48 protein-coding genes and 2 tRNA genes (2 of these 50 cut by a window edge) are annotated in these 57,671 nt (G+C 61.7%); 20 read left to right on the top strand and 30 right to left on the bottom strand.

The genetic code is table 11. From position 1 onward, the window contains the following. Nucleotides 1-1,818, bottom strand: the 5' portion of a protein-coding gene (gene mrcB, locus CCOS864_RS04680; protein ID WP_115085261.1) for a penicillin-binding protein 1B. 504 nt of this gene lie to the left of the window's left edge; 1,818 of the gene's 2,322 nt are visible here — the first part of the coding sequence; the start codon lies at nucleotides 1,816-1,818; its stop codon lies beyond the left edge, outside the window. A 116-nt stretch (nucleotides 1,819-1,934) separates the two neighbouring features. On the opposite strand from mrcB, the gene CCOS864_RS04675 reads away from it, so the two are divergent. The 3 genes from CCOS864_RS04675 (at nucleotide 1,935) to CCOS864_RS04665 (ending at nucleotide 4,398) form a co-directional block, all read left to right on the top strand. Then, a complete protein-coding gene (locus CCOS864_RS04675; protein ID WP_115085260.1) occupies nucleotides 1,935-3,497 on the top strand; it encodes a bifunctional aminoglycoside phosphotransferase/ATP-binding protein in 1,563 nt (520 codons plus the stop codon). A gap of 104 nt (nucleotides 3,498-3,601) precedes the next feature. After that, on the top strand, nucleotides 3,602-3,946 hold the full coding sequence (locus CCOS864_RS04670; RefSeq protein WP_115085259.1) for a pentapeptide repeat-containing protein: 345 nt from the start codon (nucleotides 3,602-3,604) through the stop codon (nucleotides 3,944-3,946). A gap of 167 nt (nucleotides 3,947-4,113) precedes the next feature. Then, the gene (locus CCOS864_RS04665) at nucleotides 4,114-4,398 is read left to right on the top strand and encodes a TfoX/Sxy family protein (RefSeq protein ID WP_115085258.1); all 285 of its coding nucleotides are present in this window, start codon (nucleotides 4,114-4,116) and stop codon (nucleotides 4,396-4,398) included. 169 nt (nucleotides 4,399-4,567) lie between these two features. On the opposite strand, the gene CCOS864_RS04660 is transcribed toward CCOS864_RS04665, so the two are convergent. From CCOS864_RS04660 to CCOS864_RS04645, 4 genes are read right to left on the bottom strand one after another with little or no spacing between them, the layout of a single operon-like run. After that, on the bottom strand, nucleotides 4,568-5,467 hold the full coding sequence (locus CCOS864_RS04660; protein ID WP_115085257.1) for a ChaN family lipoprotein: 900 nt from the start codon (nucleotides 5,465-5,467) through the stop codon (nucleotides 4,568-4,570). Between the two features lie 12 nt (nucleotides 5,468-5,479). Further along, nucleotides 5,480-6,247 (bottom strand): heme ABC transporter ATP-binding protein, encoded by a 768-nt coding sequence (locus CCOS864_RS04655; protein WP_115085256.1) that lies wholly within the window; start codon nucleotides 6,245-6,247, stop codon nucleotides 5,480-5,482. Beyond that, the gene (locus tag CCOS864_RS04650; protein ID WP_208644357.1) at nucleotides 6,247-7,230 is read right to left on the bottom strand and encodes a FecCD family ABC transporter permease; all 984 of its coding nucleotides are present in this window, start codon (nucleotides 7,228-7,230) and stop codon (nucleotides 6,247-6,249) included. Before CCOS864_RS04650 ends, CCOS864_RS04655 begins: the two co-directional genes overlap by 1 nt. Before the next feature lie 50 nt (nucleotides 7,231-7,280). Continuing rightward, on the bottom strand, nucleotides 7,281-8,147 hold the full coding sequence (locus tag CCOS864_RS04645; RefSeq protein WP_115085254.1) for a heme/hemin ABC transporter substrate-binding protein: 867 nt from the start codon (nucleotides 8,145-8,147) through the stop codon (nucleotides 7,281-7,283). 153 nt (nucleotides 8,148-8,300) lie between these two features. Here CCOS864_RS04645 and CCOS864_RS04640 point away from each other — a divergent pair, with 153 nt between their 5' ends. Then, a complete protein-coding gene (locus CCOS864_RS04640; protein WP_115085253.1) occupies nucleotides 8,301-8,618 on the top strand; it encodes a Rieske (2Fe-2S) protein in 318 nt (105 codons plus the stop codon). Here CCOS864_RS04640 and sfsA read toward each other — a convergent pair. Continuing rightward, nucleotides 8,608-9,321, bottom strand: a complete 714-nt coding sequence (gene sfsA / locus CCOS864_RS04635; RefSeq protein ID WP_115085252.1) for a DNA/RNA nuclease SfsA — start codon at nucleotides 9,319-9,321, stop codon at nucleotides 8,608-8,610. The two genes, CCOS864_RS04640 and sfsA, sit on opposite strands and share 11 nt — an antisense overlap. Next, nucleotides 9,321-10,493: a pyridoxal phosphate-dependent aminotransferase gene (locus CCOS864_RS04630; protein WP_115085251.1), complete on the bottom strand. Its 1,173-nt coding sequence runs from the start codon at nucleotides 10,491-10,493 to the stop codon at nucleotides 9,321-9,323. The genes sfsA and CCOS864_RS04630 overlap by 1 nt, the downstream gene beginning before the upstream one ends. A gap of 245 nt (nucleotides 10,494-10,738) precedes the next feature. Here CCOS864_RS04630 and dksA point away from each other — a divergent pair, with 245 nt between their 5' ends. The 15 genes from dksA to CCOS864_RS04555 all read left to right on the top strand — a co-directional run bounded on the left by dksA (nucleotide 10,739) and on the right by CCOS864_RS04555 (nucleotide 31,549). Beyond that, the gene (gene dksA / locus CCOS864_RS04625) at nucleotides 10,739-11,188 is read left to right on the top strand and encodes an RNA polymerase-binding protein DksA (RefSeq protein WP_115085250.1); all 450 of its coding nucleotides are present in this window, start codon (nucleotides 10,739-10,741) and stop codon (nucleotides 11,186-11,188) included. Nucleotides 11,189-11,266: 78 nt separating this feature from the next. Further along, entirely contained in the window at nucleotides 11,267-12,154 is an 888-nt protein-coding gene (gene gluQRS / locus CCOS864_RS04620) for a tRNA glutamyl-Q(34) synthetase GluQRS (RefSeq protein ID WP_115085273.1), read from the top strand. Between the two features lie 195 nt (nucleotides 12,155-12,349). Continuing rightward, a complete protein-coding gene (locus CCOS864_RS04615) occupies nucleotides 12,350-12,526 on the top strand; it encodes a hypothetical protein (RefSeq protein ID WP_003250005.1) in 177 nt (58 codons plus the stop codon). After that, a complete protein-coding gene (locus tag CCOS864_RS04610; RefSeq protein WP_166675635.1) occupies nucleotides 12,510-15,464 on the top strand; it encodes a sensor histidine kinase in 2,955 nt (984 codons plus the stop codon). Before CCOS864_RS04615 ends, CCOS864_RS04610 begins: the two co-directional genes overlap by 17 nt. Before the next feature lie 22 nt (nucleotides 15,465-15,486). After that, the gene (locus tag CCOS864_RS04605; protein ID WP_115085249.1) at nucleotides 15,487-16,926 is read left to right on the top strand and encodes a sigma-54-dependent transcriptional regulator; all 1,440 of its coding nucleotides are present in this window, start codon (nucleotides 15,487-15,489) and stop codon (nucleotides 16,924-16,926) included. Nucleotides 16,927-17,634: 708 nt separating this feature from the next. Beyond that, nucleotides 17,635-19,023, top strand: a complete 1,389-nt coding sequence (locus CCOS864_RS04600; protein ID WP_166675634.1) for a polynucleotide adenylyltransferase PcnB — start codon at nucleotides 17,635-17,637, stop codon at nucleotides 19,021-19,023. Between the two features lie 3 nt (nucleotides 19,024-19,026). Continuing rightward, nucleotides 19,027-19,503, top strand: a complete 477-nt coding sequence (gene folK, locus CCOS864_RS04595) for a 2-amino-4-hydroxy-6-hydroxymethyldihydropteridine diphosphokinase (RefSeq protein WP_115085247.1) — start codon at nucleotides 19,027-19,029, stop codon at nucleotides 19,501-19,503. A 252-nt stretch (nucleotides 19,504-19,755) separates the two neighbouring features. Then, entirely contained in the window at nucleotides 19,756-20,556 is an 801-nt protein-coding gene (gene panB, locus CCOS864_RS04590; RefSeq protein WP_115085246.1) for a 3-methyl-2-oxobutanoate hydroxymethyltransferase, read from the top strand. Beyond that, complete coding sequence (gene panC / locus CCOS864_RS04585) at nucleotides 20,553-21,410, top strand: pantoate--beta-alanine ligase (protein WP_115085245.1); 858 nt, start codon at nucleotides 20,553-20,555, stop codon at nucleotides 21,408-21,410. The genes panB and panC overlap by 4 nt, the downstream gene beginning before the upstream one ends. Nucleotides 21,411-21,534: 124 nt before the next feature. Beyond that, entirely contained in the window at nucleotides 21,535-23,199 is a 1,665-nt protein-coding gene (gene pgi / locus CCOS864_RS04580) for a glucose-6-phosphate isomerase (protein WP_115085244.1), read from the top strand. Between the two features lie 91 nt (nucleotides 23,200-23,290). Continuing rightward, on the top strand, nucleotides 23,291-25,225 hold the full coding sequence (gene acs, locus CCOS864_RS04575) for an acetate--CoA ligase (RefSeq protein ID WP_115085243.1): 1,935 nt from the start codon (nucleotides 23,291-23,293) through the stop codon (nucleotides 25,223-25,225). Between the two features lie 39 nt (nucleotides 25,226-25,264). Next, a complete protein-coding gene (locus tag CCOS864_RS04570; protein ID WP_115085242.1) occupies nucleotides 25,265-26,134 on the top strand; it encodes an oxygenase MpaB family protein in 870 nt (289 codons plus the stop codon). 112 nt (nucleotides 26,135-26,246) lie between these two features. Next, on the top strand, nucleotides 26,247-27,425 hold the full coding sequence (locus CCOS864_RS04565) for an acetyl-CoA C-acetyltransferase (RefSeq protein WP_115085241.1): 1,179 nt from the start codon (nucleotides 26,247-26,249) through the stop codon (nucleotides 27,423-27,425). A 79-nt stretch (nucleotides 27,426-27,504) separates the two neighbouring features. Then, nucleotides 27,505-28,521, top strand: a complete 1,017-nt coding sequence (locus tag CCOS864_RS04560) for a class I SAM-dependent rRNA methyltransferase (protein ID WP_115085240.1) — start codon at nucleotides 27,505-27,507, stop codon at nucleotides 28,519-28,521. A 46-nt stretch (nucleotides 28,522-28,567) separates the two neighbouring features. Then, nucleotides 28,568-31,549, top strand: a complete 2,982-nt coding sequence (locus CCOS864_RS04555) for a DUF748 domain-containing protein (protein WP_462938197.1) — start codon at nucleotides 28,568-28,570, stop codon at nucleotides 31,547-31,549. 143 nt (nucleotides 31,550-31,692) lie between these two features. Here the strand turns inward: CCOS864_RS04555 and CCOS864_RS04550 are convergent, their stop codons facing one another. From CCOS864_RS04550 to rlmE, 16 genes are all read right to left on the bottom strand, one after another. Further along, complete coding sequence (locus CCOS864_RS04550; protein WP_115085238.1) at nucleotides 31,693-32,043, bottom strand: BON domain-containing protein; 351 nt, start codon at nucleotides 32,041-32,043, stop codon at nucleotides 31,693-31,695. Nucleotides 32,044-32,301: 258 nt separating this feature from the next. After that, a complete protein-coding gene (gene pnp, locus CCOS864_RS04545; RefSeq protein ID WP_115085237.1) occupies nucleotides 32,302-34,407 on the bottom strand; it encodes a polyribonucleotide nucleotidyltransferase in 2,106 nt (701 codons plus the stop codon). 250 nt (nucleotides 34,408-34,657) lie between these two features. After that, nucleotides 34,658-34,927 carry a 30S ribosomal protein S15 gene (rpsO, locus tag CCOS864_RS04540; RefSeq protein WP_010222985.1) on the bottom strand — a complete coding sequence of 90 codons (270 nt, stop codon included), beginning with the start codon at nucleotides 34,925-34,927 and terminating at the stop codon, nucleotides 34,658-34,660. A gap of 153 nt (nucleotides 34,928-35,080) precedes the next feature. Continuing rightward, complete coding sequence (gene truB / locus CCOS864_RS04535; protein ID WP_115085236.1) at nucleotides 35,081-35,998, bottom strand: tRNA pseudouridine(55) synthase TruB; 918 nt, start codon at nucleotides 35,996-35,998, stop codon at nucleotides 35,081-35,083. 3 nt (nucleotides 35,999-36,001) lie between these two features. After that, complete coding sequence (rbfA, locus tag CCOS864_RS04530; protein ID WP_010222983.1) at nucleotides 36,002-36,403, bottom strand: 30S ribosome-binding factor RbfA; 402 nt, start codon at nucleotides 36,401-36,403, stop codon at nucleotides 36,002-36,004. A gap of 121 nt (nucleotides 36,404-36,524) precedes the next feature. Next, nucleotides 36,525-39,032 (bottom strand): translation initiation factor IF-2, encoded by a 2,508-nt coding sequence (gene infB / locus CCOS864_RS04525; protein ID WP_115085235.1) that lies wholly within the window; start codon nucleotides 39,030-39,032, stop codon nucleotides 36,525-36,527. 27 nt (nucleotides 39,033-39,059) lie between these two features. Next, on the bottom strand, nucleotides 39,060-40,541 hold the full coding sequence (gene nusA / locus CCOS864_RS04520) for a transcription termination factor NusA (RefSeq protein WP_010222981.1): 1,482 nt from the start codon (nucleotides 40,539-40,541) through the stop codon (nucleotides 39,060-39,062). A gap of 59 nt (nucleotides 40,542-40,600) precedes the next feature. Further along, nucleotides 40,601-41,059 (bottom strand): ribosome maturation factor RimP, encoded by a 459-nt coding sequence (rimP, locus tag CCOS864_RS04515; protein ID WP_038999709.1) that lies wholly within the window; start codon nucleotides 41,057-41,059, stop codon nucleotides 40,601-40,603. A 129-nt stretch (nucleotides 41,060-41,188) separates the two neighbouring features. Next, a tRNA-Met gene (locus CCOS864_RS04510) sits at nucleotides 41,189-41,265 on the bottom strand. Between the two features lie 97 nt (nucleotides 41,266-41,362). Next, a tRNA-Leu gene (locus tag CCOS864_RS04505) sits at nucleotides 41,363-41,448 on the bottom strand. Nucleotides 41,449-41,467: 19 nt separating this feature from the next. Beyond that, a complete protein-coding gene (secG, locus tag CCOS864_RS04500; protein ID WP_115085234.1) occupies nucleotides 41,468-41,854 on the bottom strand; it encodes a preprotein translocase subunit SecG in 387 nt (128 codons plus the stop codon). Between the two features lie 3 nt (nucleotides 41,855-41,857). Further along, nucleotides 41,858-42,613, bottom strand: a complete 756-nt coding sequence (gene tpiA, locus CCOS864_RS04495) for a triose-phosphate isomerase (protein ID WP_010222978.1) — start codon at nucleotides 42,611-42,613, stop codon at nucleotides 41,858-41,860. 66 nt (nucleotides 42,614-42,679) lie between these two features. Further along, entirely contained in the window at nucleotides 42,680-44,020 is a 1,341-nt protein-coding gene (gene glmM, locus CCOS864_RS04490) for a phosphoglucosamine mutase (RefSeq protein WP_115085233.1), read from the bottom strand. A 16-nt stretch (nucleotides 44,021-44,036) separates the two neighbouring features. Beyond that, nucleotides 44,037-44,888 (bottom strand): dihydropteroate synthase, encoded by an 852-nt coding sequence (gene folP, locus CCOS864_RS04485; protein WP_115085232.1) that lies wholly within the window; start codon nucleotides 44,886-44,888, stop codon nucleotides 44,037-44,039. An 8-nt stretch (nucleotides 44,889-44,896) separates the two neighbouring features. Further along, the gene (gene ftsH / locus CCOS864_RS04480; protein ID WP_115085231.1) at nucleotides 44,897-46,804 is read right to left on the bottom strand and encodes an ATP-dependent zinc metalloprotease FtsH; all 1,908 of its coding nucleotides are present in this window, start codon (nucleotides 46,802-46,804) and stop codon (nucleotides 44,897-44,899) included. A gap of 213 nt (nucleotides 46,805-47,017) precedes the next feature. Then, nucleotides 47,018-47,641, bottom strand: coding sequence for a 23S rRNA (uridine(2552)-2'-O)-methyltransferase RlmE (gene rlmE, locus CCOS864_RS04475; protein ID WP_115085230.1), 624 nt, complete (start codon nucleotides 47,639-47,641; stop codon nucleotides 47,018-47,020). Between the two features lie 100 nt (nucleotides 47,642-47,741). Here rlmE and yhbY point away from each other — a divergent pair, with 100 nt between their 5' ends. After that, nucleotides 47,742-48,050, top strand: coding sequence for a ribosome assembly RNA-binding protein YhbY (gene yhbY, locus CCOS864_RS04470; protein ID WP_038606752.1), 309 nt, complete (start codon nucleotides 47,742-47,744; stop codon nucleotides 48,048-48,050). A 12-nt stretch (nucleotides 48,051-48,062) separates the two neighbouring features. Here the strand turns inward: yhbY and CCOS864_RS04465 are convergent, their stop codons facing one another. From CCOS864_RS04465 to dnaK, 7 genes are all read right to left on the bottom strand, one after another. Then, nucleotides 48,063-48,458 carry an MFS transporter gene (locus CCOS864_RS04465; protein ID WP_115085271.1) on the bottom strand — a complete coding sequence of 132 codons (396 nt, stop codon included), beginning with the start codon at nucleotides 48,456-48,458 and terminating at the stop codon, nucleotides 48,063-48,065. A gap of 28 nt (nucleotides 48,459-48,486) precedes the next feature. Next, nucleotides 48,487-48,963: a transcription elongation factor GreA gene (gene greA, locus CCOS864_RS04460; RefSeq protein WP_115085229.1), complete on the bottom strand. Its 477-nt coding sequence runs from the start codon at nucleotides 48,961-48,963 to the stop codon at nucleotides 48,487-48,489. Continuing rightward, a complete protein-coding gene (gene carB / locus CCOS864_RS04455) occupies nucleotides 48,960-52,181 on the bottom strand; it encodes a carbamoyl-phosphate synthase large subunit (protein WP_115085228.1) in 3,222 nt (1,073 codons plus the stop codon). Before carB ends, greA begins: the two co-directional genes overlap by 4 nt. Nucleotides 52,182-52,287: 106 nt before the next feature. Then, the gene (gene carA / locus CCOS864_RS04450) at nucleotides 52,288-53,424 is read right to left on the bottom strand and encodes a glutamine-hydrolyzing carbamoyl-phosphate synthase small subunit (RefSeq protein WP_115085227.1); all 1,137 of its coding nucleotides are present in this window, start codon (nucleotides 53,422-53,424) and stop codon (nucleotides 52,288-52,290) included. Between the two features lie 336 nt (nucleotides 53,425-53,760). After that, complete coding sequence (gene dapB, locus CCOS864_RS04445) at nucleotides 53,761-54,564, bottom strand: 4-hydroxy-tetrahydrodipicolinate reductase (RefSeq protein ID WP_115085226.1); 804 nt, start codon at nucleotides 54,562-54,564, stop codon at nucleotides 53,761-53,763. 13 nt (nucleotides 54,565-54,577) lie between these two features. Then, nucleotides 54,578-55,702, bottom strand: coding sequence for a molecular chaperone DnaJ (gene dnaJ / locus CCOS864_RS04440; protein ID WP_115085225.1), 1,125 nt, complete (start codon nucleotides 55,700-55,702; stop codon nucleotides 54,578-54,580). 210 nt (nucleotides 55,703-55,912) lie between these two features. Then, nucleotides 55,913-57,671 carry the 3' portion of a molecular chaperone DnaK gene (gene dnaK, locus CCOS864_RS04435; protein WP_115085224.1) on the bottom strand. Its footprint extends 161 nt past the window's final position, so 1,759 of the gene's 1,920 nt are visible here — the last part of the coding sequence; its start codon lies beyond the right edge, outside the window — the gene reads right to left on this strand; it ends in the stop codon at nucleotides 55,913-55,915.

The raw sequence follows: 57,671 nt of genomic DNA, 5'->3' as shown, positions 1-57,671 counted from the left end.
ACGCTTGAGCGGCTCGCCTTCGGCGGTCAGCACGCTGCGAATACCGCGCATCGGTGTATTGAAACCACCGTTGGCCAGGGTCTGGTACATGGTCGCGACCTGCATCGGCGACATGCCGCCAGCCCCGAGCATCATCGACGGGAACGCCGGCCAGTCGACGTTCACGCCTAACCGGCCAATGGTCTTGAGCACGTTTGGCACGCCCAGTTCCAGGCCCAGCTTGGCGGTCGACAGGTTGTAGGAGTTGGCCAGGCCCTGGTACAGATAAATCGTACCGTGGGAGCGGCGGTCATAGTTCTGCGGCCGCCACACCTGGCCATCGGCGCCTTTGATCGAGAACGGCTCGTCCTGCACCCAACTGGTCAGGGTGTACTTGCTCGGTTTTTCCAGGGCGGTCAGGTATACCGCCGGCTTGACCAGCGAGCCGATCGGCCGCACCGCATCGATAGCGCGGTTGAAACCGGCGAAACCGGCCTGACGGCTGCCGATCAGGGCCTGGACTTCACCGGTTTCCGGGTTGGTCACGACCATTGCCGCTTCGACTTCATCGGCGCCCTTGCGCCCGGCCAGGCGCTTGAAGGTCTCGCCCATGGCCGCTTCCGACTTCATCTGCAGGATCGGATCGAAGCTGGTGAAAATGCGCAGGCCTTCTTCGGTCAAGTCTTCGTCACGGTAGTCCTGGCGCAGCTGGCGTTTGACCAGGTCGAGGAAGCCAGGGTACGAACTGTCGGCCAGGCTGCCGCGCTTGGTCACGCCCAATGGCATCTTCTTCGCCGCTTCCACCGCTTCCGGGGTTGCCACGCCCTGCTCGGCCAGCAGGTCGAGTACCAGGTTACGCCGCACCGTCGCCCGCTCCGGGTAACGCCGCGGGTTGTAATAGGAAGGGCCCTTGACCATACCGACCAGCAAGGCAATCTGGTGCAGCTTGAGTTCCGACAGCGGCTGGCTGAAGAAGAACTGGCTGGCCAGGCCGAAGCCGTGCACCGCGCGCTGACCGTCCTGGCCGACGAACACTTCGTTGAGGTAGGCCTCGAGGATTTCGCGCTTGTCGTAATGCAACTCGAGCAGCAAGGCCATCATCGCTTCATTGAGCTTGCGGCTGAGGCTGCGTTCGTTGGTCAGGTAGAAGTTCTTCACCAACTGCTGGGTCAGGGTACTGCCGCCCTGGCGCATGGCGCCGGACGAGGTGTTGACCCACACCGCCCGGGCAATCGACTTGGGCGACACACCGAAGTGGTGATAGAAGTCACGGTCTTCCACCGCCACCAGGGTTTCCAGCAGGTACGGCGGCACCTGGTCGATCTTGATCAGGATGCGGTCTTCGAGGTTTTTCGGGTACAGGCCGCCGATCAGCAGCGGCTCGAGGCGCACCACGTCGAGCTTCGAGCCGTTGGCGCCACTCAAGCCGGCTACATAGTCACCGGAGAAACGCACGCGCACCGCTTGCGCCGTTTCCATGCCTTCATAGAACTGGAAGCCGCGAGTATTCAGATCAACGGTATTGCCATTGACTGCAGCCGCGCCCGGGCCATTGGCAACGCTTTCGCGGCGATAACCGAGGGCATCGAGTTCGATGAGGAAGTCGGCCTTGCTCAGTTTCTGGCCGACGAACAGCTCCAGCGGCCGGGCATACACCTTGGCCGGGATAGTCCAGCGCTTGCCGGAGAATTTCTCCTGGACCACGGCGTCGAGGTAAATGGCATAGCCCGCCACCAGCACAAAGCCGACCAGGCTGAGCTTCAAGGCCCAGCCCAGCCAGGCACGCGAGCGGCCAGACGGGCGTTTTTTAGCGGTACGGGGGGATCGGGATCGAGTCATGGCGGCGGATTATACGCACTTTATCGCACATCGACAGGCGCCCTCCGGCGGTTTGCACCAGCCACGCTTGCAGCCATAATGGCCCATTCGAATCTCCCGACCCAGAAGGATCGCCCGTGAGCCAAGCCTTGATTACAGCCCTGCAGAACCCCGCCCTGTTCCCTCACCCAGTGACGGCGTTTCAGGTTATCGAGACGCATATCTCCTGGGTGCTGCTCACCGGTGAATATGCCTACAAAATCAAGAAGCCGATGAACTTTGGCTTCCTCGACTTCACCGAGCTGTCTCAGCGCGCGCACTTCTGCGCCGAAGAGCTGCGCCTGAACCAGCGCCTGACCGACGGCTTGTATCTGGAAGTGCTGCCGATCACCGGCAGCGCCGAAGCACCGCAACTGGGAGGCGAAGGCGAGCCGATCGAATACGCGCTGAAGATGCGCCAGTTCCCTCAGAGCCAGATGCTCAGCACCCTGCAGGCCAACAGCGAACTGACCGCCGCGCACATCGACCAGATGGCCGAGCAGATCGCCCGCTTCCACCTGGCGGCGCCAAAAGTTGCCGTGGAGCATCCACTAGGCACGCCAGACAGCGTCATGGCTCCGGTCGAGCAGAACTTCGAGCAGATTCGCCCGTTCCTTTCCGACAAGGCCGACCTGCAGCAACTGGATGCCCTGCAAGCCTGGGCCCAGGACAGCTTCAAACGCCTGAATCGCCTGCTTGAGCAACGCAAGGCAGAAGGTTTCATCCGCGAATGCCACGGTGATATCCACCTGGGCAACGCCACCCTGATCGATGGCAAGGTGGTGATTTTCGACTGCATCGAGTTCAACGAACCGTTCCGCCTGACCGACGTTTATGCCGACGCCGCATTCCTGGCCATGGACCTCGAAGACCGCGGCCTGAAATCGCTGTCGCGCCGCTTCATCAGCCAGTACCTGGAACTGACCGGTGACTACGCCGGCCTGGAACTGCTGAACTTCTACAAGGCTTATCGTGCACTGGTGCGGGCCAAGGTCGCCCTGTTCAGCATGCCGGCCAACGCCGATGCCGTGCAGCGCGCCACTACCCTGCGCACCTATCGCAACTATGCCAACCTGGCAGAGAGCTACAGCGCCATCCCTTCGCGGTTTCTGGCCATCACCCACGGCGTTTCCGCTGTCGGCAAGAGCCACGTGGCCATGCGCCTGGTCGATGCCCTGGGCGCCATTCGCCTGCGTTCGGACGTCGAGCGCAAGCGCATGTTCGGTGAGCAAGCCAGCGCCAATGCCGGCCAGCTGCAAGCCGGCATCTACAGCGAAGACGCCAGCCAGGCCACCTACCAACGCCTGCACCAAATGGCCGAAACCATCCTGCGCGCCGGCTTCCCGGTGGTGATCGACGCCACCTACCTCAAGCAAGACCAGCGCCAGGCCGCCGCCGGGGTCGCCAGCGAAACCGGCGTGCCGTTCCTGATCCTCGACTGCAACGCGCCGGATGCGGTGATCGCCAGCTGGCTGGCCAAGCGTCAGGCCGATCAGAACGATCCGTCGGATGCCACCCTGGAGGTGGTCAAGGCCCAGCAAGCCAGCCGTGACCCGCTCAGCGCCGAAGAGCTGCTGCAAAGCAAGCGCGTGGAAACCAACGAAAGCGGTAGCCTCGACCTGCTGGTCAAGCAGATCCGTCAGCGCCTGCCAGGGCTCTGAAGCCTCCCGGGACGTGAAGTAGTCGACACTTCACGCTTGATTCCGGGCGCCTCCGCAATGATGGCCCTATAGTGTCACCATCAGGGCAAACAAGGAGGCGCCTCATGAATCAGCCACGGCAACTGGACAGCGCGCTATATGCGTTGGTGCATGACGAACAGATCGCCAGCTTCAATCGCGAGAAACCCAAGGACGGCGCCGTCGACTTTCGTGGCGGTGATTTCCGCGGACTCGACCTGCGTGAACTGGACACCAGCGGCATCGACTTCACCGATGCCTACTTCCGCGCCTCCGACCTGCGCGGCCTGGACCTGCGCTACAACGGCCTGGAAGGCGCCAGCCTTGCCCATGCGCAGATTTCCGGCACCTACTTCCCCAGCGAACTGAGCGCCGACGAGATCCTGATGTCGGTCAATTTCGGCACCCGCCTGCGTTACCGCACACGCTGACAGCAACGAGTGAAACGCCCGCCGGCTGTGGCCTGGCGGGCAGCTTTCGGCTACCCGTCGGCACATGGATGGCAAAACGCCGCGTATTTTCCAAGTGCCGCTACACTCCTCATTGACCTGCCGCGATTCCTTAATCAAGACCCGTTCAGCCGTCGCAAGGAGGCTTGATGAACGATGAACTCCAGCATCTGAAAAATCTTGGCAAGACTTCTGCGCAGTGGCTGCATGCGGTCGGCATCCACAGTGCTTCGGATTTACGCCGACTGGGTGCGGTGACTGCCTACAAGGCCGTGCGCAGCCGCGGCTTCAGGGCTTCGAAGGTGCTGCTCTACGCAATTGAAGGCGCCTTGCTCGACGTGCACTGGAACGATATTCCGGCCGAGCGCAAGGAAGCCCTGAACCAGCAACTCGACGGCAAAACTGCCGTACAGAAAAATAATCGGGAATATTGAGTCAGGACGCTTGACTACGAAATGAGAATCGTTATGATTATCACAACTGGTCGCGAGACTGGTTGGGTAACCTGAAAGCCCCTGGTTCGGACTCTCAGATTATCTCCTCATCAGGCTAATCACGGTTATTGACCCGGCACTTTGCCGGGTCTTTTTTTGCCTGGGGTTTCTACCCGCCTTTGCGCATCTGCGCGCAGTAGTCCTGCTCCGGCAAAGCCGGGGTGTACCAGACATAATCGGCCATTTGCGCATCAACCACCTGCCCCACCTCAGCGAGCATCAGTACCTGCGTGGTGCCTTCAGCACCCAGATCGGCAAGGTGCAAGGGCACGCCGATGTCCTTGCGCACGTGATAACCGCCGGCCAACAGCAGCGCCGGTTGTGGTGCGGCCAGCAGGCGCTCGGCGATGCGTCGGTCGCGCTGTTGCTGAACCGCCAGCATGGCCGGCAACTGGCTTTCGGGCAGCAGGCCGCAATGGGATTCCCTGACTTGCTCCAGCAGCACGGCTTGTACCTTGGCTGCTGCCGAGCGCGGCCCCTTCAACGCTGGCGGCTGGCGATAGATCCTGCGCACTTCGTCGTGGTCGAGGTTGGCGGCCAGTAACGAGTACGGTTGCCCCAGGGCTTCATGGACAATCGGCCCGTACAAGGCCCAATCCCAGCCATCCTGCCAGCCCAGCGCCTTGGGCAGGTCCTGCGGGCGTGTTTGCTGCTGTTTCAGTGCATCGACCTGGCCTTGCTGCACCGGCTGCAGCATCTCCAGCAGCAGGCTGCCCTGCGGCCGTTGCGCGTCCAGTGCGCGCAGCAGCCAGAGCTGCAGGGCATGGTGATCGGGGTTGTCGTGTTTCTCGCCAACCAGCAGCCGTTGAGCCTGCGCGAGCCGCTCCAGCAGTTGCGCGGGCGTCAGCAGCCGGCCGCTGCTCAGTTCACGGATGTGCCCAAGCTCGGCATGCTCACGGCCTTCGGGGCTTTGCCAGGCTGGCAAAGGCGGTGCCTCGGCTCGGGACTGGCAGCCGGCGAGCCCCCAGACCAGCAACAGCAATAACGCGGGCAACCGGGGACGACGCATGGGGCAGTTCTCCTAACGGGCGATGATCAGCGGGTGCCCCCGCTCGGGATGAGGCTGTACCAGCACATCGATGCCGAACACCGCCTTGAGGGAATCGGGGCGCAACACCTGCTGCGGGGTATCCAGGGCATGGGCGCGGCCCTGTTCGAGCAGCAGGATACGGTCACAGTAGCGCGCCGCCAGGTTCAGGTCATGGAGGATGACCATCACCGCCGCACCACGATCAGCGAACTCGCGGACCGCTTGCAAGGTGGTGTGCTGGTGCAGCGGGTCGAGCATCGAGGTCGGCTCGTCAAGCAGCAGGATTCGCCCGTCCTCCCCTGGCCACAGCTGCGCCAGCACCCGCGCCAGGTGCACGCGCTGACGCTCGCCACCGGAGAGTGCCAGATAGCTGCGCCCGACCAGATGGCCGGCATCCGCCGCCTGCAGGGCCGCGTCGATGATCTGCTGGTCACGTTCGAGGCCGGTTTTATGCGGCAAACGGCCCATGCCGACCACCTCTTCAACCTTGAAGGCAAAACCCAGGCTGGAGACTTGCGGCAACACCGCCAGGCGCTGGGCGCGCTGCTGGCCTGGCCAGTCGGACAGGCCTCGGTCATCCAGGGTCACCCGCCCCTGGCTGGCATTCAGCTCGCCGCACATCACCCCGAGCAGGCTGCTTTTGCCCGCACCGTTGGGACCCAGAACCCCAAGTACCTGGCCGGGTTGCAGCGCCAGGCTGATATCGCTCAGGACCTGGTTCGCGCCACGGCGCAGGGACAGGTTCTCGACTCGCAGCATCAGGCACGCCCTCGCAACAGCAGATAAAGGAAGAACGGCGCACCAATGAACGCGGTGACGATACCGATCGGCAGCTCCGCAGGCGCCAGCGCCAAACGGGCGATCAGGTCGGCGAACAGCAACAGCGAAGCGCCAGCCAACAGCGAGGCCGGTAACAGCACGCGGTGATCAGGCCCGGCCAGCAAGCGCACCAGATGCGGCACCACCAGGCCGATAAAGCCGATCAGCCCCGCCGCCGCTACCGCCGCGCCAACCCCCAAGGCGGTACAGAACACCAGTTCGCGCTTGAGCTTCTCGACCTCGATGCCCAGGTGCCGCGCTTCGGATTCGCCCAGCAACAAGGCATTCAAGGCCTGAGCCCGGCGCGGCAGCCACAGTGAGACCACCACGGCGACCAGCACCAGTGGCCAGAGGCGCAGATAACTGGCGCCATTGAGGCTGCCCAGGTTCCAGAACGTCAGGGTGCGCAAGGTGGCGTCATCGGCCAGGTAAGTGAACAGCCCCACGGCCGCGCCGGCCAGGGCGGTCAAGGCGATACCGGCAAGGAGCATGGTCGCTACGTTGGTCTGACCATCACGTCGGCCCAGGCGGTACACCAGCGCGGTCACCCCGAGGCCACCGAGAAACGCACACAGCGATAACAAATAAGGAGCGAATACCTCGGGAATACCGCCCATCCATGAGCCGCCGACAATCGCCACCGCCGCACCGAGCGCGGCGCCAGCGGACACGCCGACCAGGCCAGGGTCGGCCAGCGGGTTGCGAAACAGCCCCTGCATCGCCACCCCGGACAGCGCCAGCACGGCGCCCACGGTCAGCCCGAGCAAAGTCCGCGGCAAACGAATCTGGCCGAGGATCAGCTCGGCCTGCTCCAGCCCTTCCCCGGCCACCGGCAACCCGATCAGCCGGGCGCCGGCGCGCAGGGTATCGATCAGTGGCAGGCTGACCGGCCCCAGCGCCAGCGACAACCAGATCGCCAGCAGGCACAGCAGCGTCAGGGTGACGAACAGCGTGCGCGGTTTGACCAGCCGGTTCATTGCGCGGTCGGGTAGAAGGCTTGGGAAAGGCTCTGCAAGGTAGACGGCAGACGCGGACCGAGACCACCAACCAGCAGGGTCGGGTCCAGCTCGATCATGCGCTTGTTACGTGCGGCACGCGAAGCATTCAGGGCGGGGTTTTCCTTGAGCAATGCCTGCAAGGCCTGGTCACCGCTCAGACTACGGTCGGCGAATACCAGCACATCGGGATCGAGGGCCGCCAAGGCCTCTACGGAGAAGTTCTTGTAGCCTTCGTTGTCAGCCAGGTTGCGCGCACCGGCCTGCTTGAGCAACCAGTCGCCGGCAGTGCCTTTGCCGGCAATCATTGGTTTGGAGCCGGCATGGCCGACCAGCAGGATCACGCCCGGGGCGGCTTGGCTGTTTTGCAGTTGCTTGATCTTGCCCTGCAGGGCATCGAGTTGCTGACGGTACTCGGCGAACAGTTGCTGGGCTTGTTGCTCATTGCCGAGCAAGCGGCCCAGCTGCTGCAGATTGGTTTCGACTGCGCCAAGGTCGGCCTTGCTCGAAAGCAGTTCGACCTTGACCCCGGCCCCGCGGATTTGCGCGAGCACCGGCGGCGGGCCCATTTCTTCGGTGCCCACCAGCACATCCGGACGCAGGCTCAGCACCCCTTCGGCGGACAGCTGGCGCTGATAACCGATACTCGGCAACGCCTTGAGCGATTGCGGATGCTGGCTGGTGGTATCGACCCCGACCAGCTTCTGCTCGCCGCCCAGCGCCGCCACCCACTCGCTCAGTGCCCCACCGGCGCTGACCCAGCGCTGCGGCAACGTGTCGGCCTGGGCCAAGGTGTTGAACACAAGACCGGCACATAGGGCGATCAGGCGGGCACGTGGGCGCATAACAGGCTTCCTTGAATGAGGAGGAGCGGCAATCCGGGTGGATAATGCCGGGGACGCACGGTATAAAGCGTCCGATACGGCTGATGCAGGCAATTTGATAATTATTTGCATTTGCACGTCAAGCCGTCACTGTGACTTCGAGTAACCCTCACCATGCATTTTCTTTGTCGTTCCGAACACCTGGGCGAAGGCCAGAGCCGAGGCTTCAGTGTCGATGACCTCGGGATTTTCGCGGTTCGGCGCGCAGGCACGGTCTACCTGTACCGCAATTACTGCCCCCATCGCGGGATCCCGTTGAACTGGGAGCCTGACGCCTTTCTCGACAGCAGCGCCAGCCTGATCGCCTGCGGGCGCCACGGCGCGCTGTTTCTGATCGAGTCCGGCGAATGCGTGGCGGGCCCCTGCGAGGGCGAGCAACTGACTGCCCTGGACTGCCGCGAAGACAGCCAGGGCATCTGGTTTATCGACTGAGCAACACCGGCAACGGCCGATCGATATAGACCTGTTCGCCATCGATCCGCGTGCCGTAGGCTAGCACCTCGACGCCATCGGCCACCGCAGCGCGCAGCGCCTCGGCATAGGCACTGTCGATCTCGTCGGCCGGGCGTACGGCTTCGACACCGCTGAGGTTCACGCAATATAGCTGCACCGCGCGCACACCCTGGCGTGCCAGGGTTGCCAGCTCACGCAGGTGCTTGGCGCCGCGCTGGGTCACCGCATCGGGGAAGGCGGCCACGCTGGAGTCATCAAAGCCCAGGGTCACGCTCTTGACCTCGACATAGGCCGGACCGTCAGCAAACTCCAGGCGAAAATCCACCCGGCTGCGTTCTTCACCGTAGGCCACCTCGCGCTTGAGCCCGGTAAATCCGGCCAGCTCGCTGATGACGCCGGCACGCAAGGCCTCTTCTACCAGGGCGTTGGCCCGCCCGGTGTTGACACAGGCCAGGCGCCCTTGCGGCGTTTCGCTGATTTCCCAGGTACCGGGCAGCTTGCGCTTGGGATCGTTGGAGCGGCTGAACCAGACCTGGCCGCCCTCGACCATGCAATTGAACATCGAACCGGTGTTGGGGCAGTGAATGGTCATCTGCTCGCCGTTGGCCAGTTCGATGTCGGCCAGGAAGCGCTTGTAGCGACGCAGTAAGCGTGCGGTTTCAAGTGTTGGAGAAAAACGCATCAGCCTTGCCAGCTCCGCAGTCCACGGGCAATCCGCTCAACCGCTTCCTGCAAGCGCGGCAAGCTCTGGGTGTAGGCAAAGCGCACATGGTGCCCGGCCTGGTGACGGCCAAAATCCAGGCCCGGGGTAAAGGCCACATGCTCGGTTTCGAGGAAGTGCCGGCAGAAGGCGAAGGCATCACCGCCAAAAGCGCTGATGTCGGCATACAGATAGAAGGCACCCTGAGGCTCGACGGCGATCTGGAAACCCAACCCGCGCAATGCGGGCAGGAGGAAGTCGCGACGACGGGCGAACTCGGCACGGCGCTCTTCGAGGATCGCCAGGGTAGCTGGCTGGAAGCACGCCAGCGCTGCATGCTGGGCCATGCTTGGCGCGCTGATGTAGAGGTTTTGCGCGAGTTTTTCCAGGTCAGCCACTGCTGCCGGTGGCGCCACCAGCCAACCCAGGCGCCAACCGGTCATGCCGAAATACTTGGAAAAACTATTAAGGACGAACGCCTCGTCGTCGACTTCCAGCACACTTGGCGCATCCATGCCGTAGGTCAGGCCGTGGTAGATCTCGTCCACCACCAGGTGACCCTTGCGCGCGCGGGTAGCGGCCGACAGGCCGGCAAGCTGGTCGCGATCGAGCACCGTCCCCGTCGGGTTGGCAGGTGACGCCACCAGGGCGCCGACGGTGTCCTGGTCCCAGTAGCGCTCGACCAGATCGGCGCTCAATTGATAATTCACCTCTGGCCCCACCGGCACCAGTTGCGCAGCACCTTCGACCAGGCGCAGAAAATGCCGGTTGCACGGGTAACCCGGGTCGGCCAGCAGCCAGTGCTTGCCCGGGTCGACCAACAGGCTTGCGGCCAGCAGCAAGGCGCCGGAACCACCCGGAGTGATGAGGATGCGCTGCGGGTCGATGCTCAGCCCGTAGCGCTGCTGATAGAACCCGGCAATCGCCTCACGCAGCGCCGGCAGCCCGCGGGCGGCGGTATAACGGGTGTGCCCCTGGGCCAGTGCGGCCTGGCCGGCCTCGACGATCGGCGCGGCGGTGGTGAAATCCGGTTCGCCGATTTCCAGATGGATCACGTCGCAGCCGCTCGCCTGCAGCTCGTTGGCGCGGGCCAGCAGGGCCATCACGTGGAAAGGTTCGATGGCGCGGCTGCGCGCACTGTAGGGCTGGGCCATTAGCCTTCTCTCAAAAGGGTCTAGAATAATGATTCTACTCATGCACTGGGTCGAACGTGTGGCAAAAGCTGTGGTCCACTGCAAAGATCGTCAAGGCCTGGCACAGTTGTCCCGGCCTTGACAACCGGGAGTAGCGTACCCCGATTCGATCTGGTAAGTTCGGCGGCTCGCAGTCGCAGGGCCGGCGGGCGCCGGAGATGGAGCAGCCTGCGCAATGGATTAGAAGAGTGAGAGGCGGTCTATTCATGTCCACCCAAGAAAAGCAACAAAGTCAGTCAGTTCTTGTTCATGGCGTCGAACCCTATAAAGAGACAAAGGGTGAGGAATACATGAGCAAAGCCATGCGCGACCACTTCACCAAGCTCCTCAATGGCTGGAAGAAAGAGCTGATGATCAGCGTGGACAACACCGTTGACCACATGAAGGATGAAGCGGCCAACTTCCCTGACCCAGCCGACCGTGCCAGCCAGGAAGAAGAATTCGCCCTGGAACTGCGCAACCGTGACCGTGAGCGCAAGCTGATCAAGAAGATCGACAAGACGCTGCAACTGATCGTCGATGAAGAATACGGCTGGTGCGAAAAATGCGGTGTCGAAATCGGCCTGCGTCGCCTCGAAGCGCGCCCGACCGCCGACATGTGCTACGACTGCAAGACCTTGGCGGAAATCAAGGAAAAACAGGTCGGCAAAGCCTGACCTGACCAGAACGGGGCGCTCAAGGCGCCCCGTTTCATTTATGGCTATACGTATTCCTCTGCAGTTGCGTCCATGAGCATGAACAACCCTCGCTACATCGGGCGCTTCGCCCCTACCCCCAGTGGTTTCCTGCACTTCGGCTCGCTGGTCGCCGCCCTGGCCTCATGGCTGGACGCGCGTGCGGTCGGCGGCACCTGGCTGGTGCGCATGGAAGACATCGACCCGCCCCGCGAAGCCCCCGGCGCCCAGGCAGCGATCCTCAACACCCTGGAAAGCTACGGCCTGGAATGGGATGGCGAGGTGGTGTACCAGAGCCAGCGCCACGAGGCCTATGCCGAAGTGATCGAACGCCTGTTCCGTCAGGGTCTGGCCTATGCCTGCACCTGCTCGCGCAAGCAGCTCGAAGGCTATCACGGCGTTTACCCGGGCCTGTGCCGCAACGCCGGGCACGGCTGCGAGGACGCGGCCATCCGCGTACGGGTGCCAGAGCTGGCCTACCATTTCGATGACCGGGTCCAGGGCCGTTTCGAACAGCATCTGGGCCGCGAGGTCGGCGACTTTGTCATTCGCCGCCGCGATGGCCTGTACGCTTATCAACTGGCCGTGGTGCTGGATGACGCCTGGCAAGGGGTGACCGATATCGTCCGCGGCGCCGACCTGCTCGACAACACTCCACGCCAGCTGTACCTGCAAGAATTGCTGGGGCTGTCGCAACCGCGTTACCTGCATGTGCCACTGATCGTGCAGCCGGACGGACACAAGCTGGGCAAGTCCTACCGTTCACCGCCACTGGCCGCCGAGCAGGCGACGCCCTTGCTGCTGCGGGCATTGCGCGCGCTGGGCCAGGCGACCGAAGCGGGCATGGAGCAAGGCACCCCGGGCGAAGTGCTGGCGCATGCCGCACTGCACTGGAACCCCGACGCCCTGCCCCGACGCCTGAGCGTGCCCGAGGCCGACCTGCACTGACCCTTGCAGGAGCGGCGGTGCCCCGCGATGAGGGCAATCCGCACTTGATCGCGGGGCAAGCCCGCTCCTACCAGTCATGCAGAAAGCCTAGTAAATTCAATTCTTTGGCAAAAACGCACAAGCCCGTTACCATCGCCGCAGCCATTTGCGCCAATAATAAGTCCAAGCCGCAGCGCCCTAACCTTTGAGGCCAGCATGTATATCTATCGTTTGGTCCTGCTTCTGGTCGTGGGGATCTACCTGTTCTCCCCGGCCATCATGGACTGGTGGATCGAGCCAACCGGTGCCTGGTATCGCCCTTACCTGCTCTGGCTGATCCTGATCGTCGTGACCTTTATCCTGCAGAGCCAACGTGATGCCGATGAGCTTTAGCCTGACCCAGATGATCCTGATCAGCGCCGCCTACCTGCTGGTGCTGTTCGGCGTGGCCTGGGTCAGCGAACGCGGGATGATCCCGCGCTCGATCATCCGCCACCCGCTGACCTACACCCTGTCGCTGGGCGTCTATGCCAGTGCCTGGGCCTTTTATGGCTCGGTGGGCCTGGCCTACCAGTACGGCTACGGCTTTCTCGCCTGTTACCTCGGGGTATCCGGGGCCTTCCTGCTGGCGCCGGTGCTGCTGTACCCGATCCTGAAGATCACCCGTACCTATCAATTGTCGTCGCTGGCCGACCTGATCGCCTTCCGCTTTCGCAGCACCTGGGCCGGGGCGCTCACCACCATCTTCATGTTGATTGGCGTACTGCCGTTGCTGGCGCTGCAGATCCAGGCGGTGGCTGACTCGATCAGTATTCTTACCGGCGAGCCGGTCAAGGCGCGGGTCGCCTTTGCCTTTTGCGCGCTGATCACCCTGTTCACCATCTTCTTTGGCTCGCGGCACATCGCCACCCGGGAGAAACACGAAGGCCTGGTGTTTGCCATTGCCTTCGAGTCGGTGATCAAGCTGCTGGCCCTGGGCGGTATCGGCCTTTATGCGCTGTACGGCGTCTTCGGCGGTCCGCATGAACTGGAAGTCTGGTTGTTGCAGAACCAGACCGCCCTCGCCGCCTTGCACACACCGTTGCAGGAAGGCCCATGGCGCACCCTGCTGCTGGTGTTCTTCGCCTCGGCCATCGTCATGCCGCACATGTATCACATGGCCTTTACCGAAAACCTCAACCCGCGCTCGCTTGTCAGCGCCAGCTGGGGCCTGCCGCTGTTCCTGCTGCTGATGAGCCTGGCCGTGCCGCTGATTCTCTGGGCCGGCCTGAAAATGGGCGCCAGCACCAGCCCGGAATACTTCACCCTGGGCCTGGGCATCGCCGCCAACAACCAGGCGCTGGCGTTACTGGCCTATATCGGCGGGCTATCGGCCTCCAGCGGGCTGATCATCGTCACCACCCTGGCACTTTCGGGCATGGCCCTGAACCACCTGGTGCTGCCGCTGTACCAGCCACCGGCCGAGGGCAATATCTATCGCTGGCTGAAGTGGACCCGCCGGGCGCTGATCGTTGCCATCATCGCCGCCGGTTTCGGCTTCTACCTGACTCTGGGCAGCCAGCAGGACCTGGCCAACCTCGGCATCGTCGCCTTCGTTGCCACCTTGCAGTTCCTGCCGGGCGTGCTCTCGGTGCTGTACTGGCCGACCGCCAACCGCCGCGGCTTCATTGCCGGCCTGCTGGCAGGGATCCTGGTGTGGATGGTGACCATGCTGTTGCCGCTGGTGGGCAACCTGCAGGGCTTCTACATCCCGCTGCTGAACATGATCTATGTGCTCGACGACACCAGTTGGCACATGGCCGCGATCGCCTCGCTGGCCGCCAACGTGCTGCTGTTTACCCTGATCTCGCTGTTCACCAACGCCAGCAGTGAAGAAGTCAGCGCCGCCGAGGCCTGTGCGGTGGATAACGTGCGCCGCCCGCAACGCCGCGAGCTGCACGCCGCCTCGCCCCAGGAGTTCGCTACCCAGCTGGCCAAGCCCCTGGGTGCCAAGGCCGCACAGAAGGAAGTGGAACAGGCCCTGCGCGACCTCTACCTGCCGTTCGACGAGCGCCGCCCTTATGCCCTGCGCCGTCTGCGCGACCGCATCGAGGCCAACCTGTCAGGGCTGATGGGCCCGAGCGTGGCCCAGGACATGGTCGAGACCTTCCTGCCCTACAAGTCCGGTAACGAAAACTACGTTACCGAGGACATCCACTTCATCGAAAGCCGCCTGGAAGACTACCACTCGCGCCTGACTGGCCTGGCCGCCGAGCTCGACGCCCTGCGCCGTTACCACCGCCAGACCCTGCAAGAGTTGCCGATGGGTGTTTGCTCGCTGGCCAAGGACCAGGAAATCCTGATGTGGAACAAGGCCATGGAAGAGCTCACCGGTATCCCCGCCAAGCGCGTGGTCGGCTCGCGCCTGACCACCATCGGCGAACCCTGGCGCGGCCTGCTGCTGGGCTTCATCAACGTGCCCGACGAACACCTGCATAAGCAACGCCTGGGCCTGGACGGCCAGACCCGCTGGCTGAACCTGCACAAGGCGGCCATCGACGAGCCGCTGGCACCGGGTAACAGTGGCCTGGTGCTGCTGGTCGAAGACCTCACCGAAACCCAGGCCCTGGAAGACAAGCTGGTGCACTCCGAGCGCCTGGCCAGCATCGGCCGCCTGGCCGCCGGGGTTGCCCACGAGATCGGCAACCCGGTCACCGGTATCGCCTGCCTGGCGCAAAACCTGCGCGAAGAGCGCGAAGAGGATGGCGAAATCACCGAGCTGAGCAGCCAGATCCTGGAGCAGACCAAACGCATCTCGCGCATCGTCCAGTCGTTGATGAGCTTTGCCCATGCCGGCAGCCACCAGCACAGCGATGAGCCGGTGTGCCTGGCCGAAGTGGCCCAGGATGCCATCGGTCTGCTGGCCTTGAACCGGCGCAATTTCGAAGTACAGTTCTTCAACCTGTGCGACCCGGAACACTGGGTCGAGGGCGACCCGCAACGCCTGGCCCAGGTGCTGATCAACCTGCTGTCCAACGCCCGCGACGCCTCCCCGCCCGGCAGCGCCGTACGGGTCAAGAGCGAAGCCAGCGAACATACCGTCGACCTGATCGTCGAGGATGAAGGCAGCGGTATCCCGAAAAACATCATGGATCGTCTGTTCGAACCCTTCTTCACTACCAAGGACCCGGGCGAAGGTACCGGACTGGGGCTTGCTCTGGTCTATTCCATCGTGGAAGAGCATTATGGACAAATCACCATCGACAGCCCGGCCGATAGCCAGAGCCAACGTGGCACCCGGATCCGAGTGACCCTGCCGCGCCATGTCGTAGCGACGTCCGCTGTGAACTGAGACCGTCGAGAGAATTGAATCAATGCCGCATATTCTGATCGTCGAAGACGAAACCATTATCCGCTCGGCGTTGCGCCGATTGCTTGAGCGCAACCAGTACCAGGTCAGCGAGGCCGGCTCGGTGCAGGAAGCCCAGGAACGCTTCAGCATTGCGACCTTCGACCTGATTGTCAGCGACCTGCGCCTACCGGGCGCGCCTGGCACCGAACTGATCAAGCTCGGCCAGGGCACGCCGGTACTGATCATGACCAGCTACGCGAGCCTGCGTTCTGCCGTCGACTCGATGAAAATGGGTGCGGTGGACTACATCGCCAAGCCATTCGATCACGACGAAATGCTGCAGGCCGTGGCCCGCATCCTGCGCGACCGGCAGAACGCGCCCGCCGCGCCCGCTGAACGGGGCAACGGCAAGTCTGCAGGTGGCGACAAGGCCGCGGCCAGCAATGCGGCCAATGGCGAGATCGGCATCATCGGCTCCTGCCCACCGATGCAAGACCTGTACAGCAAGATCCGCAAGGTCGCCCCAACAGACTCCAATGTGCTGATCCAGGGCGAATCGGGAACCGGTAAAGAGCTGGTGGCCCGCGCCCTGCACAACCTCTCGCGGCGGGCCAAGGCACCGATGATCTCGGTGAACTGTGCGGCCATCCCGGAAACCCTGATCGAGTCGGAGCTGTTCGGCCACGAAAAAGGCGCCTTTACCGGTGCCAGTGCCGGACGTGCCGGTCTGGTCGAGGCCGCCGATGGCGGTACGCTGTTCCTCGACGAGATCGGCGAACTGCCACTCGAAGCCCAGGCGCGCCTGTTGCGCGTGCTGCAGGAAGGCGAAATCCGCCGGGTCGGTTCGGTGCAATCGCAAAAGGTCGATGTGCGCCTGATCGCCGCGACCCACCGCGACCTGAAGAACCTGGCCAAGGTCGGCCAGTTCCGTGAAGACCTTTATTACCGCCTGCACGTCATCGCCCTCAAGTTGCCGGCCTTGCGCGAGCGCGGTGCCGACGTCAACGAGATCGCCAATGCCTTCCTCGCCCGCCAGAGTGCGCGGGTCGGGCGCAACGACCTGCGCTTCGCCCACGACGCTGAGCAAGCCATTCGGCACTACTCCTGGCCAGGTAACGTGCGCGAACTGGAGAACGCCGTGGAGCGTGCGGTGATCCTGTGCGAGAGCCCGGAAATTTCTGCCGACCTGCTCGGCATCGACATCGAACTCAGTGACCTGGTAGACGACGATCCGTTTGCCGGCCTGCCGGGTACCGGCAGCAACGCCAGCAACACCAGCCACGAGCCGACCGAAGATCTGTCACTGGAAGATTACTTCCAGCATTTCGTCCTCGAGCACCAGGACCACATGACCGAGACCGAGCTTGCACGCAAGCTCGGGGTCAGTCGCAAGTGCCTGTGGGAGCGTCGTCAGCGCCTGGGTATTCCGCGACGCAAGAGTGGCGCCACCAGCGAAAGCTGAGCCGTTTCAGCAGGTTGTGCGGGTGCACGGCGGTAACACCGTCACCTTGCGACAAACTGTTACCGCAACATGAAGTCGTAACAAAAACCGGGGCTTAAGGTAACGAAGCCCCGGTTTTTTTTCGCCCTCCAGGCTGTCAAAAAACGCTTCAACCCCTTGTTTTACTGGGGTTTGCAAAAGTTGGCACGGCACCTGCTATATGTTTGGTACAAGAACAATAACAAGCACTGCAAAAGACAATAAAAATAAGACGAATCGGCTCACGCACAATAAGAACAAGACGGCGGAGGCGCAGCTAACTGATTCTTTTGGAGAGGAGTTGTATTTGGGGCTTGCCCCACAACCAGGCAGAGAACAATAAAAACTGCACTCAAGCAGGGCCTGAACTGGTTGGATCGCATGATCATTGCAACCTCAGCGACCAAAGCAATCCGTTTGCTCTTGATCCCGATTAGGGAGACCGCCCACAAGCTTTTTTTGTGGGCAGGGCACTCAACAAAAACAAGAAGCCCGGCAAAAAAACAATAAGAGCACGCAACTACTTCTTGGGGAGCTTCGGCTCCCCTTGTAGTTCCTGCCCGCCCCAGCCTGTCCGTGCGTCGTCCGACGCGACCGCCTACACCATCCTCCGAGTAAATGCTAGAATCCCCGCCCATCATGCGGCCATTCTTCGTTTTTGGCCGAACATTCCTTCAAACAGTGCATCCCATGCTGAAGAAGCTGTTCCAGTCATTCCGTCCTACCGTGCGTGGCCAGCACCATATTCGCACCACGCCCGAAGTGATCAATAGTGGTCAACATTCGCTGCAACGCGGCCAGTTCAGTCGCCATGCGGTGAACATCGTCGAGCGCCTGCAAAACGCTGGCTACCAGGCCTACCTGGTCGGTGGCTGCGTGCGGGACCAACTTCTGGGCATCACCCCCAAGGATTTCGACGTCGCCACCAGCGCCACCCCTGAACAGGTCCGCGCCGAATTTCGTAACGCCCGTATCATCGGTCGCCGTTTCAAACTGGTTCACATCCATTTCGGGCGTGAAATCATCGAAGTCGCCACCTTCCGCGCCAACCACCCGGAAAGCGAAGAAGAGAACAGCCACACCTCGTCGCGTAACGAGAGTGGGCGGATCCTGCGCGACAATGTCTACGGCACCCTGGAAGAAGACGCGCAGCGCCGCGACTTCACCATCAACGCCTTGTATTACGATCCGGTCAGCGAGCGCATCCTCGATTACGCCAACGGCGTGCACGACATCCGCAACCGCCTGATCCGCCTGATCGGCGACCCGACCCAGCGCTATCAGGAAGACCCGGTACGCATGCTGCGTGCCGTGCGTTTCGCCGCCAAGCTCAATTTCGGCATCGAGAAGCACACCGTGCAGCCGATTCGCCAGCTGGCGCCGATGCTGCGCGAGATCCCGGCGGCGCGCCTGTTCGAAGAGTCGCTCAAGCTGTTCCTCTCCGGGCAGGCTGCCGACACCTTCGAAATGCTCGTCGACCTGGAGCTGTTCGACCCTCTGTTCCCGGCCAGTGCCGAGGCGCTCGAAGAGCATCCGACCTACACCCACACCTTGATCAGCCAGGCATTGATCAATACCGACCTGCGCGTCAGGCAGGGCAAGCCGGTAACCCCGGCCTTCCTGTTCGCCGCCATGCTCTGGCCGGCGCTGCCGGGTCGCGCCCTGCGCCTGCAAAGCCGTGGCATGCCGCCGATCCCGGCGATGAATGAAGCCGCTCACGAGCTGATCGCCGAGCAGTGCCAGCGCATCGCTATCCCCAAGCGCTTCACCATGCCGATTCGCGAGATCTGGGACATGCAGGAGCGCCTGCCACGGCGCAGCGGCAAGCGTGCCGACCTGTTGCTCGACAACCCGCGCTTCCGCGCCGGTTACGACTTCCTGCTGCTGCGTGAAAGCGCTGGCGAAGAAACCGATGGCCTTGGCCAGTGGTGGACCGATTATCAGGACTGCAACGACAGCGAGCGCCGCGACATGATCCGCGAGCTGGGCAACCGCGATGAAGGTGCCGGTGCCGGCCCGCGCAAACGCAAGCGTAGCCCGAGCAAGCGCAAGCGTGCCGACGGCGCAGCAGGCGAGTAACACATGATCCGCGCCTACATTGGCCTGGGCAGCAACCTGGCCGATCCCGAGCAACAACTGCGCAGCGCCGTCGAGGCGCTGGGGCAGTTGCATGAAAGCGCCCTGGCCGGGGTTTCGGCCTTCTACACCAGCGACTCGCTGTCGCCCGGCCAGCCGCGCTACACCAATGCCGTGGCGGCGCTGGAGACCGCCCTGGCGCCGCTCGACCTGCTCGATGCGCTGCAGGCCATCGAGGCCGATCAGGGCCGCGAGCGCAAGGAGCGCTGGGGCCCGCGCACCCTCGACCTGGACATCCTGCTGTACGGCGACCAGGTCATCGATGTGCCGCGCCTGAAAGTGCCGCATTACCACATGCAGGCCCGACCGTTCGTCCTTTACCCACTGGCCGAACTGGTACCCGAAGACTTCTGCCTGGCCGATCAGCGGCCCCTGTCCCAATTACTGGCAGATTGCCCGTTCGTCGGTCTGGAACGCCTGTAACCGGGCGATCCCCCAGCCGGTAACGCCCGTAACAGCGCATTAGTAACAATGCGGTAACAGGGTAATTGACTTCAGCCCCCTCGCTCACGACTATAGGCGTCCCGTGGCGCCCCGAGCGCCGCAAAAAGGCGTATATAGGCCTGGAACAGGTCGTATTTCAAACACCACGATCGATGATGTGCTGTTCCAGAAGATGAATACACGCGTTGTACGCAGTCGTTTTTCACAGCGCCTGAACGAGGATTCCTTTTCATGCCAGAAGTAACCCTGACCACCCTGCAGAGCCTCAAGGCCAAGGGTGAGAAAATAACCATGCTGACCTGCTACGACGCGACCTTTGCCCAGGCCGCCAGCCGGGCCGGCGTGGAAGTATTGCTGGTGGGTGACTCCCTGGGCATGGTCCTGCAAGGCCATGACAGCACCTTGCCGGTATCCAATGCCGAGATGGCCTACCACACCGCCTGCGTCAAACGCGGCAACGAAGGTGCGCTGATTCTCGCCGACCTGCCGTTCATGGCCTGCGCCACCACCGAGCAGGCGTTCGCCAACAGCGGCGCGCTTATGCAGGCTGGTGCGCACATGGTCAAGGTCGAAGGCGCCGCCTGGCTGGCGGAAACCATCCGCCTGCTGGCCGAGCGTGGCGTGCCGGTCTGTGCCCATATGGGCCTGACCCCGCAGACCGTGAATATTCTCGGTGGCTACAAGGTTCAAGGCCGCCAGGAAAACCAGGCTCGGCAGATGCGCGCCGACGCCATCGCCCTGGAGCAGGCCGGTGCGGCCATGCTGCTGCTCGAATGCGTACCGACCGAGCTGGCCGCGGAAATCACCCAGGCGGTGAGCATCCCGGTGATCGGCATCGGCGCCGGCAGCGCCACCGACGGCCAGGTGCTGGTGTTGCATGACATGCTCGGCCTGTCGCTGACCGGCCGGGTACCAAAGTTCGTGAAGAACTTCATGGCCGGCCAGAGCGACATTCAAGGCGCGCTCAAGGCTTATGTAGCCGCGGTCAAGGATGTCAGCTTCCCCGGCAGCGAACACGGGTTCAGTGCATGAATACAGTCAAGACCGTCCGCGAACTGCGCGCCGCCGTGGCGCGGGCGCGCAGTGAAGGCAAACGCATCGGCTTCGTGCCGACCATGGGCAACCTGCACAGCGGCCATGCCGCGCTGGTGACCAAAGCCGCGCAACGGGTCGATTTCGTTGTCGCCAGCATCTTCGTCAACCCGCTGCAGTTCGGCCCCAGCGAAGACCTCGACAAGTACCCGCGAACCCTCGCCGCCGACCAGGAGAAACTGCTCCAGGCCGGCTGCCACCTGCTGTTCGCCCCGACCGTCGAGGAGATGTACCCGGACGGCATGGCCGGGCAGACCCGGGTCAGTGTCCCGCAGCTTTCCGACGGGCTTTGCGGTGCCAGCCGCCCGGGCCATTTCGAAGGCGTGGCGACGGTGGTCAGCAAGCTGTTCAATATGGTCCAGCCAGACCTGGCCGTGTTCGGTCAGAAGGACTTCCAGCAGTTGGCGGTGATTCGCGCGCTGGTACGTGACCTGAACATGCCGATCCAGATCATCGGCGAGCCGACCGTGCGCGCCGAAGACGGCCTGGCGCTGTCGTCGCGCAACGGTTACCTGAGCGACGAACAGCGCGCCACGGCGCCAGCGTTGTATCGGGTGCTGAGCCAGATGGCCGCCGCGATTGAGCAGGGTGAACGCAACTATCCGGCGTTGATCGCCAATGGTCAGCAACAACTGAGCGCGGCAGGTTTTCGCCCGGACTACCTGGAAATTCGCCAGGCCCTGAGCCTGCGTCCGGCAGCGTCTGAAGACCGCGATCTGGTGATCCTGGTGGCCGCCTTCCTGGGTGCCACCCGCCTGATCGACAACCTGCACCTGAATCTCGACGACAAGTAAAACGGTCGCCCGCTGGGGACACTCCCTGTAACGCAGGTTGCATGCCTATAATTGGCATCAGCCTGCAAACAGGATGCTTTTTCCAGTGTCCAAGGCAGCTCACGCAATAAGGAAACCTGCAGCGATGGCGTACTACCGCACTCCTCATGATGTCACCGCCCTGCCCGCCTGGCAGGCGCTCCAGCAGCACCGCGAAGCCATGCAGGACTTCAGCATGCGCGACGCGTTCAATGCCGAGCCAAAACGCTTCGAACAGTTTTCCCTGAGTACCTGCGGGCTGTTCCTCGATTACTCGAAAAACCTGATCAACGGCCAGAGCCGTGATCTGCTGGTCAATCTGGCCAACGAGGTCGGCCTGCAAGAGGCAATCAAGGCGCTGTTCGCCGGTGAGATCCTCAACGCCTCCGAAGGCCGCCCGGCGCTGCACACCGCCCTGCGCCGTCCGGTTGGCGACAAGCTGAGCGTCAACGGCGTCAACGTGATGCCCGAGGTGCACAAGGTGCTCAACCAGGTGACCGAACTGGTTGGCCGCATCCATGACGGCCTGTGGCGCGGCTACAGCGAAAAGCCGATCACCGACGTGGTCAACATCGGCATCGGCGGTTCGTTCCTCGGCCCCGAGCTGGTCTCCGAAGCGCTGCTGCCTTACGCCCAGCGCGGCGTGCGCTGCCATTACCTGGCAAACATCGACGGCAGCGAGTTCCACGAGCTGTCGGCCAAGCTGCGTGCCGAAACCACGCTGTTCATCGTCTCGTCCAAGTCGTTCAACACCCTGGAAACCCTGAAGAACGCCCAGGCGGCCCGCGCCTGGTACCTCGCCCAGGGTGGCTCGGAAGCCGAGCTGTACAAGCACTTCATCGCCGTATCCAGCAACAAGGCCGCTGCGGTGGCCTTCGGCATTCGTGAAGAAAACATCTTCCCGATGTGGGACTGGGTCGGCGGGCGTTACTCGCTGTGGTCGGCCATCGGCCTGCCGATTGCACTGGCCATTGGTACTGCCAACTTCAAGGAACTGCTGTCCGGTGCCTACACCATGGACCAGCACTTCCAGAACGCGCCATTCGAACAGAACATGCCGGTGCTGCTGGCCTTGCTGGGCGTCTGGTACGGTAACTTCTGGGGCGCGCAGAGCCATGCGATCCTGCCGTACGACCATTACCTGCGTAACATCACCAAGCACCTGCAACAGCTGGACATGGAATCCAACGGCAAGAGCGTCCGCCAGGACGGCACGCCGGTCAACCACGACACCGGCCCGGTGATCTGGGGTGGCGTGGGTTGTAACGGTCAGCACGCCTACCACCAGTTGCTGCACCAGGGCACCCAGCTGATTCCCGCCGACTTCATCGTCCCGGTGGTCAGCTTCAACCCGGTCGCCGACCATCACCAGTGGCTGTACGCCAACTGCCTGTCGCAGAGCCAGGCGCTGATGCTCGGCAAGACCCGCAGCGAGGCCGAAACCGAACTGCGCGACAAGGGCATGGCCGAAGCCGATATCCAGAAGCTGGCGCCACACAAGGTGATCCCGGGTAACCGCCCGAGCAACACCCTGGTGGTCGAGCGCATCAGCCCGCGGCGCCTCGGCGCACTGGTGGCGATGTACGAACACAAGGTGTTCGTGCAGAGCGTTATCTGGGGCATCAACGCCTTCGACCAGTGGGGCGTGGAGCTGGGCAAGGAGCTGGGCAAGGGTGTGTACCAGCGCCTGACCGGCGGCATCGAAGAGCCTGCCGAGGACGCTTCGACCCAGGGCCTGATCAACTTCTTCCGCAGCCGTCACCGCGGTTGATCGCCTGCGCTGCCCCTGGCCGAACGAACACGGCCAGGGGCAGCGGCTACACTGTCCTGACAAAAACAATCCGTCAGAACAGGACCCCGCCATGTTCGATATCAGCGACTTTCCCCAAGCCGATGCCGTCAGCAAAGCGGCGCAACTGAGCCAGGCCGACTATCAGCGCCTGTACCGCCAGTCCATCGATGACCCGGATGCCTTCTGGACCGAACAAGCCAAGGCCCTGGACTGGATCGAGCCCTGGAGCCAGATCCAGCAGAGCGACATGAAGACCGGCCAGGCCGTCTGGTTCAAAGGTGCGCAACTCAATGTCAGCTACAACTGCATCGACCGTCACCTGGCCACCCGGGGCGATCAGCCGGCGATCATTCGTGAGGGCGACAACCCCACCGATTCCAGTGTCATCACCTACCGCGAACTGCACCAGCAGGTCTGCCGCCTGGCCAATGTACTCAAGCAGCGTGGGGTAAAAAAAGGCGACCGGGTGTGCATCTATATGCCCATGGTTCCGGAAGCGGCCTACGCCATGCTCGCCTGCAGCCGCATCGGCGCCATTCACTCGGTGGTGTTCGGCGGCTTCTCGCCGGATGCGTTGCGCGACCGGATTCTCGACGCCGATTGCCGCACACTGATCACCGCCGACGAGGGTGTTCGCGGCGGCAAGAGCGTGCCGCTGAAGAACAACATCGACAAGGCCCTGCTCAGTTGCCCGAATGTCGGTACGGTGGTGGTGATCAAGCGCACCGGTGGCAAGATCGACTGGCGTGAAGGCCGCGATATCTGGTACCACGAAGCAATCAAATCGGTAGGTGACCAATGCCCACCCGAGCCGATGGATGCCGAAGACCCGCTGTTCATCCTCTACACCTCCGGCAGCACTGGCAAACCCAAGGGCGTGCTGCACACCACCGCGGGTTACCTGCTGCAAGCGGCGCTGACCTTCAAGACCGTGTTCGATTACCGCGAGGGCGAGGTGTTCTGGTGCACTGCCGATGTTGGCTGGGTGACCGGTCACAGCTATATCGTCTACGGGCCGCTGGCCAACGGCGCGATCACCCTGATGTTCGAAGGCGTGCCCAACTACCCGGATACCTCGCGCTTCTGGCAGGTGGTCGACAAGCACCAGGTAAACATCTTCTACACCGCGCCCACCGCCCTGCGTGCGCTGATGCGTGAAGGCCCGGGCCCGCTGGCGAGCACCTCACGCAAGAGCCTGCGCCTGCTCGGCAGCGTTGGCGAGCCGATCAACCCGGAAGCCTGGGAATGGTATTTCGAGGCCGTGGGCGAAAAACGCTGCCCCATCGTCGATACCTGGTGGCAGACCGAAACTGGCGGCATCATGATCAGCCCACTGGTCGGCACCCGGCGGGTCAAACCCGGCTGCGCCACCCAACCGATGTTCGGCGTGCAGCCGGTGTTACTGGACGACAAGGGCAAGCTGATTGAAGGCCCCGGCAGCGGCATGCTGGCGATCAAGGCCAGCTGGCCCGGACAGATCCGCAGCGTGTACGGCGACCCGCAACGAATGATCGATACCTACTTCAAGCCACTGCCGGGTTACTACTTCACCGGCGACGGCGCGCGCCGCGACGAGGACGGTGACCTGTGGATAACCGGACGGATCGATGACGTGATCAACGTCTCCGGCCACCGCATCGGCACCGCCGAAGTCGAAAGCGCCCTGGTGCTGCACGACAGCATCGCCGAAGCGGCCGTTGTCGGGTACCCTCACGATCTCAAGGGGCAAGGCATCTATGCCTTTGTCACGCCCATGAACGGGGTGACCCCGGACGACAGGCTCAAGCAGGAATTACTGGCCCTGGTCAGCAAGGAGATCGGCAGTTTTGCCAAACCCGAGCTGATCCAGTGGGCGCCGGCGCTGCCCAAGACCCGCTCAGGCAAGATCATGCGGCGCATTCTGCGCAAGATCGCCTGCAACGAGCTCGACAGCCTCGGCGATACCTCGACCCTGGCCGATCCGAGCGTGGTCCAGGGCTTGATCGACAAACGCCTGAACACTTAAGCGGCAGCGCTGTTTGGCTGCCTTGCAGACAAGGTAACCATGGAAGCGATTCGCCGCCGTATCGAAACCCAGGTGATGAGCCTGACCGGCTTGTCCCTGGGACAACTTGACCTGGAAAACCCCAAGGGTGACCCTGGGCTGTTCGGCCCGGGCAGCATCAGCTGGCGCGTGCATGGCGACTTCCCCAGCATGCTGATCGGCGGCATCAGTGCCCTGCTCCTGCAACTGCTGCACCCGCTGGCGCTGGCCGGCGTGTGGGATCACTCCAACTTTCGCCAGGACCTGCTCGGCCGCCTGCGCCGCACCAGCCAGTTCATCTCCGGCACCACCTTCGGCTCGACTCAAGATGCCAACTGGCTGATCGAAAAAGTACGCACCATTCACTTGCAGGTGGTCGGTAGCGCCGCCGATGGCCGGCCTTATGCTGCCAGCGATCCAGACTTGCTGACCTGGGTGCATGTAGCTGAGGTCAGCAGCTTCCTGGCAGCACACATGCGCTACCGCAACCCGCACCTGCCGATCGCCGATCAGGATGCCTACTACGCCGAGATCGCCCTGATCGCCGAACGCCTGGGCGCCCGCAACGTACCGCGTTCGCGCCAGCAGATTGCCGACTACCTGCAGGCCATGCGCCCCCAACTTATCTGCGACACCCGCAGCCATGAGGTGGTACAGGTGCTGCTCGACGCGCCGGCGCCCAGCCGCCTGGCCCAACCGGTAGGCGCCTTGATGCTGCGAGCCGGAATTGACTTGCTGCCCGAATGGGCCAGCACCATGCTCGAGCTGAGCCAGAACCCGCTGCAGCGCCGGCTGATCCGCCTGGGCATCAACAGCACCGCACCGGTCCTGCGCTGGGCCATGCGCGATGGCTCGGCCCATCGTGCACGGCGACGCATGGGTATCGCCTGAGCAGTGCGCCAATAGCCCTCGCCCGGCCATCTATGCCACCATGCGGGTCTAGCCAGGCCCTGGGACCTGAACCGTTCTGACGCCAAATCCAATAAGAATGAGGAGCCGCGCCATGCAAGATGTCGTAATCGTTGCCGCCACCCGGACCGCCGTGGGTAGCTACCAAGGGGCATTGGCCAACATTCCCGCCGTCGACCTTGGCGCCGCGGTGATCCGCCAGCTGCTGACCCAGACCGGCATCGATGCCGAACTGGTCGACGAAGTCATTCTCGGCCAGGTGCTCACCGCCGGCGCCGGGCAGAACCCGGCGCGCCAGGCCGCGATCAAGGCCGGCCTGCCCCATGCCGTCCCTGCCATGACCCTGAACAAGGTCTGCGGTTCGGGCCTCAAGGCCCTGCACCTGGCGACCCAGGCGATTCGCTGCGGCGACGCCGAGGTGATCATCGCCGGCGGCCAGGAAAACATGAGCCTGGCCAACTACGTCATGCCCGGTGCCCGCACCGGCCTGCGCATGGGTCACAGCACCCTGATCGACAGCATGATCAGCGATGGTTTGTGGGATGCGTTCAACGACTATCACATGGGCATCACCGCCGAGAACCTGGTGGAAAAGTACGGCATCAGCCGTGAAGAACAGGACGCCTTCGCCGCCGCTTCGCAGCAAAAGGCGGTGGCTGCCATCGAAGCCCGGCGTTTCGTCGACGAAATCACCCCGATCCTGATCCCGCAGCGTAAAGGCGAGCCGGTTGCCTTCGCTACCGACGAACAACCACGCGCCGGCACTACTGCCGAGTCGCTGGGCAAGCTCAAGCCGGCGTTCAAGAAGGACGGCACGGTAACAGCCGGCAACGCCTCGTCGCTCAACGACGGTGCGGCAGCAGTACTATTGATGAGCGCGGCCAAGGCGCAGCAGCTGGGCCTGCCGATCCTGGCGCGCATCAAGGCTTACGCCAACGCCGGGGTCGATCCGGCGATCATGGGTATCGGCCCGGTCAGCGCCACCCGCCGCTGCCTGGAAAAAGCCGGTTGGCAGCTGAGCGAGCTTGATCTGATCGAAGCCAACGAAGCGTTCGCCGCCCAGGCCCTGTCGGTGGGCAAGGAGCTGGGCTGGGACGCCAGCAAGGTCAACGTCAACGGCGGTGCCATCGCTCTGGGCCATCCGATCGGCGCCTCGGGTTGCCGGGTGCTGGTGACCTTGCTGCATGAAATGATCAAGCGTGATGTCAGCAAGGGCTTGGCTACCCTGTGCATCGGCGGCGGTCAGGGCGTGGCCCTGGCGATCGAACGCTGATCACCGCGGGAGGGGCTGCAACGGCCCCTCCCCTGGCTTGAACTGATAAACTGCACGTCCGCAAACCAAGGCCACGTGCATGTCCCTCTTGAATCAGGCGCTGCGCGCCGCCCTCGACGCCCGCCAGGGCCTTCTCGCCGAACTGCATGCCCAGGGCACCGACTGCTATCGCCTGTTCCATGGCAGCCAGGAGGGCGCCAGCGGCCTGACCATCGACCGCTACGGCCCGCAGCTGCTGGTGCAGAGTTTCCACCAGACCCTCGAGACCAGCGCCTTGCTGGAGCTGCACGCGGCAGTGCAAACGCACCTGGGCCAGGAACTGCTGCTGGTCTACAACGACCGCTCCCAGGGCAACAGCCGCATCGACCGCCGCGATCCGGTGTATCAGGCCAGCGAAGCCGCGCTGGCCGATCATGTCGGTCACGAATGGGGTCTGAACTACCGGGTGCGTGGCCGCCATGCCGGGCAGGACCCGCTGCTGTTCCTCGACCTGCGCAACGCCCGTGGCTGGGTCAAGCAACACAGTGCCGGCAAAAGCGTGCTGAACCTGTTCGCCTATACCTGCGGCGTCGGCCTCAGCGCCGCAGCGGGTGGTGCCCGCGAGGTGTGCAACCTGGACTTTGCCGAAGGCAACCTGGCCGTGGGCAAGGAGAACGGCGCGCTCAACCCGCAACTGCTGCCGATGGGTTTTATCCAGTCCGATTACTTCCCGGCGATCCGTCAATTTGCCGGCCTGCCGGTCAGCCAGCGCCGCGGCCACAAGCTGCCGCCGTATCCGCGCCTGGAGCAGCGCCAGTTCGACCTGGTGTTCCTCGACCCGCCAGCCTGGGCCAAGAGCGCCTTCGGCACCGTCGACCTGCTGCGCGACTACCAGAGCCTGCTCAAGCCGGCCCTGTTGAGCACCGCCGACGATGGCGTGCTGATCTGCTGTAACAACCTGGCAAAGGTCAATCTCGACGACTGGCGCGAGCAGGTGCTGCGCTGCGCCGACAAGGCCGGGCGCCCGGTACGCGACTGGCAGGTGCTCAAACCCGACGGCGACTTTCCGTCGCAGGATGGGCAGCCCCCACTGAAGACCTTGATTCTTCAGCTCTGAAACAAATATCCGTTAATTTTCGGGGTAGCTTCGGAACCGTTTTTACGTGCCATACTCCAACCACCTCCGTTCGAGACAGACGACGCCACACATGCCCAAAGGATTGAAACGCGCCCTCGGCGCCATGCTGGCCGCAGTGGCCTTGTACAGCCTGCTAGGCTTTCTGATTCTCCCAGGGGTTACCCTGCGTATCGCCAATCAGCAACTGGCCAATTACGCCACGGTGCCGGCGCACCTGCAGCGGATCGAACTCAACCCGTTCAGCCTCGAACTGACCCTCTGGGGCCTGCAGATCGGCGAGCCGGGCAAGGAGCAGGTCGGCTTCGAACGCCTGTACGCCAACCTGCAGCTCGACAGCCTGTGGAGCGGTGCCCTGCACCTGGACGGGGTCGAACTGGACAAGGCGCGGACCGAGCTGCTGTTCGCCAAGGACGGCAGCCTCAACCTCACTCAGTTGTTCAAGCTGCCACCGAGCGAGCCCAAGCCTGAAGAGCCCGCCAGCGATCCGTTCCCGCTGCGCATCGGCAGCATCAAGCTCAGCGAAGGCTACCTGCACTTCCAGGACCTGCGCCCGAGCGAGCCGATCGAGTTCCTCTACGACTCGATGAACCTGGAGCTGAAGAACCTCAGCACCCTGCCCGACGACAGCGCCGACATGACCCTGGTCGCAGTAGGCCCCGGTGGCGGCCGCATCGACTGGAGCGGTACGTTCAGCGTGGTACCCCTCGCCTCCGAAGGCACCTTGAAAGTCACCGACGGCAAGATGAAGGCCTTCTGGCCCTATGTTCGCGATGCAGTGCCGCTGGTACTGGAAGACGGCGTGGTCAGCCTCGATACCCGCTACAAGCTGAACCTGTCCAAGGAAACCGAGCTGCTGCTGGACAATACCTCGGTGAGCATCGCGCCCTTTGCCATCAAGGCCCCGGATGGCCGTCCGCTGGCCCGCCTGGCGCGTCTGGATGTCAGTGAAACCTCGATCGACCTGGCCAAGCAACTGGTGACCGTCGGCAAGATCCGCAGCGACAAGCTCGAAACCTGGGCAGCAGTGGAGTCCGACGGCCAGCTCGACTGGCAGAAATTGTTCGCCAGCCAGCCGGCCAAGGCCACGCCAAAAGAGAAAGCCGAACCTGCCGCCGCCGAGCCGGATACCAAGGAGAAAGCCGCCGCCGAAGCGCCGAGCAAGCCATGGCAGGTGCTGCTCAAGGACGTGCAACTGCGCAATTACCAGGTGCACCTGGCCGATCGCTCGCAGAAAGAGCCAGTGGCCCTGGATGTCGGCCCGCTGAACCTCGACCTGCAGAATTTCGACAGCCTCAACCAGTCGCCCTTCACCCTCAAGCTCGATACCGGCGTGGGCAAACAAGGCAAGCTGCAGGCCGCCGGTGAAGTAAACCTGGCGCCCGTTACCGCCAAGCTCAAGGTCAATACCCAGGACATCGACCTGCGCGTCGCCCAGGCCTATATCAGCCCGTACATCCGCCTGGAACTACGCAGCGGCATGCTCGGCAGCGACCTCAACGTCGACCTCAAGAGCATCGAGCCGCTGGCCTTCAGCATCGATGGCAAGGCCCAGGTCAACCAGTTGCACACCCTGGACACCATCAAGGACCGTGACTTCGTCAAATGGCAGCAGCTGAACCTCGACGCCTTGTCGTACCGCCACGGTGACGCCCTGACCATTGGCAAGGTGACCCTCAAGCAACCCTATGCGCGCTTCATGATCAACGAGGACCGCACCACCAACGTCGATGACCTGCTGATCCCGCAACCGGCCACCGCGCAATCCAGGGCGCCCAGCAAAGCCAAGGCCCCGGCCGAGAAGCCACTGGGTATCCGCATCGGTGCAATCGACATCAACGACGGTTCGGCCAACTTTGCCGACTTCAGCCTGACGCCGAACTTCGCTACTGCCATCCAGCAGCTCAACGGCCAGATCGGCACCATCGACAATCGTCAGCCGAAACCTGCCAAGGTCGACATCAAGGGCAAGGTCGATCGCTATGCACCCGTGACCATCAAAGGCTCGCTGAACCCCTTCGACCCGATGGCCGCGCTGGACATCGCGACCAGCTTCAAACGCGTCGAGCTGACCACCCTGACCCCTTATTCAGGCAAGTTTGCAGGTTTCCGCATCCGCAAGGGCCGGCTCAACATCGACCTGCACTACGTGATCACTCAGGGCAAGCTCAAGGCCGAGAACAAAGTGGTGGTCGAGCAGCTGCAATTGGGGGAGAAGGTCGACAGCCCGGATGCGGTGGACCTGCCGATTCGCCTGGCAGTCGCCCTGCTCAAGGATACCGACGGCAAGATTTCCATTGAGCTGCCAGTGACCGGCGACCTCAACGACCCGCAGTTCAGCGTCATGCCGATCGTCTGGCAGACCCTGCGCAACCTGGTGCTGCGTGCGGCCCAGGCGCCCTTCAAGTTCATTGGCGGGCTGGTCAGCGGCGGCGACTCCCAGGACCTGGGTAACGTGGCCTTCGCCGCCGGCTCCAGTGACCTGGGCCCGGATGCGCAAAGCGCTCTGGACAAGCTGGCGACGGCGCTCAAGGAACGCCCGGCCCTGCGCCTGGAGATCGAAGGCACCAGCGCCCAGAGCAGCGATGGGCCGCTGATTGCCCAGCAGCGCCTGGAGCGTGAGTACCAGAGCACCTACTACAAGATCCTCCAGCGCCGCGGTGACAAGGTGCCAGCACAGGCCTCCGAGCTGAAGGTCCCGGATGGCGACAAGCCGGCCATGCTCGAAGGCATCTACCGTACCCGGATGAAGAAACAGCCACCGACGGAATGGGAACAGCTGGACCGCGAGCAGCGCACTACCCAGTTGCGCGATGCAGTGCTCAAGTCCTGGGGCGAAAGCGCCCTGCTGCTGCGCCAGTTGGGTCAGGCCAGGGCCAGCAGTATCAAGGACTACCTGGTGGACAAAGGCCAGTTGGCTGATGACCGGGTGTATTTCGTCGATGCCAGCCTGGGCCAGGCTGAGGCGGATGGGCGGGTGATCTCGCCACTGCATCTGGACGCGGAGTGAAGTAGGCCCCTATCGCGGGGCAAGCCCGTTCCCACAAACCGCCCCCAAAAAGAAGCCCCGGCAACCAGTGCCGGGGCTTTGAGTGACCAAGTCCTTTTGGTCGTTCGCATGAACCTGAAAGGTCAGCGAGTCGGAACAAACTATTAATTGGTTTTCAGGCCATCAGCCGAGACGGCTTGAACGCCTTTGATCTTCTTGGCGATAGCGACCGCCATGTCTTTCTGCGAATCCGTCACGGCAACATCGGAAGACAGGGAGACCACGCCTTTGTTGGTTTCGACCTTGATGTCGGTGCCTGGGATGCCTTTCTCGGTCATCAGGTCAGCTTTGACCTTGGTGGTGATCCAGGTGTCGGAGGTCGCTTCTTTTGCTTTGGTAACTTCACCAGCAGCAACGGTCAGCGGAGCCTGGGAGGGCTGTTGGGCAAATGCCGCGTTAGCCATGGTCAGGGTCAGGGCGGTGGCAGTAGCGGCAGCAATAGCGAACTTCTTCATACGAGACACTCCTGTTTTTCGAAAAGTCTGCGCCGTCAGTCCTGGCAGCAGGGGTATGAATACTGTTGCAGGGCCTGTGCCAGCTTTTGCTATTAATTTTTCCCTTATAAATCAGACACTTGTACAAACAGGCAAACACCTGAATCGTGCATTTTGCAAGCAGTGGCAAAATCCTGCATGCAAGATGCAAGTCCGCAAGACATTGTGCGCAGGCACAAAAAAAGGACCCCGAGGGGTCCTTCTTCTTAAGCTGCGTGCTTAGACGCCGGATGCCTTGGCAGCGGCAACGTCCTTGATCGACAGCTTGATACGGCCGCGGTTGTCCACGTCCAGTACCAGTACTTCAACTTCCTGACCTTCTTTGAGGATGTCGGTCACTTTCTCGACGCGAGCATCGCTCAGCATGGAGATGTGAACCAGACCGTCCTTGCCAGGCAGGATGTTGACGAAGGCACCGAAGTCGACAATGCGCTCGACCTTACCGACGTAGATCTTGCCGATCTCGGCCTCGGCAGTGATGCTCAGAACGCGCTGACGAGCAGCTTCAGCGGCGTCTTTGGTCTCACCGAAGATCTTGATCGAACCGTCATCTTCGATGTCGATCGAAGCCTTGGTTTCTTCGCAGATGGCACGGATGGTCGCGCCGCCTTTACCGATGACGTCACGGATCTTGTCGGTGTCGATCTTCATGGCGATCATGGTCGGAGCGTTTTCCGACAGTTCGCTACGGGACTGACCAATGATCTGGTTCATCTGGCCGAGGATGTTCAGGCGCGCTTCCAGGGCTTGGCCCAGGGCGATTTCCATGATCTCTTCGGTGATACCGTTGATCTTGATGTCCATCTGCAGCGCGGTAACACCCTTGGCGGTACCGGCTACCTTGAAGTCCATGTCGCCCAGGTGGTCTTCGTCACCGAGGATGTCGGTCAGAATGGCGAATTTCTCACCTTCTTTAACCAGACCCATGGCGATACCGGCAACCGGCGCCTTCATCGGTACACCGGCGTCCATCAGTGCCAGGGAAGCACCACAGACCGAAGCCATGGAGCTGGAACCGTTGGATTCGGTGATTTCCGATACGACGCGGATGGTGTACGGGAACACGTCAGCGGCAGGCAGCATGGCCTGAACTGAACGGCGGGCCAGACGGCCGTGACCGATTTCGCGACGGCCAGCACCGCCCATGCGGCCACACTCGCCCACCGAGAACGGCGGGAAGTTGTAGTGCAGCATGAAGGGGTCTTTCTTCTCGCCTTCGAGGGTGTCCAGCAGCTGGGCATCACGGGCAGTACCCAGGGTTGCAACGACCAGGGCCTGGGTTTCGCCACGGGTGAACAGCGCCGAACCGTGGGTCTTCGGCAGCACGCCGACTTCGATGTTCAGCGGACGAACGGTCTTGGTGTCGCGGCCGTCGATACGTGGCTTGCCGTTGACGATGTTTTCGCGAACGGTGCGGTATTCGATTTCGCCGAAGATTTCTTTGACTTCGGAAGCCGAAGGTTGACCTTCTTCACCGGAGAACTTGGCGATCACTTGCTCGCGCAGTTCACCCAGGCGAGTGTAACGGTCAGCCTTGACGGTGATGGTGTAGGCGTCGGAAACCGCAGCACCGAATTCGCCACGGATGGCGCTCAGCAGTGGGGTGTTCTCGGCCTTGGCAGTCCAGTCCCAAGTCGGCTTGGCAGCTTCGGCGGCCAGCTCTTTGACAGCCTGGATCACGGCCTGGAATTCGTCGTGAGCGAACAGTACGGCGCCCAGCATCTGGTCTTCGGTCAGCTCTTTGGCTTCCGATTCAACCATCAGTACGGCGTCGGAGGTACCGGCAACGACCATGTCCAGGCTCGAGGCAGCCAGTTGCTCGTAGGTCGGGTTCAGCAGGTAGCCGGTGCTTTCGTGGAAAGCTACGCGGGCGGCGCCAATCGGGCCTTCGAACGGAATGCCGGAGATGGCCAGGGCAGCCGAGGTACCGATCATCGCAGCGATGTCCGGATCGGTCTTCTTGCTGGTGGAAACGACGGTGCAGACAACCTGCACTTCGTTCATGAAGCCTTCAGGGAACAGCGGACGGATCGGACGGTCGATCAGTCGCGAGGTCAGGGTTTCTTTCTCGGAAGGACGGCCTTCACGCTTGAAGAAACCACCAGGGATCTTGCCGGCGGCGTAGGTCTTTTCCTGATAGTGAACGGACAGGGGGAAGAAGCCTTTGCCTGGATCGGCCTGTTTGGCACCGACCACGGTCACCAGTACGGTGACATCGTTGTCGACGGTGACCAATACGGCGCCGGACGCTTGACGAGCAATACGGCCCGTCTCGAGGGTAACGGTCGATTGACCGAATTGGAATTTCTTGATTACCGGGTTCACGGTTTCCTACCTTTTTCAGTGGCTCTGGGGGAACTGGTTCTTGCGAATTCTTGGGCAGAACAGGGAATCGGCCCTGTTGGCAGTCCAGATAAAACTAGAGGTTGGAAGCCTGCCCTGCCCTTGCGGTAAACCGCTCAGGCGAGACAGACAGCCAACCTCATAGATACGCAAGGCGTGCTCACCAGCACGGGGGCCAAAGGCTCCGCCTGGTGACTGCAGCACGCCGTGCACACCACTGGCCAGGCCGCTATTAGCGACGCAGACCCAGACGACCGATCAGGGCGCTGTAACGAGTGGTGTCCTTGCCTTTCAGGTAGTCCAGCAGCTTGCGACGCTGGTTAACCATGCGGATCAGACCACGACGGGAGTGGTGGTCTTTGCCGTTGGCCTTGAAGTGGCCTTGCAGCTTGTTGATGTTGGCGGTCAGCAGTGCAACTTGCACTTCTGGGCTACCGGTGTCACCGGCGGCTTGCTGGTATTCGCCAACGATCTTTGCTTTTTCTTCAACGCTGAGTGCCATCTGGCTTCTCCAAATCAAGGGAAACCGAACAAACGGTTTCCAATAGGCCAGGGACTGCTCCCTGTATTCATAAAGTGAGGCGTGACCGTGCCTATTAACAGCCATCCTCTTTACCACCAGTACCAGGCCTGAACCTGACACTGAAGGTTTCGATCATTCTGACCGAATCAAGCGACGCGGCGCGATGCGCCCGTCTTCGCTCACTTCACCGATACCGATGAAGCGACCATTGTGATCCTGTACCCGGACCATGCCGAACTTCGGCGCGTCGGGGGCTCTGACCGGCTGACCATTCAGCCAGTAGAACGCACTGTGCTCGGAGAACTGCAACAGTGGCCAGTCCTGCAGACCGCTGTCCGATGGCATCAGGAAGCGATCGACCGCTTCGTTACCACCTTCGGCGTGGACCGCTTCGAGTTCTTCGAGGGTCACGGTCTGGGCCAGCTCGAAAGGACCGGCGTGTGTGCGACGCAGTTGGGCGACATAGGCCCCGCAACCGAGCACCTCGCCGATGTCCTCGACCAGGGTGCGGATGTAGGTGCCTTTGCTGCAGCCGACCGACAGCCGGACACGGGTGCCTTCGCACTCGAGCAATTCCAAGCGGTTAATAGTAACAGAACGCGCCTCGCGCTCCACTACTTCACCTGCACGGGCCAGCTTGTACAGCGGCTGGCCGTCACGCTTGAGGGCCGAGTACATCGGCGGTATCTGACTGATTTGACCACGAAATTGTGGCAAAACCGCTTCGATATCGGCGCGACCAACGGTCACGTCACGGGTTTTCAGCACTTCACCTTCGGCGTCGCCGGTGGTGGTGGTCTGACCCAGTTGCATGACCGTCTCGTAGCCCTTGTCGGAATCGAGCAGGTACTGCGAGAACTTGGTCGCCTCACCGAAGCACAGTGGCAGCACGCCACTGGCCAGTGGATCGAGGCTACCGGTGTGCCCGGCCTTTTCGGCGTTGAGCAGCCAGCGGACCTTCTGCAAGGCAGCGTTGGAAGTGAACCCCAACGGCTTGTCGAGCAGGATGATGCCGCTGACGTTACGACGGATACGCTTGACCTGAGCCACCGCTTACTCCTTGGTGTCCAGGGGCGTGTCGGAAGCCTGGTGCAGCTTGTCTTCGGCGACGGCGCGTTCAATCAGGGCCGACAGGTGGGCACCGCGACTGATGCTCTCGTCATAGTGGAAATGCAGTTGCGGCACGCTGCGCAGTTGCATTTCCTTGCCCAGGTGCACGCGCAGGAAACTGGCCGCGCCGTTGAGCACCTTGAGGGTCTGCTTGATGTCTTCCGCGCCTTCCTGGCCCATGGAGGTGATGAACACCTTGGCATGGCCGACATCGCGGCTGACATCTACAGCGGTAATGGTGACCACGCCGACACGCGGGTCTTTGACTTCACGACGGATCAACTGAGCCAGCTCGCGCTGAATCTGATCGCCAATGCGTTGGGTACGGCTATATTCTTTTGCCATTTTTGCTACCTGTAACTAAAGCGGCAAACGCCCGGCCAGGCTAGAGCCGGACCGGGCGTTGCGTTCAGAGCCGCCAAGCGACGCCCTGGGGCGGACAATTGGCGGTTCCCATGCTCGCGGCTTAGAGCGTACGAGCCACTTGGACTTTCTCGAAGACTTCGATCTTGTCGCCGACCTTGACGTCGTTGTAGCTCTTGACGCCGATACCGCATTCCATGCCGGCACGTACTTCGGACGCATCGTCCTTGAAGCGACGCAGCGATTCCAGCTCGCCTTCGAAGATCACCACGTCCTCGCGCAGTACGCGGATCGGACGGTTGCGGTAGACCACACCCTCGACGACCATGCAGCCGGCGATGGCGCCGAACTTCGGCGAACGGAACACGTCACGCACTTCGGCGATACCCAGGATGTTCTCGCGAACATCGCTGCCGAGCATACCGGTCAGGGCTTTCTTGACGTCTTCAATGATGTCGTAGATCACGTTGTAGTAACGCATATCCAGACCTTCCTGCTCGACGATCTTGCGCGCGCCGGCATCGGCACGCACGTTGAAGCCGAACAGTACTGCATTGGAAGCCAGGGCCAGGTTGGCATCGCTCTCGGTGATACCACCGACGCCGCCGCCAATCACGCGAACCTGTACTTCGTCGTTGCCCAGGCCGCTCAGGGAGCCCTGCAGGGCCTCGAGAGAACCACGAACATCGGACTTGAGCACGATGTTGAGGGTCTTCTTCTCTTCCTGGCCCATGTTCTCGAAGATGTTCTCGAGTTTGCCAGCGTGAGCGCGAGCCAGTTTGACCTCGCGGAACTTGCCTTGACGGAACAGGGCAACTTCACGGGCTTTCTTCTCGTCAGCCACTACCGACAGCTCGTCACCGGCGTCCGGAGTGCCATCCAGGCCGAGAATCTCGACCGGGATCGACGGGCCGGCTTCCTTAACAGGCTTGCCGTTTTCGTCGAGCATGGCCCGTACACGGCCATAGTTCGAACCGCACAGAACCATGTCGCCCTGACGCAGGGTACCGTCCTGAACCAGCACGGTAGCCACCGGGCCACGGCCCTTGTCCAGGCGCGACTCGACCACTACACCACGACCCGGGGCCGATGGAGTGGCCTTGAGCTCGAGGATCTCGGCTTGCAGCAGAACGGCTTCGAGCAGTTCGTCGACACCGGTACCCATCTTCGCCGACACCTTGACGAACGGAGTGTCGCCACCCCAGTCCTCGGAAGTGACGCCTTCGACGGACAGCTCGTTACGGATACGATCGAGGTCAGCACCTGGCTTGTCGATCTTGTTCACCGCCACGACCAGCGGAACACCGGCAGCCTTGGCGTGCTGGACCGCTTCGCGGGTTTGCGGCATCACGCCGTCGTCCGCTGCAACCACCAGGATCACGATGTCGGTCGCCTTGGCACCACGGGCACGCATGGCGGTAAACGCGGCGTGACCCGGGGTGTCGAGGAAGGTGACCATGCCGCGGTCGGTTTCCACGTGGTACGCACCGATGTGCTGGGTAATACCACCGGCTTCGCCAGCAGCAACCTTGGCACGACGGATGTAGTCGAGCAGCGAGGTCTTACCGTGGTCAACGTGGCCCATTACGGTCACGACTGGTGCACGGGAGAAGGTCTCGCCTTCGAACTTCAACGACTCAGCCAGGGAATCTTCCAGGGCGGTGTCGCTGACCAGGGTGACCTTGTGGCCCAGCTCTTCGGCGATCAGCTGAGCTGTCTCCTGGTCGAGCACCTGGTTGATGGTCACCGGAGTGCCCAGTTTGAACATGAACTTGACCACTTCAGCGCCCTTGACGGACATCTGGTTGGCCAGGTCGGAAACCGTGATGGTCTCGCCGATCTGCACGTCGCGGACAACCGGACCGGTCGGGTTCTGGAAGCCATGGGCGTTGCGCTTCTTCGGCTTGCCCTTGCCACGGCCACCACGACGGAAGCCATCGCTTTCTTCGTCGGTGGTACGCGGAGCGGCACGCGGGGTAGGCGCCTTTTCCTTTTCCTTGACCTTGACCGAAACGCGCGGCGCTTCGTTGCGGCGCTCGCCGCCACGACGCTCGTCGTCACGCGACTTGTCGCTGCGACGCACGTCGTCTTTCTTGCGGTCGGCAACCGGTGCCGGAGCGGCGTCCGCGGCGGCCTGGATCACTGGCGCTGCAGCCGGAGCCGGAGCGGCAGCAGCCGGCGCGGCAGACGCAGCGGCTGGCTGACGACGGGCTTCTTCCTCGGCACGCTGACGTGCTTCGCCATCGGCTTTTTCACGGGCAGCGTTTTCCGCTGCACGGCGCTCTTCCAGCTCGCGCTTCTGCTCGGCCTGGATTTCTTCCGGGCTGCGCTGAACGAATACTTTCTTCTTGCGTACTTCTACGCTGATGCTCTTGCTACCGGCGACACGCAGGGTGCTGGTGGTTTTGCGCTGCAAGGTGATCTTGCGCGGCTCTTCCACTTTTGCCTTGTGGCTGCTCTTCAAATGAGCCAGCAATGCCTGCTTCTCATTGTCGGTCACTACCTGACCGGCGTCGGTGTGCGGCAGACCTGCCTCACGCATCTGCTGCAGCAGGCGCTCTACCGGTGCAGCGACCTCTTGGGCCAATTCTTTCACCGTGACTTGCGTCATGCACTTCTCTCCTCAGGCCGCGCCTAATTACTCGAACCAGTGGGCTCGGGCGGCCATGATCAACTTGCCGGCACGCTCTTGGTCGATGCCGTCGATGTCGAGCAGGTCATCAATCGACTGCTCGGCCAGGTCTTCGCGGGTAACTACGCCGCGCACCGCCAGTTCCATCGCCAAATCCTTGTCCATACCCTCAAGCGAGAGCAGGTCTTCGGCCGGATGGGCGTCTGCCAGCTTTTCCTCAGTAGCGATGGCTTTGGTCAACAGGCGATCCTTGGCGCGAGCACGAAGCTCGTTGACGATGTCTTCGTCAAAGCCGTCGATGTTGAGCATTTCTTCCAGCGGTACGTAGGCAATCTCTTCCAGGCTGGTGAAGCCTTCATCGACCAGCACCTGTGCCAGTTCTTCGTCGACTTCCAGCTCGTCGATGAAGTTGCGCAGGATGTCACCGGTTTCAGCTTGCTGCTTGGCCTGGATGTCCGATTCGGTCATCACGTTCAGGGTCCAGCCGGTCAACTGACTGGCCAGGCGCACGTTCTGGCCACCACGGCCAATCGCCTGGGCCAGGTTGTCGGCACCCACGGCGATGTCCATGGCGTGGGCGTCTTCATCGACGATGATCGCCGCGACTTCAGCCGGCGACATGGCGTTGATGACGAACTGTGCAGGGTTGTCGTCCCAGAGGACGATATCCACGCGCTCGCCACCCAGTTCGCCGGACACTGCCTGGACACGCGAACCGCGCATGCCGATACAGGCACCTTGCGGGTCAATGCGTTTGTCTTTGGAGCGTACGGCGATCTTGGCGCGCGAACCCGGATCACGGGACGCGGCCATGACTTCGATCAGGCCCTCGGCGATTTCCGGCACTTCGATGCGGAACAGCTCGATCAGCATCTGTGGCGCGGTACGCGACAGGATCAACTGCGGGCCGCGGTTCTCGGTGCGGATTTCCTTGAGCAGTGCACGCAGGCGCACACCGACACGGAAAGTCTCGCGGGAGATGATGTCTTCACGGGCCAGCAACGCTTCGGCGTTGTTGCCCAGGTCAACGATGACGTTGTCACGGGTGACCTTCTTGACGGTACCGGAGATGATCTCGCCCAGACGCTCGCGGTAGGCATCTACCACTTGAGCGCGCTCGGCTTCACGGACCTTCTGGACGATGACTTGCTTGGCGGTCTGGGCGGCAATACGGCCGAACTCGATCGACTCGATCTTCTCTTCGATCACGTCACCGACTTTAGCTTCAGGATGGGTGTCCTGAATCTTCGCTGGCCACACTTCGATCGCCGGATCGTCCAGATCCTTTTCTTCGACGACAGTCCAGCGACGGAAGGTTTCGTAGCTACCGGTGTGGCGGTTGATTTCCACACGCAGGTCGACTTCGTCGTCAAAACGTTTTTTGGTTGCAGTGGCCAGAGCCACTTCCAGCGCTTCAAAAATTACGCCGGCCGGTACGCCCTTTTCGTTCGATACCGACTCAACAACCAGCAGTACTTCTTTGCTCATCGTACGCCTCGCCTTTCGCAAGCCATTGGATCCGCGCGGTCCGCGGGATCCGGCACGTCTCAGTCAAAACTGGGAATAATGTTGGCCTTGTCGATCGAATCGATCGGCAACAGGAATTCGTTGTTGTCTACCTGGACCACAACATCCTGCTCCTCCACGCCACGGAGAAGGCCCTGAAAGTTACGACGACCTTCAAAGGGCGTACGCAGCTTGATCTTCACTTGTTCGCCGGCATGCGAAGCAAACTGTTCCAAGGTGAACAGCGGGCGATCCATGCCAGGAGAGGACACTTCAAGGGTATATTCGGAAGTGATCGGGTCTTCGACATCGAGGATCGCGCTGGCCTGGTGACTGACTTTTGCGCAGTCATCAACAAGCACGCCATCTTCTTTATCGATATAAATCCGCAGGACCGAATGTTTGCCTTGAGAGATGAATTCGATCCCCCAGCATTGATAGCCAAGAGCCTCGACCACCGGGGCCAACAAGGCCTGCAACTGTTCTAGCTTGCTCGACACCTGAACCCCCTCGTGCATGCTATGCAAATAAAAAATGGGCAAAGCGCCCATCCCTGATACGCCGTTGAATACCGGCGTTATGACTGTTCAGCCAAGAAAAAGCCCCTGCAAAAGGGGCTCCGCTGAAACTGGTTGCGGGGGCTGGATTTGAACCAACGACCTTCGGGTTATGAGCCCGACGAGCTACCAGACTGCTCCACCCCGCGACAAAGCTGGGGCGAAAGTATACGACCGAACCCCGACAGGGTCAATCTAACCTCCACCTACAAGAAAGCCCGCTGTAGCGGGCTGTCTTGTTTCAATTGGTACCGAGAAGGGGACTCGAACCCCTACACCCTATGGGCACAACCACCTCAAGGTTGCGTGTCTACCAATTCCACCACCTCGGCAATACTACTTTGAAACCCGTTACTTCTGCTCTTGAGCGGGAGGAACATCACCAGTGTTAGTGGCTTCGCTCTTCTGCTCCTGGAGCACCGGTACATCATCTGTTGCCGGCTTTTGCTGCTTCACTTCCAAGACCGCTGGATCTGGCAACCCTACTTGAGTCAGCTCTTGAGCTTTCTCCTTAGCAAAGTATCCTAACCCAAGAGCAGTTAAGAAGAAAGAGGCAGCTAGTATAGCAGTAAACTTACTCAGAAAGGTAGCAGAACCTTGGCTTCCGAACACAGTATTTGAAGCACCTGCGCCGAAAGATGCACCCGCTTCCGCACCTTTACCCTGTTGCAGCAACACCAGCACTACCAAACCCAGCGCGCCCAACAGATGCAAAACAACGATCACTGTTTCCAGCATTTTTCAGTTTCCTGCGGCGCGACAAATTGCACCGAATTCGTCTGCGTTCAGGGAAGCCCCACCAATCAGGCCCCCATCGATATCCGGCATGCCGAACAGTTCAGCCGCATTGGCCGCCTTCACGCTGCCGCCGTATAGAAGCCGCACACTCGCTGCGACTTCCGGGTTCTTTGCCGCCAGCTGCTCGCGAATGGCCTTATGCACATCCTGAGCCTGCTGTGGCGAGGCTGTCAGCCCTGTACCGATGGCCCATACAGGCTCATAGGCAATCACCGCACTGGCGAAGACTTCGACACCGAACGCTTCGATGACGCTGTCCAGCTGACGCCCGACAATCTCAAGCGTTTTACCCGCTTCGCGCTCTTCGAGGGTTTCCCCTACACAGAGCACCGGCTTCAAACCACAAGCCTGTGCCGCAGCGAACTTGCGATTGAGGACTTCGTCGTTCTCGCCAATGATCTGGCGGCGCTCGGAGTGCCCAATCAGTACCAGCTCGCAACCTGCCTCGGCCAGTTGACTCGGTGCAATTTCACCGGTCAGTGCGCCTTGCTCAGGCTGTACCGCAGAATTCTGAGCGCCGACGGCGATCGCCTTGCCTTGTACGCCATCAATTACCTGATTGATGTACAGGGCGGGGGGAAACACCGCGACCTCGACACCGCTCGGCAGGGCGAGATTACTCAAGCCCTTGATCAGCTCAGCGACGCTGGCGCGGGTACCGTGCATCTTCCAGTTACCAGCTACCATAGGGCGACGCATGCTGTACCTCGTCGGTCAAAGAGGGCGCAGATGTTACCCAACCCAATCACCTCTGGCAAGCGTATTTCAAACGCAAACTTCACTTACCAGTTTTGCCAGGGCTTCGGCGTGGCCGCGGACCTGATTTTCATCCTCGCCTTCGACCATTACCCGCACCAGAGGCTCTGTCCCGGACTTGCGCAGCAGCACACGGCCACGACCGGCCAGGGCCTCGGTAACCTTGGCACTGGCCTCCTGGACAGCCGGATGCTCCAGGGGGTCGACTTTGCTCGCACCGAAGCGCACATTGATCAGCACCTGCGGGCATTTGCGCAGGGCCTGACGGGCCTGGGCCAGGGTCTCTTCGCGGCGTTTGAGGGCCATCAGCACCTGCAGCGCGGCGATGATCGCATCACCAGTGGTGGTGTGGTTGCAGCACACCACGTGCCCGGAGTTCTCGCCACCGATCACCCAGTCGCGCCCCAGCAGCTCGGCCATCACGTAGCGGTCACCGACCTTGGCGCGCACGAACGGGATGTCGAGGTCCTTCAGGGCCAGCTCCAGCCCCAGGTTGCTCATCAGGGTACCCACCACCCCACCCTGCAGCTTGCCACGCTCGTGCAGGTCACGGGCGATGATGAACAGCAGTTCGTCGCCATCGACGATGGCACCGGTGTGATCGACCATCAGGACACGGTCGCCGTCGCCATCGAAGGCGATACCCAGGTCGGCATGACCAACCAGGACCGCCGCCTGCAGCGACTCGATGTGGGTCGAACCACAGTTTTCGTTGATGTTCAGACCATCGGGCTGTGCCGACAGCACGGTGACATCGGCACCCAGCTCGCGGAACACGCTTGGCGCGACCTTGTAGGTAGCACCGTGAGCGCAGTCGACCACCAGCTTGAGACCGGCAAAATCGGTGCTGCTCGGCACGCTGCTCTTGCAGAATTCGATGTAACGGCCAGCCGCATCGTTGATACGCGACACCTTGCCCAGCTTGCTCGATTCGACCACGGTCATCGGCTGGTCGAGCAGCTCCTCGATCATCAGTTCGACTTCGTCCGGCAGCTTGGTGCCCTGGCCGGAGAAGAACTTGATGCCGTTGTCGTCATGCGGGTTGTGCGACGCACTGATGACAATGCCCGCTTCGGCGTGGAAGGTGCGGGTCAGGTAGGCGATGGCCGGGGTCGGCATCGGCCCGAGCAGCATCACATCAGCGCCAGCCGCCGACAATCCGGCTTCCAGTGCCGACTCGAACATGTAGCCCGAAATTCGCGTGTCCTTACCGACCAGTACCCGGCAAGCGCCTTGCTTGCGAAAGGCCATACCCGCAGCCCAACCGAGCTTGAGCATGAAATCAGGGGTAATCGGAAACTCGCCGACACGGCCACGAATGCCATCGGTGCCAAAGTATTTTCTGCTCATAGATGCTCCATCACTCTTATTCGGCGGCTTGCACCGCAGCAATCATCCGCACTACATCGGCGGTTTCGGCGACATCGTGAACGCGCAATATGCTCGCTCCCTTGGTCATCGCCAGCGCAGCCAGGGCCAGGCCGCCATAGAGCCGTTCTCCGACCGGGCGGCCCAGGGCCAGACCGATCATGCTCTTGCGAGAAACACCCACCAGCAAAGGACGCCCCAACCGATGGAGCGCCTCCATGTGCTTGAACAGGCTGAGGTTGTGTTCCAGGGTCTTGGCGAAGCCGAAACCCGGATCGAGGATGATCCGCCCGGCCTCGATGCCCACGGCCGCGCAGGCAGCCATTCGCTCTTCAAGATAGCTCGCCACCTCGGCGGTGACATCCTCGTAATGAGGATTATCCTGCATATCGCCCGGCTCGCCACGCATATGCATCAGGCACACCGGCAAACCGGTAGCTGCTGCGGCATCCAGGGCGCCATCACGACTGAGCGAGCGCACATCGTTGATCAGCCCGGCACCGAGCCTGGCCGACTCACGGATCACCGCTGGCGTCGAAGTATCGACCGAGATGATCACATCGAGTTCGCGACTGATCGCCTCGACGATCGGCGCAACGCGCTCCAGTTCTTCAAGCGCCGACACCGCGCGAGCGCCAGGGCGGGTGGACTCGCCACCGACATCGACCAGGGTCGCACCGGCAGCCACCATCGCCTCGGCGTGACGCAAGGCTGCGTCACGCTGGGTGAAGCGGCCGCCATCGGAGAAGGAATCGGGGGTGATATTGAGGATACCCATGACATGGGTACGGGACAAATCAAGAACCCGGTTGCCGCAAGGCAACCGGGTCGGGTACTGCTGTGAGGTCATATGTGCCCTTAGACTTGCGCCGCTGGACCGCCGATCGGCGACTCTGGGCGATCGCTCTGCGGAGCAGAGGTGCCTGGAGTGCCTGACCCACCTTCCCAATCACGCGGCTCGCGTGGCTCGCGACCAGCCATGATGTCGTCGATCTGATCGGCATCGATGGTCTCGTACTTCATCAGCGCATCGGCCATGGCGTCGAGCTTGTCGCGGTTCTCAGTGAGGATCTGCTTGGCCGTGGCATAGCACTGGTCAATGATGCTGCGCACTTCGGAGTCGATCAGCTTGGCGGTTTCACCGGAGACGCTGGCGTGCTGGGAACCGGCACTGCGGCCCAGAAACACTTCGCCTTCTTCTTCGGCATACATCAGCGGACCGAGTTTTTCCGACAGACCCCATTTAGTGACCATGTTACGGGCGATCTGGCTGGCACGCATGATGTCGTTGGATGCACCGGTGGTGACGCCATCGAAGCCCAGGGTCATCTCTTCGGCGATACGGCCACCGTACAGCGAGCAGATCTGGCTGATCAGCGCGCGCTTGGACAGGCTGTAGCGGTCTTCCTCAGGCAGGAACATGGTGACACCCAGTGCCCGGCCCCGCGGAATGATCGATACCTTGTAGACCGGGTCATGCTCGGGCACGACGCGACCGACAATGGCGTGACCAGCCTCGTGATAAGCGGTGTTCTGCTTCTCTTTCTCGGACATGACCATGCTCTTGCGCTCGGCGCCCATCATGATCTTGTCTTTGGCCAGCTCGAACTCTTTCATCTCGACGACGCGCTTGCCACCACGGGCAGCGAACAACGACGCCTCGTTGACCAGGTTGGCCAGGTCCGCACCGGAGAAACCTGGAGTACCACGGGCAATGACCGCTGGATTGACGTTCTCGCCAATCGGCACCTTGCGCATATGCACTTTGAGGATCTGCTCACGGCCACGGATATCCGGCAGGCCAACCACCACCTGGCGGTCGAAACGGCCCGGACGCAGCAGCGCCGGGTCGAGTACGTCCGGACGGTTGGTCGCGGCGATGACGATGATGCCGTCGTTCATTTCGAAGCCGTCCATCTCCACCAGCAACTGGTTGAGGGTCTGCTCGCGTTCGTCGTGACCGCCGCCCATGCCGGCACCACGATGGCGGCCGACGGCGTCGATTTCGTCGATGAAGATGATGCACGGAGCATGCTTCTTGGCCTGCTCGAACATGTCGCGCACACGGCTGGCACCAACACCTACGAACATCTCGACAAAGTCGGAGCCGGAGATGGTGAAGAACGGCACCTTGGCTTCGCCGGCAATGGCCTTGGCTATCAGGGTCTTACCGGTACCTGGCGGGCCAACCATGAGCACGCCGCGAGGAATACGACCGCCCAGGCGCTGGAACTTGCCTGGGTCGCGCAGAAATTCGACCAGCTCGCCGACTTCTTCCTTGGCTTCGTCGCAACCAGCGACGTCGGCCAGGGTGGTTTTCACCTGGTCTTCGGAAAGCAGGCGCGCCTTGCTCTTGCCGAAGCTCATCGGCCCGCCCTTGCCACCGGCGCCGCCCTGCATCTGACGCATGAAGAACATGAATACGGCAATGATGACCAGGATCGGGAAGCTGGCGACCAGCAGTTGGGTCCAGATGCTCTGCTGCTCTGGCTGCTTGCCTTCGACCACGACGTGGTTGTCGACCAGGTCGCCGATCAGGCCGTTGTCCTGAATGGCCGGACGGATGGTCTTGAAGCTGTCGCCATCGGTACGTTTACCGGTAATGACGTAGCCGTCGACCGCAACGCGCTCGACCTTGCCATCCTTGACCTGCTGAATGAAGTCGGAATAGTTGAGGGTCTGCGGCTCATTCGGGCTGGAGAAGTTGTTCATCACCGTCACCAGGACAGCCGCGATGATCAACCACAGGATCAAGTTCTTTGCCATATCGTTCAATTAGCTACCCTCTGAAGCCGGCTGACGGCGCAGCCGTGCCTCGCATGATATTCACCGGCTTAACTTACTACATAACCTACACATCTGCAGGCGCCGTCTGTAACCCTTTGTGAAACCTAGACTACACGAAGTACATCCAGGTCAGGCAGGAGAGCCGATTGGAAAAAACTATCGGACACCCTGGAAGCCGCCGGCCTGACGCCCCTACTCGCCGCGGTAACCCCTCGCCAGCAAGTACTGTTCACGGGAGCGGTCCCGCGAAGAATCAGGTTTGAGCATCTGGACCTTGTCGAATTTCTGACGAGCGTCCTTGAGGTATACGTCAAACCCTTCGCCCTGGAAAATCTTGATCAGGAAATCACCACCCGGCTTGAGTACCCGGGTCGCCAGATCAATGGCCAGCTCACAGAGAAACATGGCCTTGGGAATATCCACGGCAGGCGTACCACTCATATTGGGGGCCATATCGGAAATCACAAGGTCTACATGCGAATTACCCACCGCCTCAAGGATCTGTGCCAGCACTTCGTCCTGGGTAAAGTCGCCCTGGATGAAGGTAACGTCGGGAATACTGTCCATTTCCAGGATATCGGAAGCGATCAAGCGGCCCTGACCGCCGATCAGACGACTGGTCACCTGCGACCAGCCACCCGGCGCCGCGCCGAGATCGACGACACTCATACCCGGGCGGATAATCCGGTACTTTTCTTGAATTTCCAGCAATTTATAGCTCGCACGCGAGCGATAACCATCCTTTTGCGCTTTTTTAACGTAAGGATCGTTGAAGTGTTCTTTCAGCCAGCCAAGGCTTGTCTTGGAACGCGCCATTGGGCACCTCGATGATAAGGGTCGTGATTAACTGGGCGGATCCACGGGCCCTCGGGTAAAATGGCCGCCATTTTTACAGAATCAGACAAAGGGTCAGATTATGCCGCTCAATAACGAGCAGAAGAAACAGTACAAATCCATTGGCCACGACCTGAAACCAGTTCTGATTGTGGCAGGCAACGGGCTGACTGAAGGGGTTATCGCCGAACTCGAACGCGCTCTGGCCGATCACGAACTGATCAAAGTCGAGATTCGCTCCGAAGACCGCGAAGAGCGTGCTGCCGCAATTGCCGCGCTGTGCAAGGCCGGCCGCGCCGAACTGGTACAGACCATCGGCAAGAAAGCGCTGATCTATCGCCGCAATCCGCAGCCGAACAAACAGCTGTCGAACATCCACCGTTACAAGTGATGTTCGCCCCGGTCAGTGGCGCGCCTTGCGCGCCCTGCCCGGCACGGGTTGCATGACCAGCAGCAAGCCGGTCAGGCCCAGCACCAGGTAGCAGAACAGCTGCCAGCGCAACTCCTCCGGCATGCCCATGCGCAAGGCGAAATACACCACGCACGCCAGCATCGCCATCGACAGCAACTGCCCCCGCATGTCCCGCCACAGACTGGCCAGGCCCTGAGCCTGAATCAGCACCAGTGCCTGCACGCCTGCGCAAAACGCCGCAAACGCCACCAGCAACGATGCCATCAGGCTGCCAATATCCTCGATCAGCAGCGGCGCCAGGCCAATCTGGCCCAACGCCGGCAACAGACCGAAATGCAGCATCCACAGGCCACCAACCCAGAACACCTGGGTCAGTTGCCAGATCACCGGGGCCGCGGCAAAGCCGCGGCGACGGTCAAATGTGGGCGACTTCGACAATCTCGTACTCGACCAGGCCGCTCGGGGTTTTCACCGCCACAACGTCGCCTTCTTCCTTGCCGATCAGAGCACGGGCGATGGGCGAACCCACCGACAGTTTGCCGGATTTGATGTCGGCTTCATCCTCACCGACGATCTTGTACTTCAAGCTTTCGTCCGTCTCGACGTTGGCGATTTCGACGGTAGTGCCGAAGATCACCTTGCCGGTGTGCGCAATAGTGGTGACATCAATGACCACCGCGTTCTGCAGACGCCCTTCGATATCACGGATTCGCGCTTCGACCATACCCTGCTCTTCACGGGCAGCGTGGTATTCGGCGTTTTCCTTGAGGTCACCGAGTTCGCGGGCCTCGCCAATGGCCTGGCTCAGGCGCGGACGCTCGGTCTTGCTGAGGAATTCATGCTCATCTTCCAGGGCGCGATGGCCCTGGACAGTCATCGGGTATTTGATCATGCCTTGAGTCCTGCATGGAGATCCTGCAAGCGGCGCACGGTCTTTTCCGGACCGAACTTCAGCGCTTCACAGATAGCTTCACCGGCCGCAATGGTGGTGGTGCAGTAGATCTTGTGCTGCAACGCATTGCGGCGAATCGAGTAGGAGTCGGCGATCGACTGACGGCCTTCGGTGGTGTTGATGATCAGCGACACTTCGTCGTTCTTGATCATGTCGACCACGTGCGGACGACCTTCGGTCACCTTGTTCACGCGACGCACTTTCAGGCCAGCCGCTTCGATGACCTTGGCGGTACCGACGGTGGCAACCACTTCGAAGCCCAGGGCGATCAGGTCGCGAGCAACGCCAGCCACTTGTGGCTTGTCGTCGTCACGCACGCTGATGAACGCAGTACCGCCGGTCGGCAATACTTCGCTGGCGCCCATCTGGGCCTTGGCGAAGGCTTCACCGAAGCTGTCGCCGACACCCATGACTTCACCGGTGGATTTCATCTCTGGGCCGAGGATCGGGTCAACACCCGGGAACTTGGCGAATGGGAACACCGCTTCCTTGACGCTGTAGAAGTTAGGAATGATTTCCTTGGTGAAACCGATTTCCTTGAGGGTCTTGCCGGCCATGACCCGCGCGGCAATCATCGCCAGCGAAGTGCCGATGCACTTGGAGACGAACGGCACGGTACGCGAGGCGCGCGGGTTGACTTCGATCACGTAGATCTTGTCGCCCTGCAGGGCCAACTGCACGTTCATCAGGCCGACAACGCCCAGTTCCAGGGCCATTTTCTTGACCTGTTCACGGACTTCGTCCTGCACATGGGCGGGCAGCGAGTACGGAGGCAGCGAGCACGCCGAGTCACCGGAGTGAACACCGGCCTGCTCGATGTGCTGCATGATCGCGCCGATCACCACGTCGGTGCCGTCGCAGACCGCATCCACGTCCATCTCGATGGCGCAGTTGAGGAAGTGATCGAGCAGCACCGGGCTGTCGTTGGACACTTGTACCGCTTCACGCAGGTAGCGCTTGAGCTCGTCCAGTTCGTAGACGATTTCCATCGCGCGGCCGCCCAGTACGTAGGACGGGCGAACCACCAGCGGGTAACCGATCACGCCGGCAGCACGAATCGCTTCGTCTTCGCTGCGCACGGTGGCGTTTGGCGGCTGCAGCAGGTTCAGGCGCTGAACCATCTGCTGGAAACGCTCGCGGTCTTCGGCGCGGTCGATGGAGTCCGGGCTGGTACCGATGATCGGTACGCCGGCTTCTTCCAGGGCTCGCGCGAGTTTCAGCGGGGTCTGGCCGCCATAATGGACGATCACGCCCTTCGGCTTCTCGACGCGAACCACTTCCAGTACGTCTTCCAGGGTCAGCGGCTCGAAGTACAGGCGGTCGGAGGTGTCGTAGTCGGTGGAGACGGTTTCCGGGTTGCAGTTGACCATGATGGTCTCGTAACCGTCTTCACGCAGGGCCAGTGCCGCGTGTACGCAGCAGTAGTCGAACTCGATGCCCTGGCCGATACGGTTAGGACCGCCACCCAGGATCATGATCTTGTCGCGGGTCGACGGATTGGCCTCGCACTCTTCCTCGTAGGTCGAGTACAGGTAGGCGGTATCGGTGGCGAACTCGGCGGCGCAGGTGTCGACGCGCTTGTAGACCGGGAACACTTCGAGCTTGTGACGGTGACGACGCAGGTTCTTGTCGGTGATACCCAGCAGCTTGGCCAGACGCTGATCGGAGAAGCCCTTGCGCTTGAGGCGCAGCATCAGGTCCTTGTCGATCGCCGACAGGGCCAGGGTCTTGACCTTCTCTTCTTCCTTGATCAGGTCTTCCATCTGCACCAGGAACCAGTGGTCGATACCGGTCAGGGCGAAGATTTCATCGCAGGTCATGCCCGAACGCATGGCGTCGGCGACGTACCAGATGCGCTCGGCGCCCGGCACGGTCAGCTCGCGCTTGAGGATGCTGGCAGCGTCCGGGCTGGCCAGGTCGACTTTCGGGTCCAGGCCGCACACGCCAACTTCCAGACCGCGCAGGGCTTTCTGCAGCGACTCCTGGAAGGTCCGGCCGATGGCCATGACTTCACCCACGGATTTCATCTGGGTGGTCAGGCGGGCGTCGGCTTTCGGGAATTTCTCGAAGGCGAAACGCGGCAGCTTGGTGACGACGTAGTCGATCGACGGTTCGAAGGACGCCGGGGTACGGCCGCCAGTGATGTCGTTCTGCAGTTCGTCGAGGGTGTAACCGACCGCCAGCTTGGCGGCGATCTTGGCGATCGGGAAGCCGGTGGCTTTCGACGCCAGGGCCGAGGAACGCGAAACCCGTGGGTTCATTTCGATCACGACCATGCGGCCGGTGTCCGGGCAGATACCGAACTGCACGTTGGAACCGCCGGTCTCGACACCGATTTCACGCAGCACCGCCAGCGAGGCGTTGCGCATGATCTGGTATTCCTTGTCGGTCAGGGTCTGTGCCGGCGCCACGGTGATCGAGTCGCCGGTGTGCACGCCCATCGGGTCGAAGTTTTCGATCGAGCAGACAATGATGCAGTTGTCCTTTTTGTCGCGGACCACTTCCATCTCGTACTCTTTCCAGCCGATCAGCGATTCGTCGATCAGCAGTTCCTTGGTCGGCGACAGGTCCAGACCACGGGCACAGATCTCTTCGAATTCTTCACGGTTGTAGGCAATGCCACCACCGGTGCCGCCCATGGTGAAGGACGGACGGATGATGCACGGGAAGCCGAGCTTCTCGAGGACCGCATTGGCCTCTTCCATGCTGTGGGCGATACCGGAGCGCGGGCACTCAAGGCCAATGGCCTTCATGGCGGTGTCGAAGCGCGAACGGTCTTCAGCCTTGTCGATGGTGTCGGCGTTGGCGCCGATCATTTCCACGCCGAACTTTTCCAGGACGCCTTCGCGCTCCAGGTCCAGGGCGCAGTTCAGGGCAGTCTGGCCACCCATGGTCGGCAGCAGTGCGTCGGGGCGCTCTTTTTCGATGATCTTGGCAACGGTCTGCCACTTGATCGGCTCGATGTAGGTCGCATCAGCCATGGCCGGGTCGGTCATGATGGTGGCCGGGTTGGAGTTCACCAGGATGACGCGGTAGCCCTCTTCGCGCAGGGCTTTGCACGCCTGGGCGCCGGAGTAGTCGAATTCGCAGGCCTGGCCGATCACGATCGGGCCAGCGCCGAGAATCAGGATGCTTTTAATGTCTGTACGTTTTGGCATGGGTTGTCACTCAATTCCGCAGGTCAGTCGGCAAGCCGCATTGAACAATCTTGGGGGCGGCACCTGAACGCGGCTTGCACCGGTCCAGGGCCTTCTCGCCAGATGCTCAGCGGCGCTTGGCCATGGCATCGATGAAACGGTCGAACAGTGGCGCGACGTCGGTCGGGCCCGGGCTGGCTTCAGGGTGGCCCTGGAAGCTGAACGCGCTCTTGTCGGTGCGCTCGATGCCTTGCAGGGTGCCGTCGAACAGCGACTTGTGGATGGCGCGCACGTTACCCGGCAGGGTTGCTTCGTCAACCGCAAAGCCGTGGTTCTGGCTGGTGATCATCACAACGCCGGTGTCCAGGTCCTGGACCGGGTGGTTGGCGCCGTGGTGACCATGACCCATTTTCACGGTCTTGGCACCGGAGGCCAGGGCCAGCAACTGGTGACCCAGGCAAATGCCGAACACCGGGATCTCGGTTTCGAGGATGTCCTTGATCGCCTGGATCGCGTAGTCGCAAGGCTCCGGATCGCCAGGGCCGTTGGACAGGAACACGCCATCGGGGTTGAGCGCGAGGACTTCGCTGGCCGGGGTTTGCGCCGGCACTACAGTCAGGCGGCAGCCGCGGGCGACCAGCATGCGCAGGATGTTCAGCTTGACGCCAAAATCGTAGGCAACCACGTGGTACGGCAGCTCGGACGCTTCAATGGTGGCGTGGCTGTCGGTCTTCAGCTCCCAGACGCTGGAGCGCCATTCGTAGCTGTTCTTGGTGCTGACGACTTTCGCCAGGTCCATGCCCTTCAGGCCCGGGAAGCCGCGAGCGGCGGCGATTGCGGCCTCTTCGCTGATGTTGTCGCCGGCGAGGATGCAGCCGTTCTGCGCGCCCTTCTCACGCAGGATGCGGGTCAGGCGACGGGTGTCGATACCAGCGATCGCCACCACGTTGTGGGCCTTGAGGTAATCAGGCAGGGATTGCTTGTTGCGCCAGTTGCTCGCGATCAGAGGCAGGTCGCGAATCACCAGACCGGCCGACCAGACGCGGTCGGATTCGGCGTCTTCCGGCGTGGTGCCGGTGTTGCCGATGTGCGGGTAAGTCAGGGTAACGATTTGCTGCGCATAGGAAGGGTCAGTCAGGATTTCCTGATAGCCGGTCATTGCGGTGTTAAACACCACCTCACCAACGGTCTGACCGTCGGCTCCAATGGCTTCACCGCGAAAAATGCTGCCATCAGCAAGGGCGAGTATGGCTGGCTTAGTCAAGAAGACCTCCCGTAAATCTAGCCTGAAGGGGCGATCGCAGGTTGCAAAAAAGCGGAATGACGTATAGACACGTCACCCCGCTTTCTTCGTCGAATTATCTGCGCGCTTTTAGTGGACACACTAAAGCTGTAGCTTACAGAAAAACGCTTTTTTGGTCTACCACTGAAGTACCTGAAAGGCGCAGGAATGCGACAGGGCGTCGCGGGAATGGAAAAGCATCGCTGGCAAGCCAGCTCCCACAGGAGATACTGAGACTCAGGAATTGCAGCCATGGCGCAATTCCTGTGGGAGCTGGCCTTGCCAGCGATGGGCCGCGCAGCGGCCCCTGAACAGCGTTCAACGCAGGTCGAGCACGTCCTGCATGTCGTACAGGCCAGGCTCGCGCCCGTCCAGCCACAGGGCCGCACGTACCGCACCCTTGGCGAAGGTCATGCGGCTGGAGGCCTTATGGGTGATCTCCAGGCGCTCACCTTCGGCAGCAAACAGCACGGTGTGATCACCGACCACATCGCCGGCACGCACGGTGGCGAAGCCGATGGTCTTGCGATCACGCGCACCGGTCTGGCCTTCACGGCCATACACCGCCACTTCCTGCAGGTCGCGGCCCAGCGCATTGGCAACCACTTCACCCATGCGCAGCGCAGTACCCGACGGCGCATCGACCTTGTGCCGGTGGTGAGCCTCGATGATCTCGATATCGACATCATCACCCAACACCCGCGCAGCCATGTCCAGCAGCTTCAGGCTGAGGTTGACGCCAACGCTGAAGTTGGCGGCGAAGACGATCGCAATGTCCTTGCCCGCTTCGGCCAGCAGTTGCTTTTCTTCGGCCGTGAAACCGGTGGTGCCGATGATCATCGCCTTGCCTGCCTTGCGGCAGAACGCCAGGTTCTTCAGGGTCACCGAGGGATGAGTGAAGTCGATCAGCACGTCGAACTCGTCGGCGACCTTGGCCAGGTCGTCGGACAGCAGCACGCCGATCCGGCCCAGCGCCGCCAGCTCACCTGCATCAGCGCCGACCAGCGAGCTGTCGGGGCGATCGATCGCCGCGGTCAGCCCGGCACCCGGGGCTTGCTGCACCGCTTCGATCAGGGTCTTGCCCATGCGCCCTGCCGCGCCCATTACCGCTATACGTCGCATGCCCTATTCCTTCTTAGAGATCACCGAAGAAGCGCTTCACGCCTTCGAACCAGCCATTGGCTTTCGGCGAATGGGAACTGTCGCCTTCCAGCGAATCACGCAGCTCTTCGAGCAGCTCGCGCTGACGACGGCTGAGGTTGACCGGGGTTTCCACCGCGACCCGGCACATCAGGTCACCGGCACCACCACCGCGAACCGGCGCCACACCCTTGCCGCGCAGACGGAACTGCTTGCCGGTCTGGGTACCTTCCGGGATCTTCAGCTTGACCCGACCATCGAGGGTCGGCACTTCCAGCTCGCCACCCAGGGCAGCGTCGGTGTAGCTGATCGGCACTTCGCAGTACAGATGCTTGCCGTCGCGCTGGAAAATCGAGTGTTCACGCACGTTGATCACAACGTACAGGTCGCCAGTCGGGCCACCTTGCGAACCGGCCTCGCCCTCACCGGACAGACGAATACGGTCGCCGGTGTCGACACCTGCCGGAACCTTGACCGACAGGGTCTTGTACTCTTCGGTGCGGCCTTCACCATGGCACGAATCGCACGGGTCGGTGATGATCTTGCCCTGGCCGTGGCAACGTGGGCAGGTCTGCTGGACCGAGAAGAAGCCCTGCTGCATGCGCACCTGGCCGATACCGCCACAGGTCGGGCAGGTCGAAGGCGACGAGCCTTTCTTGGCGCCGGAGCCGTCACACGGCTTGCAATTGACCAGCGTCGGCACACGGATATTGACCGTGGTACCGCGGACGGCCTCTTCCAGGTTCAGCTCAAGGGTATAACGCAGGTCGCTGCCACGCTGGGCACCACCACGCGAACCACCACGGCCACCGCCGAAGAAATCGCTGAACACATCACCGAAGATATCCGAGAAGTTCGCGCCGCCGAAACCGGCGCCGCCACCACCCATGCTCGGATCCACGCCGGCATGACCATACTGGTCATAGGCCGCACGCTTGCTGGCATCGGAGAGCACTTCGTAAGCCTCGTTGGCTTCCTTGAATTTCTCTTCCGAGTCCTTGTCATCAGGATTACGGTCCGGGTGATGCTTCATCGCCAGGCGGCGATAGGCCTTCTTCAGGTCCGCTTCACTGGAGCCGCGCTCAACTCCCAGAACTTCGTAATAGTCACGCTTTGCCATAAGTCTTTGCACTCTTGAGGACGTTCGGCAAACCTCTGCGCATTCCGCGCTGTGCCGCCAGCACCCACCCCACCTACCCCACGGGCGGCTGACAGATGCTGTAAAAATTCGGGTATTGCAGACACGCCAACGCGGGAGCAAGCCCCCGCGCGGCGACATCCTACCAGCCAACCATCAAAAAACAGTCAACTGGCCGACAACCTGTAGCAATTACTTGTTCTCTTTGACTTCTTCGAACTCGGCATCGACGACGTCGTCGTGCTTGGCTTCCGGCTCAGCTTGCTGAGCGCCGCCCTGAGGCTGTTCAGCCGACTGCTCGGCGTACATCTTCTGGGCAACCGGAGCCGAGACTTTCGACAGCTCTTCGACCTTGGCGTCGATGGCAGCCTTGTCGTCGCCCTTGATGGCGGCTTCCAGGGCAACCACGGCAGCTTCGATCGCGGTTTTCTCATCGGCAGTGACCTTGTCACCGGCGTCTGCGACCATCTTGCGAGTCGAGTGAACCAGTGCATCACCCTGGTTACGGGCAGCGGCCAGTTCTTCGAACTTGCGGTCTTCTTCCGAGTTCGCTTCGGCGTCGCGGATCATCTGCTGAATTTCTTCATCAGACAGGCCGGAGTTGGCCTTGATCACGATCGACTGGGTCTTGCCGGTGGCCTTGTCTTTGGCGCCGACATGCAGGATGCCGTTGGCGTCGATATCGAAGGTCACTTCGATCTGTGGCACGCCACGTGGTGCTGGTGGAATGTCAGCCAGGTCGAACTTGCCCAGGGACTTGTTCTGTGCAGCCTGCTTACGCTCACCTTGCAGCACGTGAATGGTCACGGCGCCCTGGTTGTCATCGGCAGTCGAGAACACTTGCGACTTCTTGGTCGGGATAGTGGTGTTCTTCTCGATCAGCGCGGTCATCACGCCACCCATGGTTTCGATACCCAGGGTCAGCGGGCTGACGTCCAGCAGCAGTACGTCTTTCACGTCACCGGCCAATACCGCGCCCTGGATGGCGGCACCCATGGCAACCGCTTCGTCCGGGTTGACGTCTTTACGTGCTTCTTTGCCGAAGAAGTCGGTAACAGCTTTCTGCACCAGCGGCATACGGGTCTGACCGCCGACCAGGATCACGTCGTCGATCTTGCTGACGTCGATACCGGCGTCTTTCATGGCGATGCGGCATGGCTCGATGGTGCGCTGAACCAGGTCTTCTACCAGCGATTCCAGCTTGGCGCGGGAGATCTTCACGTTCAGGTGCTTAGGACCGGTAGCGTCTGCAGTGATGTACGGCAGGTTGACGTCGGTCTGCTGGCTCGAGGACAGCTCGATCTTGGCCTTTTCAGCAGCTTCTTTCAGGCGCTGCATGGCCAGCGGGTCACCTTTGAGGTTCATGCCGCTTTCTTTCTTGAACTCGTCGACGAGGTAGTCGATCAGGCGGATGTCGAAGTCTTCACCACCGAGGAAAGTGTCACCGTTGGTGGCCAGAACTTCGAACTGGTGCTCGCCGTCGACTTCGGCGATTTCGATGACCGAAACGTCGAAGGTACCGCCACCCAGGTCATAAACGATCACGGTGTGATCGCCCTTGGCCTTGTCCATGCCGTAGGCCAGAGCCGCCGCGGTTGGTTCGTTGATGATCCGCTTGACGTCCAGACCGGCGATACGGCCGGCGTCCTTGGTGGCCTGACGCTGGCTGTCGTTGAAGTAGGCCGGAACGGTGATCACCGCTTCGGTCACTGGCTCGCCGAGGTAGTCTTCGGCGGTCTTCTTCATCTTTTTCAGGATTTCAGCCGAGATTTGTGGCGGCGCCATTTTCTGGCCGTTCACTTCAACCCAGGCGTCATTGTTGTCAGCCTTGACGATCTTGTACGGAACCATCTGGATGTCTTTCTGCACCACTTCTTCATCGAAGCGACGGCCGATCAGACGCTTTACCGCGTACAGGGTGTTGTGCGGGTTGGTGACCGCCTGACGCTTG

It is taken from the genome of Pseudomonas wadenswilerensis, assembly GCF_900497695.1.
Taxonomy (GTDB): domain Bacteria; phylum Pseudomonadota; class Gammaproteobacteria; order Pseudomonadales; family Pseudomonadaceae; genus Aquipseudomonas; species Aquipseudomonas wadenswilerensis.
The sequence above is the reverse complement of the archived record's forward strand: the minus strand, read 5'-3'. Positions and strand labels throughout refer to the sequence as shown.

Bases quoted from the DNA above. Each gene is read 5' to 3' on its own strand.
- CCOS864_RS04670 (WP_115085259.1), top strand. From the start codon at position 3,602: ATGAATCAGCCACGGCAACTGGACAGCGCGCTATATGCGTTGGTGCAT.
- CCOS864_RS04665 (WP_115085258.1), top strand. From the start codon at position 4,114: ATGAACGATGAACTCCAGCATCTGAAAAATCTTGGCAAGACTTCTGCG.
- CCOS864_RS04660 (WP_115085257.1), bottom strand. From the start codon at position 5,467: ATGCGTCGTCCCCGGTTGCCCGCGTTATTGCTGTTGCTGGTCTGGGGG.
- CCOS864_RS04655 (WP_115085256.1), bottom strand. From the start codon at position 6,247: ATGCTGCGAGTCGAGAACCTGTCCCTGCGCCGTGGCGCGAACCAGGTC.
- CCOS864_RS04645 (WP_115085254.1), bottom strand. From the start codon at position 8,147: ATGCGCCCACGTGCCCGCCTGATCGCCCTATGTGCCGGTCTTGTGTTC.
- CCOS864_RS04640 (WP_115085253.1), top strand. From the start codon at position 8,301: ATGCATTTTCTTTGTCGTTCCGAACACCTGGGCGAAGGCCAGAGCCGA.
- sfsA (WP_115085252.1), bottom strand. From the start codon at position 9,321: ATGCGTTTTTCTCCAACACTTGAAACCGCACGCTTACTGCGTCGCTAC.
- CCOS864_RS04630 (WP_115085251.1), bottom strand. From the start codon at position 10,493: ATGGCCCAGCCCTACAGTGCGCGCAGCCGCGCCATCGAACCTTTCCAC.
- dksA (WP_115085250.1), top strand. From the start codon at position 10,739: ATGTCCACCCAAGAAAAGCAACAAAGTCAGTCAGTTCTTGTTCATGGC.
- gluQRS (WP_115085273.1), top strand. From the start codon at position 11,267: ATGAACAACCCTCGCTACATCGGGCGCTTCGCCCCTACCCCCAGTGGT.
- CCOS864_RS04615 (WP_003250005.1), top strand. From the start codon at position 12,350: ATGTATATCTATCGTTTGGTCCTGCTTCTGGTCGTGGGGATCTACCTG.
- CCOS864_RS04610 (WP_166675635.1), top strand. From the start codon at position 12,510: ATGCCGATGAGCTTTAGCCTGACCCAGATGATCCTGATCAGCGCCGCC.
- CCOS864_RS04605 (WP_115085249.1), top strand. From the start codon at position 15,487: ATGCCGCATATTCTGATCGTCGAAGACGAAACCATTATCCGCTCGGCG.
- CCOS864_RS04600 (WP_166675634.1), top strand. From the start codon at position 17,635: ATGCTGAAGAAGCTGTTCCAGTCATTCCGTCCTACCGTGCGTGGCCAG.
- folK (WP_115085247.1), top strand. From the start codon at position 19,027: ATGATCCGCGCCTACATTGGCCTGGGCAGCAACCTGGCCGATCCCGAG.
- panB (WP_115085246.1), top strand. From the start codon at position 19,756: ATGCCAGAAGTAACCCTGACCACCCTGCAGAGCCTCAAGGCCAAGGGT.
- panC (WP_115085245.1), top strand. From the start codon at position 20,553: ATGAATACAGTCAAGACCGTCCGCGAACTGCGCGCCGCCGTGGCGCGG.
- pgi (WP_115085244.1), top strand. From the start codon at position 21,535: ATGGCGTACTACCGCACTCCTCATGATGTCACCGCCCTGCCCGCCTGG.
- acs (WP_115085243.1), top strand. From the start codon at position 23,291: ATGTTCGATATCAGCGACTTTCCCCAAGCCGATGCCGTCAGCAAAGCG.
- CCOS864_RS04570 (WP_115085242.1), top strand. From the start codon at position 25,265: ATGGAAGCGATTCGCCGCCGTATCGAAACCCAGGTGATGAGCCTGACC.
- CCOS864_RS04565 (WP_115085241.1), top strand. From the start codon at position 26,247: ATGCAAGATGTCGTAATCGTTGCCGCCACCCGGACCGCCGTGGGTAGC.
- CCOS864_RS04560 (WP_115085240.1), top strand. From the start codon at position 27,505: ATGTCCCTCTTGAATCAGGCGCTGCGCGCCGCCCTCGACGCCCGCCAG.
- CCOS864_RS04550 (WP_115085238.1), bottom strand. From the start codon at position 32,043: ATGAAGAAGTTCGCTATTGCTGCCGCTACTGCCACCGCCCTGACCCTG.
- rpsO (WP_010222985.1), bottom strand. From the start codon at position 34,927: ATGGCACTCAGCGTTGAAGAAAAAGCAAAGATCGTTGGCGAATACCAG.
- rbfA (WP_010222983.1), bottom strand. From the start codon at position 36,403: ATGGCAAAAGAATATAGCCGTACCCAACGCATTGGCGATCAGATTCAG.
- infB (WP_115085235.1), bottom strand. From the start codon at position 39,032: ATGACGCAAGTCACGGTGAAAGAATTGGCCCAAGAGGTCGCTGCACCG.
- nusA (WP_010222981.1), bottom strand. From the start codon at position 40,541: ATGAGCAAAGAAGTACTGCTGGTTGTTGAGTCGGTATCGAACGAAAAG.
- secG (WP_115085234.1), bottom strand. From the start codon at position 41,854: ATGCTGGAAACAGTGATCGTTGTTTTGCATCTGTTGGGCGCGCTGGGT.
- tpiA (WP_010222978.1), bottom strand. From the start codon at position 42,613: ATGCGTCGCCCTATGGTAGCTGGTAACTGGAAGATGCACGGTACCCGC.
- glmM (WP_115085233.1), bottom strand. From the start codon at position 44,020: ATGAGCAGAAAATACTTTGGCACCGATGGCATTCGTGGCCGTGTCGGC.
- folP (WP_115085232.1), bottom strand. From the start codon at position 44,888: ATGACCTCACAGCAGTACCCGACCCGGTTGCCTTGCGGCAACCGGGTT.
- ftsH (WP_115085231.1), bottom strand. From the start codon at position 46,804: ATGGCAAAGAACTTGATCCTGTGGTTGATCATCGCGGCTGTCCTGGTG.
- rlmE (WP_115085230.1), bottom strand. From the start codon at position 47,641: ATGGCGCGTTCCAAGACAAGCCTTGGCTGGCTGAAAGAACACTTCAAC.
- yhbY (WP_038606752.1), top strand. From the start codon at position 47,742: ATGCCGCTCAATAACGAGCAGAAGAAACAGTACAAATCCATTGGCCAC.
- greA (WP_115085229.1), bottom strand. From the start codon at position 48,963: ATGATCAAATACCCGATGACTGTCCAGGGCCATCGCGCCCTGGAAGAT.
- carB (WP_115085228.1), bottom strand. From the start codon at position 52,181: ATGCCAAAACGTACAGACATTAAAAGCATCCTGATTCTCGGCGCTGGC.
- dapB (WP_115085226.1), bottom strand. From the start codon at position 54,564: ATGCGACGTATAGCGGTAATGGGCGCGGCAGGGCGCATGGGCAAGACC.
- dnaJ (WP_115085225.1), bottom strand. From the start codon at position 55,702: ATGGCAAAGCGTGACTATTACGAAGTTCTGGGAGTTGAGCGCGGCTCC.